The 57,340-nt window shown below is 68.5% G+C and carries 54 protein-coding genes and 12 pseudogenes (2 of these 66 cut by a window edge); 22 read left to right on the forward strand and 44 right to left on the reverse strand.

What is annotated here, in order from left to right; genetic code table 11:
• Positions 1-632, reverse strand: partial view of an SDR family NAD(P)-dependent oxidoreductase gene (locus GNX96_RS11890; protein ID WP_279580067.1) — the 5' portion only. It extends 127 nt beyond the left edge of the window; 632 of the gene's 759 nt are visible here — the first part of the coding sequence; the start codon lies at positions 630-632; the stop codon falls past the left edge of the window.
• A gap of 183 nt (positions 633-815) precedes the next feature.
• On the opposite strand from GNX96_RS11890, the gene GNX96_RS11895 reads away from it, so the two are divergent.
• Positions 816-1,346, forward strand: a complete 531-nt coding sequence (locus GNX96_RS11895; protein WP_279580109.1) for a TetR/AcrR family transcriptional regulator — start codon at positions 816-818, stop codon at positions 1,344-1,346.
• Between the two features lie 661 nt (positions 1,347-2,007).
• Here GNX96_RS11895 and GNX96_RS11900 read toward each other — a convergent pair.
• Positions 2,008-2,844, reverse strand: a complete 837-nt coding sequence (locus GNX96_RS11900) for a PSP1 domain-containing protein (protein WP_279580068.1) — start codon at positions 2,842-2,844, stop codon at positions 2,008-2,010.
• A gap of 137 nt (positions 2,845-2,981) precedes the next feature.
• The gene (locus GNX96_RS11905; protein WP_163568135.1) at positions 2,982-3,233 is read right to left on the reverse strand and encodes a hypothetical protein; all 252 of its coding nucleotides are present in this window, start codon (positions 3,231-3,233) and stop codon (positions 2,982-2,984) included.
• Positions 3,234-3,362: 129 nt separating this feature from the next.
• Here GNX96_RS11905 and GNX96_RS67140 point away from each other — a divergent pair, with 129 nt between their 5' ends.
• Positions 3,363-4,451, forward strand: a complete 1,089-nt coding sequence (locus tag GNX96_RS67140; RefSeq protein ID WP_279580069.1) for a hypothetical protein — start codon at positions 3,363-3,365, stop codon at positions 4,449-4,451.
• A gap of 13 nt (positions 4,452-4,464) precedes the next feature.
• Here the strand turns inward: GNX96_RS67140 and GNX96_RS11915 are convergent, their stop codons facing one another.
• Together GNX96_RS11915 and tmk are read right to left on the reverse strand one after the other, a co-directional pair.
• A complete protein-coding gene (locus tag GNX96_RS11915; protein WP_163568136.1) occupies positions 4,465-5,661 on the reverse strand; it encodes a DNA polymerase III subunit delta' in 1,197 nt (398 codons plus the stop codon).
• Positions 5,658-7,085: a dTMP kinase gene (gene tmk / locus GNX96_RS50970; RefSeq protein ID WP_279580070.1), complete on the reverse strand. Its 1,428-nt coding sequence runs from the start codon at positions 7,083-7,085 to the stop codon at positions 5,658-5,660. Before tmk ends, GNX96_RS11915 begins: the two co-directional genes overlap by 4 nt.
• Here tmk and GNX96_RS50975 point away from each other — a divergent pair.
• Positions 7,075-7,206 carry a hypothetical protein gene (locus GNX96_RS50975; RefSeq protein WP_279580071.1) on the forward strand — a complete coding sequence of 44 codons (132 nt, stop codon included), beginning with the start codon at positions 7,075-7,077 and terminating at the stop codon, positions 7,204-7,206. The two genes, tmk and GNX96_RS50975, sit on opposite strands and share 11 nt — an antisense overlap.
• Positions 7,207-7,240: 34 nt before the next feature.
• Here GNX96_RS50975 and GNX96_RS50980 read toward each other — a convergent pair whose 3' ends face one another.
• From GNX96_RS50980 to GNX96_RS11930, 3 genes and pseudogenes are all read right to left on the reverse strand, one after another.
• The gene (locus GNX96_RS50980; RefSeq protein ID WP_279580072.1) at positions 7,241-7,813 is read right to left on the reverse strand and encodes an MFS transporter; all 573 of its coding nucleotides are present in this window, start codon (positions 7,811-7,813) and stop codon (positions 7,241-7,243) included.
• Between the two features lie 1,002 nt (positions 7,814-8,815).
• Positions 8,816-11,544, reverse strand: a pseudogene (gene topA / locus GNX96_RS11925) (type I DNA topoisomerase); the annotation flags it as partial.
• 535 nt (positions 11,545-12,079) lie between these two features.
• Positions 12,080-12,916 (reverse strand): eCIS core domain-containing protein, encoded by an 837-nt coding sequence (locus GNX96_RS11930; RefSeq protein WP_279580073.1) that lies wholly within the window; start codon positions 12,914-12,916, stop codon positions 12,080-12,082.
• Positions 12,917-13,079: 163 nt separating this feature from the next.
• Here GNX96_RS11930 and GNX96_RS11935 point away from each other — a divergent pair.
• From GNX96_RS11935 to GNX96_RS50990, 4 genes and pseudogenes are all read left to right on the forward strand, one after another.
• Positions 13,080-13,724 (forward strand): annotated as a pseudogene (locus GNX96_RS11935) (hypothetical protein); the annotation flags it as partial.
• Between the two features lie 53 nt (positions 13,725-13,777).
• Positions 13,778-14,746 carry an alpha/beta fold hydrolase gene (locus tag GNX96_RS11940; RefSeq protein ID WP_163568175.1) on the forward strand — a complete coding sequence of 323 codons (969 nt, stop codon included), beginning with the start codon at positions 13,778-13,780 and terminating at the stop codon, positions 14,744-14,746.
• Between the two features lie 27 nt (positions 14,747-14,773).
• Positions 14,774-15,313: pseudogene (locus tag GNX96_RS63225) on the forward strand (acetylxylan esterase); the annotation flags it as partial.
• A complete protein-coding gene (locus GNX96_RS50990; RefSeq protein WP_279580076.1) occupies positions 15,279-15,764 on the forward strand; it encodes an acetylxylan esterase in 486 nt (161 codons plus the stop codon). The pseudogene GNX96_RS63225 and the gene GNX96_RS50990, both read left to right, overlap by 35 nt.
• A 216-nt stretch (positions 15,765-15,980) precedes the next feature.
• On the opposite strand, the gene GNX96_RS11950 is transcribed toward GNX96_RS50990, so the two are convergent.
• The 4 genes and pseudogenes from GNX96_RS11950 to GNX96_RS51005 all read right to left on the reverse strand — a co-directional run.
• Positions 15,981-16,535, reverse strand: coding sequence for a hypothetical protein (locus GNX96_RS11950; protein WP_163568139.1), 555 nt, complete (start codon positions 16,533-16,535; stop codon positions 15,981-15,983).
• 10 nt (positions 16,536-16,545) lie between these two features.
• Positions 16,546-17,280 (reverse strand): sodium/proton-translocating pyrophosphatase, encoded by a 735-nt coding sequence (locus GNX96_RS50995; RefSeq protein WP_279580077.1) that lies wholly within the window; start codon positions 17,278-17,280, stop codon positions 16,546-16,548.
• Complete coding sequence (locus GNX96_RS51000; RefSeq protein ID WP_279580078.1) at positions 17,259-18,527, reverse strand: sodium/proton-translocating pyrophosphatase; 1,269 nt, start codon at positions 18,525-18,527, stop codon at positions 17,259-17,261. Before GNX96_RS51000 ends, GNX96_RS50995 begins: the two co-directional genes overlap by 22 nt.
• 106 nt (positions 18,528-18,633) lie before the next feature.
• A pseudogene (locus GNX96_RS51005) lies at positions 18,634-18,972 on the reverse strand (sodium/proton-translocating pyrophosphatase); the annotation flags it as partial.
• 209 nt (positions 18,973-19,181) lie between these two features.
• Between GNX96_RS51005 and GNX96_RS51010 the strand changes: the two are divergent.
• Positions 19,182-22,536, forward strand: a pseudogene (locus GNX96_RS51010) (DEAD/DEAH box helicase).
• A 30-nt stretch (positions 22,537-22,566) separates the two neighbouring features.
• Here GNX96_RS51010 and GNX96_RS61030 read toward each other — a convergent pair.
• From GNX96_RS61030 to GNX96_RS63230, 7 genes and pseudogenes are all read right to left on the reverse strand, one after another.
• On the reverse strand, positions 22,567-23,085 hold the full coding sequence (locus tag GNX96_RS61030) for a (2Fe-2S)-binding protein (RefSeq protein ID WP_313885649.1): 519 nt from the start codon (positions 23,083-23,085) through the stop codon (positions 22,567-22,569).
• Positions 22,979-24,001: pseudogene (locus GNX96_RS11975) on the reverse strand (NAD(P)/FAD-dependent oxidoreductase); the annotation flags it as partial. The pseudogene GNX96_RS11975 and the gene GNX96_RS61030, both read right to left, overlap by 107 nt.
• Positions 23,998-24,189 (reverse strand): molybdopterin dinucleotide binding domain-containing protein, encoded by a 192-nt coding sequence (locus tag GNX96_RS51015; protein ID WP_279580080.1) that lies wholly within the window; start codon positions 24,187-24,189, stop codon positions 23,998-24,000. The gene GNX96_RS51015 and the pseudogene GNX96_RS11975, both read right to left, overlap by 4 nt.
• Positions 24,190-24,194: 5 nt before the next feature.
• The gene (locus GNX96_RS51020) at positions 24,195-25,553 is read right to left on the reverse strand and encodes a molybdopterin oxidoreductase family protein (protein ID WP_279580081.1); all 1,359 of its coding nucleotides are present in this window, start codon (positions 25,551-25,553) and stop codon (positions 24,195-24,197) included.
• Entirely contained in the window at positions 25,504-25,740 is a 237-nt protein-coding gene (locus tag GNX96_RS51025) for a hypothetical protein (protein ID WP_390623978.1), read from the reverse strand. Before GNX96_RS51025 ends, GNX96_RS51020 begins: the two co-directional genes overlap by 50 nt.
• Positions 25,741-25,760: 20 nt before the next feature.
• Entirely contained in the window at positions 25,761-25,937 is a 177-nt protein-coding gene (locus GNX96_RS51030; RefSeq protein WP_279580082.1) for a molybdopterin-dependent oxidoreductase, read from the reverse strand.
• Complete coding sequence (locus GNX96_RS63230) at positions 25,901-26,092, reverse strand: hypothetical protein (protein ID WP_390623979.1); 192 nt, start codon at positions 26,090-26,092, stop codon at positions 25,901-25,903. Before GNX96_RS63230 ends, GNX96_RS51030 begins: the two co-directional genes overlap by 37 nt.
• A gap of 213 nt (positions 26,093-26,305) precedes the next feature.
• Here GNX96_RS63230 and GNX96_RS11985 point away from each other — a divergent pair, with 213 nt between their 5' ends.
• On the forward strand, positions 26,306-26,689 hold the full coding sequence (locus GNX96_RS11985; RefSeq protein WP_163568142.1) for a group I truncated hemoglobin: 384 nt from the start codon (positions 26,306-26,308) through the stop codon (positions 26,687-26,689).
• 45 nt (positions 26,690-26,734) lie between these two features.
• On the opposite strand, the gene GNX96_RS51035 is transcribed toward GNX96_RS11985, so the two are convergent.
• The 3 genes and pseudogenes from GNX96_RS51035 to GNX96_RS11995 form a co-directional block, all read right to left on the reverse strand.
• Entirely contained in the window at positions 26,735-27,019 is a 285-nt protein-coding gene (locus GNX96_RS51035) for an ATP-binding protein (protein ID WP_279580083.1), read from the reverse strand.
• A gap of 73 nt (positions 27,020-27,092) precedes the next feature.
• Positions 27,093-27,212: pseudogene (locus GNX96_RS63235) on the reverse strand (hypothetical protein); the annotation flags it as partial.
• Positions 27,213-27,247: 35 nt separating this feature from the next.
• Positions 27,248-27,586 carry an anti-sigma factor antagonist gene (locus tag GNX96_RS11995; RefSeq protein WP_163568143.1) on the reverse strand — a complete coding sequence of 113 codons (339 nt, stop codon included), beginning with the start codon at positions 27,584-27,586 and terminating at the stop codon, positions 27,248-27,250.
• Positions 27,587-27,901: 315 nt separating this feature from the next.
• Here GNX96_RS11995 and GNX96_RS67145 point away from each other — a divergent pair.
• A pseudogene (locus GNX96_RS67145) lies at positions 27,902-30,219 on the forward strand (DEAD/DEAH box helicase).
• Between the two features lie 81 nt (positions 30,220-30,300).
• Here GNX96_RS67145 and GNX96_RS12005 read toward each other — a convergent pair.
• The 8 genes and pseudogenes from GNX96_RS12005 to ssd form a co-directional block, all read right to left on the reverse strand.
• Positions 30,301-30,903, reverse strand: a complete 603-nt coding sequence (locus GNX96_RS12005) for an Rv3654c family TadE-like protein (RefSeq protein WP_163568144.1) — start codon at positions 30,901-30,903, stop codon at positions 30,301-30,303.
• A 144-nt stretch (positions 30,904-31,047) separates the two neighbouring features.
• Complete coding sequence (locus GNX96_RS12010) at positions 31,048-31,494, reverse strand: TadE family type IV pilus minor pilin (RefSeq protein ID WP_279580085.1); 447 nt, start codon at positions 31,492-31,494, stop codon at positions 31,048-31,050.
• Between the two features lie 20 nt (positions 31,495-31,514).
• The gene (locus GNX96_RS12015; RefSeq protein ID WP_163568145.1) at positions 31,515-31,712 is read right to left on the reverse strand and encodes a DUF4244 domain-containing protein; all 198 of its coding nucleotides are present in this window, start codon (positions 31,710-31,712) and stop codon (positions 31,515-31,517) included.
• A 243-nt stretch (positions 31,713-31,955) separates the two neighbouring features.
• Positions 31,956-32,513 carry a type II secretion system F family protein gene (locus GNX96_RS61045; protein ID WP_313885645.1) on the reverse strand — a complete coding sequence of 186 codons (558 nt, stop codon included), beginning with the start codon at positions 32,511-32,513 and terminating at the stop codon, positions 31,956-31,958.
• Positions 32,514-32,612: 99 nt separating this feature from the next.
• Positions 32,613-33,419 (reverse strand): type II secretion system F family protein, encoded by an 807-nt coding sequence (locus tag GNX96_RS12025; RefSeq protein ID WP_163568146.1) that lies wholly within the window; start codon positions 33,417-33,419, stop codon positions 32,613-32,615.
• Positions 33,419-33,712 carry a hypothetical protein gene (locus GNX96_RS12030; protein ID WP_163568147.1) on the reverse strand — a complete coding sequence of 98 codons (294 nt, stop codon included), beginning with the start codon at positions 33,710-33,712 and terminating at the stop codon, positions 33,419-33,421. Before GNX96_RS12030 ends, GNX96_RS12025 begins: the two co-directional genes overlap by 1 nt.
• A pseudogene (locus GNX96_RS63250) lies at positions 33,709-34,907 on the reverse strand (TadA family conjugal transfer-associated ATPase). The gene GNX96_RS12030 and the pseudogene GNX96_RS63250 overlap by 4 nt, the downstream one beginning before the upstream one ends.
• A 411-nt stretch (positions 34,908-35,318) precedes the next feature.
• Positions 35,319-36,434, reverse strand: coding sequence for a septum site-determining protein Ssd (ssd, locus tag GNX96_RS12040; protein ID WP_279580086.1), 1,116 nt, complete (start codon positions 36,432-36,434; stop codon positions 35,319-35,321).
• A gap of 516 nt (positions 36,435-36,950) precedes the next feature.
• Between ssd and GNX96_RS12045 the strand changes: the two genes are divergently transcribed.
• On the forward strand, positions 36,951-37,727 hold the full coding sequence (locus GNX96_RS12045; protein ID WP_163568148.1) for an HAD family hydrolase: 777 nt from the start codon (positions 36,951-36,953) through the stop codon (positions 37,725-37,727).
• A gap of 288 nt (positions 37,728-38,015) precedes the next feature.
• Here GNX96_RS12045 and GNX96_RS51050 read toward each other — a convergent pair whose 3' ends face one another.
• Positions 38,016-38,345: a Fic family protein gene (locus tag GNX96_RS51050; RefSeq protein ID WP_279580087.1), complete on the reverse strand. Its 330-nt coding sequence runs from the start codon at positions 38,343-38,345 to the stop codon at positions 38,016-38,018.
• Positions 38,333-38,743: a hypothetical protein gene (locus GNX96_RS51055; RefSeq protein ID WP_279580088.1), complete on the reverse strand. Its 411-nt coding sequence runs from the start codon at positions 38,741-38,743 to the stop codon at positions 38,333-38,335. The genes GNX96_RS51050 and GNX96_RS51055 overlap by 13 nt, the downstream gene beginning before the upstream one ends.
• A 111-nt stretch (positions 38,744-38,854) precedes the next feature.
• On the opposite strand from GNX96_RS51055, the gene acs reads away from it, so the two are divergent.
• The 4 genes and pseudogenes from acs (at position 38,855) to GNX96_RS12070 (ending at position 43,742) form a co-directional block, all read left to right on the forward strand.
• Positions 38,855-40,825 (forward strand): acetate--CoA ligase, encoded by a 1,971-nt coding sequence (gene acs, locus GNX96_RS12055; protein WP_163568149.1) that lies wholly within the window; start codon positions 38,855-38,857, stop codon positions 40,823-40,825.
• A 169-nt stretch (positions 40,826-40,994) separates the two neighbouring features.
• Positions 40,995-42,213 (forward strand): annotated as a pseudogene (locus GNX96_RS63255) (IS701 family transposase); the annotation flags it as partial.
• Positions 42,214-42,586: 373 nt separating this feature from the next.
• Positions 42,587-43,027, forward strand: coding sequence for a hypothetical protein (locus tag GNX96_RS12065; RefSeq protein WP_163568150.1), 441 nt, complete (start codon positions 42,587-42,589; stop codon positions 43,025-43,027).
• Between the two features lie 283 nt (positions 43,028-43,310).
• A complete protein-coding gene (locus tag GNX96_RS12070) occupies positions 43,311-43,742 on the forward strand; it encodes a winged helix-turn-helix domain-containing protein (RefSeq protein ID WP_279580089.1) in 432 nt (143 codons plus the stop codon).
• 65 nt (positions 43,743-43,807) lie between these two features.
• On the opposite strand, the gene GNX96_RS12075 is transcribed toward GNX96_RS12070, so the two are convergent.
• The 11 genes from GNX96_RS12075 to GNX96_RS51100 all read right to left on the reverse strand — a co-directional run bounded on the left by GNX96_RS12075 (position 43,808) and on the right by GNX96_RS51100 (position 51,609).
• Positions 43,808-45,328 (reverse strand): class I adenylate-forming enzyme family protein, encoded by a 1,521-nt coding sequence (locus GNX96_RS12075; protein ID WP_279580090.1) that lies wholly within the window; start codon positions 45,326-45,328, stop codon positions 43,808-43,810.
• A gap of 4 nt (positions 45,329-45,332) precedes the next feature.
• Positions 45,333-45,890, reverse strand: coding sequence for a hypothetical protein (locus GNX96_RS12080; protein ID WP_279580091.1), 558 nt, complete (start codon positions 45,888-45,890; stop codon positions 45,333-45,335).
• A 168-nt stretch (positions 45,891-46,058) separates the two neighbouring features.
• Positions 46,059-46,697: an AIM24 family protein gene (locus GNX96_RS51070; RefSeq protein WP_279580092.1), complete on the reverse strand. Its 639-nt coding sequence runs from the start codon at positions 46,695-46,697 to the stop codon at positions 46,059-46,061.
• Positions 46,621-47,079, reverse strand: coding sequence for an AIM24 family protein (locus tag GNX96_RS51075; RefSeq protein WP_279580093.1), 459 nt, complete (start codon positions 47,077-47,079; stop codon positions 46,621-46,623). Before GNX96_RS51075 ends, GNX96_RS51070 begins: the two co-directional genes overlap by 77 nt.
• Before the next feature lie 10 nt (positions 47,080-47,089).
• Positions 47,090-47,767 carry an AIM24 family protein gene (locus tag GNX96_RS12090; protein ID WP_163568152.1) on the reverse strand — a complete coding sequence of 226 codons (678 nt, stop codon included), beginning with the start codon at positions 47,765-47,767 and terminating at the stop codon, positions 47,090-47,092.
• Positions 47,768-47,775: 8 nt separating this feature from the next.
• Positions 47,776-47,901, reverse strand: a complete 126-nt coding sequence (locus GNX96_RS51080; protein ID WP_279580094.1) for a hypothetical protein — start codon at positions 47,899-47,901, stop codon at positions 47,776-47,778.
• Between the two features lie 37 nt (positions 47,902-47,938).
• Positions 47,939-48,358, reverse strand: coding sequence for an AIM24 family protein (locus tag GNX96_RS51085; protein ID WP_279580095.1), 420 nt, complete (start codon positions 48,356-48,358; stop codon positions 47,939-47,941).
• Positions 48,346-48,747 carry a hypothetical protein gene (locus tag GNX96_RS51090; RefSeq protein ID WP_390623984.1) on the reverse strand — a complete coding sequence of 134 codons (402 nt, stop codon included), beginning with the start codon at positions 48,745-48,747 and terminating at the stop codon, positions 48,346-48,348. The genes GNX96_RS51085 and GNX96_RS51090 overlap by 13 nt, the downstream gene beginning before the upstream one ends.
• Positions 48,666-49,166: a TerD family protein gene (locus GNX96_RS51095; protein WP_279580097.1), complete on the reverse strand. Its 501-nt coding sequence runs from the start codon at positions 49,164-49,166 to the stop codon at positions 48,666-48,668. Before GNX96_RS51095 ends, GNX96_RS51090 begins: the two co-directional genes overlap by 82 nt.
• Positions 49,167-49,180: 14 nt before the next feature.
• The gene (locus tag GNX96_RS12100) at positions 49,181-50,449 is read right to left on the reverse strand and encodes an AAA family ATPase (protein ID WP_279580113.1); all 1,269 of its coding nucleotides are present in this window, start codon (positions 50,447-50,449) and stop codon (positions 49,181-49,183) included.
• 167 nt (positions 50,450-50,616) lie between these two features.
• Positions 50,617-51,609, reverse strand: a complete 993-nt coding sequence (locus GNX96_RS51100; protein WP_279580098.1) for a hypothetical protein — start codon at positions 51,607-51,609, stop codon at positions 50,617-50,619.
• A gap of 673 nt (positions 51,610-52,282) precedes the next feature.
• Between GNX96_RS51100 and GNX96_RS12105 the strand changes: the two are divergent.
• Positions 52,283-52,863 (forward strand): annotated as a pseudogene (locus GNX96_RS12105) (TerD family protein).
• A 234-nt stretch (positions 52,864-53,097) separates the two neighbouring features.
• Positions 53,098-54,240, forward strand: a complete 1,143-nt coding sequence (locus GNX96_RS12110; protein ID WP_163568154.1) for a DUF475 domain-containing protein — start codon at positions 53,098-53,100, stop codon at positions 54,238-54,240.
• Between the two features lie 47 nt (positions 54,241-54,287).
• Here GNX96_RS12110 and GNX96_RS12115 read toward each other — a convergent pair whose 3' ends face one another.
• Positions 54,288-54,662 (reverse strand): hypothetical protein, encoded by a 375-nt coding sequence (locus GNX96_RS12115; protein ID WP_163568057.1) that lies wholly within the window; start codon positions 54,660-54,662, stop codon positions 54,288-54,290.
• 159 nt (positions 54,663-54,821) lie between these two features.
• Between GNX96_RS12115 and GNX96_RS12120 the strand changes: the two genes are divergently transcribed.
• From GNX96_RS12120 to GNX96_RS51115, 5 genes and pseudogenes are all read left to right on the forward strand, one after another.
• A complete protein-coding gene (locus tag GNX96_RS12120; RefSeq protein WP_313885648.1) occupies positions 54,822-55,427 on the forward strand; it encodes a TerD family protein in 606 nt (201 codons plus the stop codon).
• Entirely contained in the window at positions 55,424-56,116 is a 693-nt protein-coding gene (gene grpE, locus GNX96_RS12125) for a nucleotide exchange factor GrpE (protein WP_163568155.1), read from the forward strand. The genes GNX96_RS12120 and grpE overlap by 4 nt, the downstream gene beginning before the upstream one ends.
• A gap of 39 nt (positions 56,117-56,155) precedes the next feature.
• Positions 56,156-56,377 (forward strand): hypothetical protein, encoded by a 222-nt coding sequence (locus GNX96_RS51105; protein ID WP_279580119.1) that lies wholly within the window; start codon positions 56,156-56,158, stop codon positions 56,375-56,377.
• A pseudogene (locus GNX96_RS51110) lies at positions 56,307-57,020 on the forward strand (Hsp70 family protein); the annotation flags it as partial. The gene GNX96_RS51105 and the pseudogene GNX96_RS51110, both read left to right, overlap by 71 nt.
• A gap of 110 nt (positions 57,021-57,130) precedes the next feature.
• Positions 57,131-57,340: the start of an Hsp70 family protein gene (locus GNX96_RS51115; RefSeq protein WP_279580115.1), read on the forward strand. The gene runs 456 nt beyond the window's last position; only the first 210 of its 666 coding nucleotides appear in the window; it begins with the start codon at positions 57,131-57,133; the stop codon falls past the right edge of the window.

Consider the following 57,340-nt stretch of genomic DNA (forward strand, 5'->3'; position numbering starts at 1 on the left):
TTCTCCACCGCATCGAAGATGGCTCGCGCGGCCGCTTCTGGGGAGATCTTGGGGATGTGGAGCTCCCGCGTCATATCCGTGTCGACCGGGCCGGCGAGTACGGCATGGAACCTGACGCCGTGCCCCGCGTGCGCAGCGCGAAGGGTTTTGGTCAGGGAGAACGCTGCCGCCTTCGAGGCCGAGTACGACGTCAACATCGGCAACGGGGCGAGCGCGGAGCAGGACAAGAGGTTGATAACGGCTCCACGCGAGCGGGTCAGCGCGGGCAGGAAGGCCTGGGTCATGGCATGGGAGCCGTAGACGTTCACAGCGAGGTGACGCTCAAGCACAGCGGGGTCAAGTGGGGCGTCAGGCAGCATGATGCCGGCGTTGTTGATCAGGACGTCGAGCGCCTCGACCTGGTTGGCTGCCGACTGGACCTGCGCAGGATCGGTGACGTCGAGAATCAGCGTTGTCACCCGCGGATCGGGCTGGTTCAAGGGCTGTCGAGTGCCCACGTAGACATGTTTGGCCTCTCGTGCGAGGGCTTCCTCGGCGAGCGCTTTGCCGATGCCGCGGTTTGCTCCGGTCACCAGCACGGTTTTGCCTTCGAGGGTCATGACCATCCGTTCGGTTTGTTTGTCAATTGACAAACAAACCTTCCCATGGCCATGGCCGCCGGGTCAAGCTAAAGTAGATCGACCGACAAACAACTATGGAGGCGCCTGGATGGCCACTCGCGGCCGGCCGCGTACGTTCGACCCCGACACCGCCCTGCGGCAGGCGCTCGACCTGTTCTGGAAACGGGGGGCTACGAAGGCACCTCGCTCAGCGACCTGGCCGAGGCGATGGGGATCGCCTCGGCCAGCATCTATGCCTGTTTCGGCAGCAAAGCGGACCTGTTCCGCCAGGTCATGGAGGTCTACGGCACAACGTACGGCGGGCCGCCCAGGCGCGCCCTGAATGAGCACCCAACCACCCGCGCCGCGATCCATGCCATGCTGCGCGCCACCGCGGATCAGGTCACCATCACAGACGCGCCGCACTACTGCATGCTGATCCTCGCCGCACCCACCGGAGCGGTGGAGAACCACGCCGTACGCGAGTCCCTGGCCGACATCCGGCGCTCGCAGTTCACCGAGATCAGGGACCGTTTCGTACGCGGTGTGGCGGCCGGCGACCTCGACATGTCGGATGCCGGGCTCGACGCCATCGCTCGTTACTACGCCACGGTGGTGCAAGGACTTTCCGTACAAGCCCGCGACGGTGCCGACCGCGCCGAACTGGAAGCCGTGATCACCTGCGCGATGGCTGGTTGGGATACCCTCCTGGACGCCCGCGCCCCACTACCAGGCCCGCAGCGGTAATGCCGATAATCAGGACGGCGAGCTGGTCCGGGCCGCCTGACACGACATCCGGCGGTGGTGGCGGTCTGTCGTCCGCTTTGGCGCCAAGGGTGTTGAGCAGTGTGACGAGATCCGCCGCCGTCCGCGCACGATTTGGCGGATGTCGACAGTTGGCGCGCTTCTCATCACGAACGGCAGCGTCATCGGTCACACCGCCGGACATCAGACGGGCGGCGGAGCCTTCCACGATCGCGGCCTCTATTTCGAGCTGACACGCGCGCTTTTACGCGCAGGCGCCCTAGTACTACAGGGCCCCGGGTAGCGCCGGCCACGATCAGGCGTTGCGCGGGATTTTGACGTCGTGACGCTAAAGCCCCTTGAACGTCGGTGGCCGGCGCCCGCCGGCCCTCAACGCAACCCCGCCCGCGCGGCGGCCGAAGGCCGCCCAGGTTCGTGGCGGTGGGACGCCCGATTTTTGGGCGGCCCCGGCGACGCGAACCGGATGCGCCGCCGCAGGCACTGCGGCCAGAAACACTGCGGCCAACAACACCGCGGCCAACAACTCACCCCCGCCCGCGCGGCGGCCGGAGGCCGCCCAGGTTCGCGGCGGTGGGGCGCCCGCCCTTTGGGCGCCCCGGCGACGCGAACCGGACGCGCCGCCGCAGGCACTGCGGCCAACAACTCAGCCGCCGACAGGGCCTTCGGCGGCCGGAGAAGTCTCGTACGCCTGACGGGACCCGCACACGCTCGCCAGTGGGCAAGCGCATCGCGACCCGTCGGCCTCCATCCGTACGACCACCGACTCGCGCGGCACGTCGTGGCCGACGACCCGGCCGCGACCCTGCTCGGTCTCGACCGTGTCACCCACCGCGGGTGCCTTGGACTTGAAGTTGGCGTAGAGCGGGTGCTCGTACTTCAGGCAGCACATCAGCCGGCCACACGCACCAGAGATCCGCATCGGGTTCAGCGGCAGGTCCTGGTCCTTGGCCATCCGGATGCTGACCGGCTCGAAGTCGACCAGAAACGTCGAACAGCACAGGTCGCGACCACATGAGCCGATGCCGCCCTGCAGTCGCGCCGAGTCGCGGGCGGACAGCTGACGCAGTTCGACCCGCGCTTTGAGAGTGGCGCCCAGGTCGCGTACGAGCGCGCGGAAGTCGACCCGGTGGGCGGCGGTGAAGTAAATGGTGGTCCGGTTGTCGTCCGGCGCGTGATCCACTCCGACCACCTTCATCGGCAGCTCGTGGTCGCGGATCAGCCGCTTCGCCGCGACCCGCGCCCGGGCTTTCACCCGCCGCTGGTCGTGGTCCCGTTGCAGGTCGTCCGGCGCGGCCACGCCGACGATCTCCGGGAAGCCGTCAGTGTCCTCGGTCACCCACTGCGGCGCCCAAACACACTGCGCGACCTCGTTCCCGTCGTCGGTGGGCACCAACACGTTGTCGCCCACCGCCGGCTGGAACTTGCCCGGCTGAAAGTAATACAACCGCCCATAGCGGTTGAAAGTCACGGCACAGATCATCCCCACTACTGAAGCGTAACCCCCGTCACTATGCTGACGTTTCGTCGTTGGGTAGATACGGATCAGAGTGGGTCCGCGTCTCGGCCCTGGGGGCCTGCAGCGCCGCAGGAGGCATAAGTGCTGGAAAGTCGTTCTCGTCAGAGGTTGGCAGCGCTGCTCACCGCCGCCACGGTCGGGCTGCTGTCCGTGCCGATGGCGGCCGCCGCGGCTACCCCCAACGGCCAGGAGCCGCTGCCCAGCGAGCTGTTCCGGTCCGACACCAGCGCGGCGATGGGGTCACTGTCCATCGCGGTGCCCGGGTCGCCGGCGCTGCCGGGGCTGCCGGCCACCTCGTTCGCCTTCGACCGGTCCGCGACCACGATCCGGTCCGACGCGGTCGCGAAAGCCAACGCGCAAGCCGCCTTCCTGGTCGGCGGGCCCAGCGACCAGATCCCCCGAAGAACAGCGTCAGCCAGCTCGCGCCGCCGGACAACGCGCAGCCAACGCTGTCCGACATCATCACCATCCCGGACAACCCCGTGCTCTCCGGCCAGGTCGGCAAGCTGGCCGCGCAGGCCCGCTGGGGCGGCTGCCCGAGTACGGCCGGCATCCTCGCCGCCTCGCAGACCAACCTGCTCGACGTGAAGGTGCTGTCGTTGACCGGCAGTGCGCTGCCGATCCCGGTCGGCAACCCGCTGAACGGCCTGCTTCCCAAGGGCGTGCTGCCGATCGGCGGCGGCGTGCCGCTGGTGTCCGGCACCACCGGGACCACCGGCAGTGGTGTGACGGCCGCCGACGCCCCGGCAGTGGCATACACGGACTCCCGCGGCGGCCTGGTGACCGTCAGCGGCCAGAAGGGCCTCGGCGTCACCTCGCAGGCCACTCTCGGGCTCGCCGACCTGCAGCTTTTCGCTGGTACGCCGGCGCAGACCACGTTGCGGCTCACGTCGCCGTCGCCGGCCAAGCTCACCGCCACCGCCGGCGGCGCCAACGGCAAGTCCAGCGTCTCGTACTCCGCGCCAGCCCTCACCGTGACCGGCCCGGACGGCAAGGCGCAGACCATTGCCACGCCCGGCAAGACGGTGGAGATCGGCCTCGCCGGCCTGGCCGGGCTGCCTGGCCTGCAGAATGTCGGCCTTCCCGGCCTGCTGCAGCCGCTGGGCAACCTCGGCGGCGTGGTGCCCGGCAGCACCAGCCCGCTGCCGGACATCAGCAAGGCCTATCTGGCCAAGATCACCATTGGTGACCTGTCCGACCAGCAGGACAGTCCGACGGTCGCCAGTGGCCGGCTCAGCATGCTCCGGCTCGACCTGCTGTCGCTGGACGGCGTCACGCCGCTGGTGTCCATCGCGCTCGGCGACCTGAGCGCCCACGCCGAGCCCCCCCCCGCGGCGGCGTTGTCTGCCAGCCGATCGCCGCCCCCACCACCGCGGCGCCGATCGCGAACCCCGGCACCGGCGGCACCCTCCCGGTCACCGGCACCCAGGTCACCGTCTTCCTGCTGGCCGCCGGCGCCCTGGTCCTGCTCGGCCGGTTCGCGATGGTCATCGCCGCCCGCCGGTCCTAGCCCATCGTTTCTCAGCAACAGCCCCCTACGCCGTCTTTCGCGTACGGGGGCTGTTGCTTGAGAAAAAAGCGCGGTCAGCCGCGCCAGAGGGAGATCATCATGTCCTCGACGGCGATCTTCGGCTTCACGTTCAGCTCGATCGCCTCGCGGCAGGCCAGTACGGCGTTGAGCCGCCGCAACACCGACTCCGGCGTCCAGGCGGCGGCAGCCCGGCCGGTTACCTCGGCGATGTCCGGATGGATGCGAGGCACCTCGGCGCCGACCCGGCTCACCAGGACATCGCGGTAGAAGGCCGCCAGATCGATCAGGGCGCGATCGAGGGTGTCTCGGCGCGACCGGGTGGCTCGGGACTTCTGCCGGCGCTCCAGGTCCTTCACGATGCCCGCGGTGCCCCGGGCTGCGCTCGCGGCGCCCTTGCCGGTGCCACCGGCGCCCAGGGCCTGCTTCAGTTCGGCGGTCTCCTTGTCCGCGACGCCGTCCAGTGACGCGTCCGCCTCAGCCTCGGAGGCGGCGATGAACTTCTCGGCCGCCGTGAAGCAGGCGCTCAGGTTGGTCAGCGACCTCGGCACCTCCAGGACCTCCTTGCGGCGGTCCCGAGCGTTGGAATCGCGGGCCAGCCAGCGGGCCCGACCGACGTGGCCCTGCGACGCGGCGGCGGCCCAGCGGGCGGTGTCGTCGTCGACTCCGCCTCGTACGAGCACCTCGGCCACAGCCTCAGCGGAAGGCGTACGCAACGGCACCAACCGACAGCGCGACCGGATCGTGACGGCCACGTCGTCCGGGTGCGACGAGGGCGCGCAGAGCAGGAAGACCGTACGATCCGGCGGCTCTTCGACCGCCTTCAGCAAAGCGTTGGACGCCGATTCGGTGAGCCGGTCGGCGGCGTCCGCGATCATCACCACGACCTGCCAGCGGCCGCCACCGGGTGCTCCGGCGGCTTGTACGACCAAAGCCCGCACCTCGGTCACGCCGATGCTCAGGCCCTCCGGCTCAACGGACCGGACGTCCGCGTGGGTGCCATGCAGGGTCGTACGGCATCCGTTGCACGCCCCGCACCCGTAGCCGTTCTCGCACTCCAGCGCCGCCGCGAAGGCCTTGGCGGCGACCGAGCGGCCCGATCCGGGCGGCCCGGTGAACAGCCAGGCGTGGGTCATCTCGCCCGGCGCCACCGGCTGGCCGGCGGTCAGTTGGGCGGCCGCGACGGTTGCTCGGCGCAGCACGGTGACCGCGTCCGGCTGGCCGACGAGTACGGAGAAGACGTCCTCGCTCATCGAGGCGCGGATCCGTCCAGCCACTGGGTGGCGTCGTCGGTGCGATCGCTCAGCGACCGCAGGTCCTGCGTCTCGGTCACCGCAAGCATCGAGTCAAGGTCCGGGTCCAGGGTGGTGGTCGTGTCCGCGTCCCAGGGCAGCGCGTTGATCGGGTCGGGCGCGCCGGGCATGATCCGGGCGATCCGCATCCGGACCTGGGTGGCGATGTCCTCCTCGCCGGAGTTGGCGTCGATCACCAGGTAGCGGTCCGGATCGGCGTCGGCGAGAGTGCGGAAACCGTCCCGTACCCGCTCGTGGAAGGTGACTTCCTCGTCTTCCAGCCGATCGGTCGCACCCCGCTGCCGTACGCGTGCGAGGCCCACCTGCGGGTCAATGTCGAGCAGCACGGTCAGGTCCGGACGCAGCTCGCCGGTGGCCCAGCCGGACAGCCAGCGGATCTCCTCCACCGGCAGTTCCCGGCCGGCACCCTGATAGGCCAGCGAGGAGTCCACATACCGGTCGGTGACGACGACCGCTCCTTCTTTGAGGGCCGGCCGGATCACCGTCGACACGTGCTCGGCCCGGTCGGCTGCGTACAACAGCGCCTCGGCCCGGCTGGACAACTTGTCGCCGCGCGGATCAAGCAAGATGCCACGCATCCGGGCCCCAGCCGGGGTGGCGCCGGGCTCGCGGGTGACCACACACTGCTGGCCGGCCATCCGCATCCACGCGGCCAGCTTGACCGCCTGGGTGGACTTGCCGGCGCCCTCGCCGCCCTCGAACGCGACGAAGAGGCCGGTCCGGATGGGAGCGTCCGGCACGCCCAGCGGACGGCCGCGCATCGAGCTGATCAGATCCGGAAGCAGGGGCACGCCCGGCCGGTCATCCATGTGCCGGAAGGCGACGACACCGGCGATCACCCCGAGGATGCCGGCGAGCAGCAGCAGGATCCGGGACGAGCTGATGGTCGGGTGCAGGATGCCGAGGTTGAGCACGTGTTCGCCGCCGCCGAGGCCGACCAGCAGCGAGCTGACCGCGATCGTCAGGAGCAGGACCACCCGTACCGCACCCTGCACGAACGCGAACACTCGGCCGCGCACCCAGTCACGTACTTCGGTGCCCAGCAGGGTCGTACCGGACAGGAAGGCCATCCCTGAGCCGAACCCGACCGCCACCACCAGCGGCAGCGCGATCGACAGGTGCGGCGCGAGGCCGAGCAGCGCCACCATCGCGGCCGCGAAGACGATGCTGAGGCCGAACCAGCGGCGCCGGGACAGCTTGCCCACCAGCCGCGGTCCCAGGCCCATGCCCAGCCCGAGGCCGATGAAAAGCGACGCGAAAAGCAGGCCGAACGCGGCCGGGCCGGCGCCGAGGCTGGTCGCATAGAACGACGACGTACCCACCACCACGCCACCAGCGGCGAAAGCGCCGCAGATGCCCAGCACGAGCCCGCGCAGTGCCGCGTTGTGGTGCAGGAACTGCCAACCGTCGATCAGCGACCCGACCCAGCCGGGCTTGCTGGCCGCCGGCGCGGCGCCCCGGCCGCTGATCTGCGGGATGAAGTAGACAACGGCCGCGGCGGCCAGGAACGTCAGCGCGTTCAGGTAAAGCGCGAAGTCGACCGGCTGGACAGCAGCAGCCGGGTGGTCTGCTCATTCGCGAGGCTGCGCAGGGCCGCGCGCTCGACGGCCGCTAGCACGAGGGCGGCCAGCACCGGCGCGATGCCGTACGTGGTGATCAGCGACAGCTGGTTGGCGGCCTCCAGCCGGCCGGGCACCAGGTTCGGCACCGCGGCTTCCTTGGCCGGGATCCAGATCATGCTGATCGCCTCGACCAGGAAGGTGGCGATCAGGGCCCAGGTGACCACCGCGGCCGGGCTCGCGAGCAGGCCGGCCAGCGGAATCGACAGGAACAGCACAAAGCGGGCCACATCGCAGACCACCATGGTGATCCGCCGGTCGAACTTGTCCGCCAGCAGGCCGGCGAGCGGCAGCAGCACCAGCGCCGGCAGCAGCTTCATGACCACCACGCCACCGAACGCGGCGCCCTGCGCGAAGGAACCGCTCACGTGGCCGGCCGCGAACAGGCTGGTGGCCAGCAGGCCCAGCCAGTCGCCGAAGCTGGACAGCCCGAGCGTCAGCCACAGCCGGCGGAACGGCCGAATCCGTAACACGCCCAGCAGGGAAGCCGCACTGTGGTTGCCCTGGGTCGTCTCGGGGCTGCTGATAGCGGCCTCCCTGATCGTCGGGGACCTGCTCGGGTGGTCACTGCGGCGGCACCCGAGCGGGCTTTGTCTCGCGGATACCCGGTTTCTGCGATTTGCCGTCCGAGCGTAGCGGCCACCGCCGACACCCCTGACGGCCACTCACCGATTATCGACGCCGACGTGACCACCGCGAGCACTATGCGTACACAGAATCGCCCAGCGTGACCACAACGCTCACCCTCCGAACCTGCGGCCGCCGAGATGCCGTGCACCACTCGCAGGGTGCGGCGCAAAACTGTCGTACCCACCCCCCAAAAATCACCCCCACCCAGTGACGGGTGGGGGGCGGGTTTGAGGACCGATGTTCAACTGAAAATTAAGGGTCTACCTCTCGACCCCCCCCCCCGCCCGTTCAAAGGGAGGGGGAAAGAAAAACAGACACCTACGACAATTTCGCGCCGCTACGGCTTGTCGCGGCTAAACCAGCCACACAGGTTTCCATCCCGACCCCGCCCGCGCGGTGGCCGGAGGCCGCCCAGGTTCGTGGCGGTGGGGTGCCCGCTCTTTGGGCGCCCCGGGGATGCGAACCGGACGCGCCGCGCAGGAACTGCGGCCAACAACTCAGCCGCCCAGGTTCGCGGCGGTGGGGTGCCCGCCTTTTGGGCACCCCGGCGACGCGAACAGTCACATCACCCAACCACCCGCGCGGCGGCCGAAGGCCGCCCAGGTTCGTGGCGGTGGGGTGCCCGCTCTTTGGGCGCCCCGGCGACGCGAACCGGATGCGCCGCCGCAGGAACTGCGGCCAACAACTCAGTCCGTCTGGGCGCGCCAGGCGGACGTGGGGGGGCGGGTCGGTTTTCTTCTTGGTGGGGGCGTCCTGGGGGCTGGCGTCGACTTGGCGGCGGTCTTCTTGGCCGGGGCCGTCGTCGTGGTTTTCTTGGCGGCCGTGGTCTTCTTCGCGGCAGCGGTCTTCTTCGCAGCCGTGGCCTTGGCCGCCGGAGCTTTCGCGGCCGTCTTCTTGGCAGCGGTTGCCTTGGCAGGGGCCTTCTTCGCGGCGGCCTTGCGAGTGGTCTTCTTTACCGGACCGCGGGCTCGCCGGTCGGCGAGCAGCTCGGAAGCGCGCTCGTCGGTGATGGTCGCGATCTCGTCGCCCTTGCGCAGGCTCGCGTTCGTCTCGCCGTCGGTGACGTACGGGCCGAAGCGGCCTTCCTTGATGACCATCGGCTGCTTGCTGGCGACGTCCTCGCCGAGCTCACGCAGCGGCGGCTTGGCAGCGGCACGGCCACGTGCCTTGGGCTGCGCGAGGACGGTCAGCGCCTCGGGCAACGTGATGCTGAACAGCTCGGCCTCGCTGCCGATCGAGCGAGACTCCTTGCCGGCCTTGATGTACGGGCCGTAGCGGCCGTTCTGCGCGGTGATCTCCTCGCCGCCCTCGGTGAAACCGAGCACCCGCGGCAACGACAGCAGCTTCAGGGCGTCCTCGAGCGTCACCGTGTCCGGCGCCATCGAGGCGAAGAGGCTGCCGGTACGCGGCTTGGACTCGTCGCCCTCAGGCAGCACCTCGGTCACGTACGGCCCGTAGCGGCCGGCCTTCACGACGACCTCGTGGCCGCTCTCCGGGTCGGTGCCCAGCGTTCGCCCGTCGGTGGGCGTGGACAGCAGTTCGGCGACTTTCTCCGGCGTCAGCTCGTCCGGCACGATGTCCTCGGGCAGTGACACCCGGTCGCCCTCGTCGCCGCCGGCCTGGATGTACGGGCCGTAGACCGACCGACCGGACGACGACGACGTCCCGGTCCTGCTCGTCCTTGAAGAGCGGGATGGAGTTGACCCCGCGGGCGTCGATCTCGCCGAGGTTCTCGGCGACCATCTTCTGCAGCCCGCCGGCCCGCGCCACGCCACCTTCGATACCGTCCGCGGCACCGAAGTAGAACCGGGTCAGCCAGTCCACTCGGCGCCGGTCGCCGGACGCGATCTTGTCCAGATCCTCCTCGACACTGGCCGTGAAGCCATAGTCGACGAGCCGCCCGAAATGCAGCTCGAGCAGCTGGTTCACCGCGAAGGCAATGAAGGACGGGATCAGCGCGGCGCCCTTTTTCCACACATAGCCGCGGTCCTGGATGGTCTGCATGATCGACGCGTACGTCGACGGCCGGCCGATGCCCAGCTCTTCCATCGCCTTCACCAGGCTGGCCTCGGTGTAGCGGGCCGGCGGCTGGGTGGTGTGCGAGCGGGCGTTCAGGTGGCTCGCGTCCAGCCGGTCGCCCTTGGTCAGCGTTGGCAGCCGCCGCTCGGCGTCGTCGGACTCGTCTCGTCGGTCGCGCCCTCGTCCCGAGACTCCACGTACGCACGGAGGAACCCGGGATCGGTGATGGTCTTGCCCGAGGCGGCGAAGTCGGCCACCTCACCGGAGGTCGACGTACCGGACATCCGTACGGTACGGACAGGCTGCGCCCCACCGCGTCGGTCATCTGGCTCGCGATGGTCCGCTTCCAGATCAGCTCGTACAGCTGGAACTCGTCCTTCTCCAGCCGGCTGGCCAACGCGCCAGGAGTCTGGAAGGCGTCGCCGGACGGCCGGATCGCCTCGTGTGCCTCCTGCGCGTTCTTGACCTTCTTCGCGTAGCGGCGCGGCTCGGCCGGCACATACCGGTCGCCGTAGAGCTCGCGGACCTGCGTACGCGCCGCGTTGATGGCCGTCTCGGACAGGTTCGTCGAGTCGGTACGCATATAGGTGATGTAGCCGTTTTCGTACAGCCGCTGGGCGATCCGCATCACCTGCGCGGCCGACCAGCGCAGCTTGCGACCGGCTTCCTGCTGCAGCGTGGAGGTCATGAAGGGGGCGTACGGGCGGCGCCTGTACGGCTTCTCCTCGACCCGGGTGACGGCGAACGGCACCCCGTCCAGGCGGGCCGCGAGGCCGGACGCGCCGGCCTCGTCCAGATGGATCACGCCGGAGGCGGCCTTGCCGGTGGCCGCGTCGAAGTCCTTGCCGGTGGCGATCCGGTCGCCGCCGAGCGCGATCAGGTTCGCGTTGAACGAGCGCGGGTCGTCCTGCGGGGCGCCGTCGGCCAGCTCGGTAACGGTGAACGTGCCCTCGATGTCCGCGTATGTGGCGGCGTGGAAGGCCATCCGGGCCTTTTCCCGCTGCACCACGATCCGGGTGGCCACCGACTGCACGCGGCCCGCCGACAGCTTCGGCATGACCTCTTTCCACAGCACCGGCGAGACCTCGTAGCCGTACAACCGGTCCAGGATCCGCCGGGTCTCCTGCGCGTCCACCAGATCGGTGTCCAGCTCGCGCGGGTTAGCCGCGGCGGCTTCGATGGCCGACCGGGTGATCTCGTGGAACACCATCCGGCGGACCGGCACGGTGGGCTTGAGGGTCTCGACCAGGTGCCAGGCGATCGCCTCGCCCTCACGGTCCTCATCTGTTGCGAGGTAGACCTCGCTGGCCGTCTTCAGCGCCTCTTTGAGCTTGGCGACCTGCTGCTTGCGGTCGGGACTGACCACGTACAGCGGCTCAAAGCCGTGGTCCACGTCGACGCCGAGGCGGGCCCAGGCCTCGCCCTTGTACTTGACTGGTACGTCGGCGGCGTTGCGCGGCAGGTCGCGGATGTGCCCGATGCTGGCCTCGACGATGTAGTCAGAGCCCAGGTAGCCGGCGATCGTCTTGGCCTTGGCCGGCGACTCGACGATCACCAGGCGGGGTCCGACGCCAGCGGCCCTCGCGCGTGCGTTCTTGCGCGGCGGGCTGGGCTTGTCGGCGGCTGGCACGGCTCTCCTTATTACTAGCGGTTCTAACGTCAGTGTGGTGGCTCAATGCTCTTACAGTGCGTAACACGACCGTTCGGCCGGGAGTGTGAACCTGTCCGCACCCAAAAAGCAAACGTAACCCGGCCGCCCAGTTGTTCGCAGCACAGGTGTCCAGCACCCACACGTCGACCGCCTACCAGGCCTCTGACCTGCGGTTATTTCCGTTTCGACGGCACTGGCGGGGCCTTGGGACAGCCGAAAAACTTCTGCTCAGCCGGGCTGGCAGAAAGGTGGCACCCGCAGCCCACTCACCCGTTCTGTGGGCAGCCTACCTGGCTGGCCGAGCGTACGAGCAACCGTGACCACTCAACGTAATCGTCCCCATCCTCTGCGTGCCGGCCGCAATGCCGCCAAAAGCAGAAACGTGCGCCTTGGCGGACGCACGTTTCTGTTTCGGAGACGCGATAGTGAGCGGGAGGATTTACTCCTCCGTCTCCTCTTCGCCCTCTTCGCGCTGGACGAAGGTCTGGGCGGTCGGGTCTTCCTCCTCCTCGCCCTCCTCACGCTGGACGAAGGTCTGCACCTCGGCCGAATGATCGTGGTCAGAGCCGTCGGCGCAGCGCTGCACGGCCGGCCCGGAGGCGCCGACATCGGCGGTCGGCGAGGGGCCGGACATCACTCTCGATCGGCGTTCGCGACCCGCGTCCCGCTCGAACCGGTCGCCCGGGTCGCTGACCTGGATACCGCCGCCCGCGTCGGTGCCGTCCACCGGACCGCTCCGCTGCTGGACGACGTGCGTCAGCTCATGCGCCAGCATGTGCTTGCCGGTGTCCGAGCCCGGGTCGTACTTGTCGCGCTGGAAAACGATGTTCGAGCCGACCGTGTACGCGTGCGCGTTCACCGCCTGCGCGGACTCGTGGGCGGCGCTGTCGCTGTGCACTCGTACGTCACTGAAGTCGGCGCCCAGCCGGCCTTCCATGTCCGTGCGAGTGTCGTCATCCAGCGCCGAACCACCGCCGGAGTTGACCACGTCATGCACCGGCGAACGCTCTTCCTCCATCAGCGCCCCGGTGGCGGCGTTGCCGGCCGCCCGCTGCAGTCCGAGCATGCCGGCGGGGCCAAGCACGTCCGTACGGCCGGCGGCCGCGGCCTTGCCGAGCATCCCCGGGTTCTCGGTCAGTTCCTCGCGTTCGACCCGATCGCCCTTGGGCCGGAAGCTCTGTTCGAAGTCGTTCTCCTGGCCATGCCCGCGCATTTGTCGCTCCTGCCGATAAAGAGTCGTCCAATTGATGGTGCCGCCGCCGTCAAGGCCGGACAAGGGCCGTGGCGTATCGATAAGGGCACCGCGCCTTGCCTTAACGGGCAATCGGTCCGATATCTGTAGAGTCCCAGCGTGGCCTTCAGTTTCGGTACGGTCCTGAGCATCGCCGCCGCGCTGCCGGCGACCGCGATCGGCCAGGTCCAGCAGGCGTGGAACTCCAGTGACCTGCCGGCCCGGATCGACCCGGCCGGGCTCGGCGACGGGCTGGCCGAGCTGGGTCGCGCGATCGGCCGGGAGCCCGCACTGTTGGCCCGGGTGGTCACCGAGGCGGCCGGCGACAGCGTCCGGCTCACCATCGTGGCCGCGCTGCGGGCGATCGGGATGGAGTTGGAAGAGGAAATCGAGTACGACCGCGACGAATCCGCGATTCGCCGACCCGGCCTGGCTGCACAATCCGTGGTATTTCCACTGGGCACAACAACATTCGGCCGGCGTACGACATTTGCGTCAACTCGTCGTCGAATCCGATCTGGACGGTGCCGGCCGCGCCAAGGCGACGCTCGCGGTCGAGCAAATCGCCAACGCGTTGGCGCCGTCGAACTTCCCGGCGAGCAACCCGACCGCGGCCAAGGAAGCCTTCGACACCGGCGGCGCGAGCATCCTGCGCGGCGGCCGCAACGTCGTACGAGACGCCATGTCCAACAGCGGCAGGCCGCTGCAGGTGGACCGTTCGGCCTACGCGCTTGGCCAGCATTTGGCCCTCACTCCGGGCCGGGTGGTGTTCCGGAACCGGTTGGCCGAAGTCATTCAGTACGAGCCGCGTACCGACAAGTCATATGCCACGCCAATGATTTTCGTGCCGCCGTGGATAAACAAATATTATCTCTTTGATTTGCATCCCGGACGCAGCCTGATCGACTGGGCTGTCCACTATGGACACACACGAGTTTCGCGATCAGCTATCGGAATCCGGACGAGTCGGTCGGCACGATCACGCTGGACGACTATCTCACCGAAGGCCCGGTCGCGGCGATGGCCGCGGTCGCCGACATCACCGGTTCAGCGGCGGTGAACCTCACCGGTTTCGGCCTCGGCGGCACGATGGCCGCCGTCGCGGCGGCCTGGCAGGCCGGCAGCGACGGGCCGCGGGTGGAGTCGCTGACGCTGCTCAACAGCCTGCTCGACTTCACCGACCCGGGCCCGCTCGGGCTGGCCGCCGACGCCGCCGCGCTGGCCCGGCTGGAACGGCTCGGACAGGCCGCCGGCGGCCGTGGCCTGGTGCCCGGCGGCACCGTCGCGGCCACCTTCGACGCGGTCCGGGCGCACCCGTTGATGTGGCGCTACCTGGTGAATGACTGGATGCTTGGCCGGGAACCGCCGGCCTCCCAGGTGATGAGCTGGAACGCCGACGTGACGCGGGTGCCCGCGCTGGCGCTGGCCAGCTTCGTACGCACCTTCTATCTGGACAACCGGTTCGCCACCGGCGGCCTCGCCCTCGGCGGCCGGTCGCTGTCCCTGTCGGCGGTCAAGGCCGGCGCGTACGTGGTGGCCGGCCGCACCGACCAGCTGACCCCGTGGCAGTCCGCGTACGCGAGCGCCCGCCACCTGTGCGGTCCCACTCGCTTCATCCTCGCCGACGGCGGCCACGTGGGCAGTGTGCTGGCCGCCCCGGGTCGCCCCACCAGCCACCTCGCCGGCGATGGTCCGCTGCCCGCATCGGCCGACGCCTGGCTGCCCGGCGCGCAGGAGGTGCCCGGCAGCTGGTGGTCGGACTGGATCACGTGGTTGTCCACTCGCTCCGGCAAACTTCGCCGCCCACCCAGCGTCGGCAACCACAACCACCGCATCCTCGCCGATGCCCCCGGCCGGTACGTCTGGCAACGCTGACCCCGTCGCGATGGCAGAGTGATCGACATGACCTCAGCGATCGACCGCCCGCTGGATGAGTTGCGCGGCTACCGACCCAAACTCGACGTTCCGAGTGACCTGGCCGAGTTCTGGAGCGGCACTCTCGCGCAGGCCCGCTCGTACGCCCTGGATGCCACCTTCACGCCGGTCGAGTCGGCGTTGCGGCTGGTCGACGTCTTCGACGTACGCTTCGCCGGCTACGCGGGGCAGCCGATCGCCGGCTGGCTGGTGCTGCCGCGGCAGCGCAGTGGACCGCTGCCGTGCATCGTCCAATACGTGGGTTATGGCGGCGGGCGTGGGCTGCCGCATCAGGCTTTGACGTGGGCGGCCTTCGGGTACGCGCATTTCGTGATGGACACCCGCGGCCAGGGCTCCCAATGGTCGACTGGAGTCACCCCGGATGTGCCGCCGGCGGGCGCCACTCCGCACGTGCCCGGATTCCTGACGCTCGGGCTGCCGGACCGGGACAACTACTACTACCGCCGGGTCTATACGGACGCCGTACGCGCGATTGAGGCGGCCGCCAGTCACCCGGCGGTGGACACCGACCGGATCGTGTCGTCGTGCGGCGGCAGTCAGGGCGGCGGCTTGGCGCTCGCGGCCGCGCGCGCTCGCCGACGGGGTCGCGGCAGTCCTCGCCGACGTACCGTTCCTCTGCCATTTTCGGCGGTCCGCCGAACTGGCCGTCGACGGCCCCTACCCGGAGCTCGTTCAGTGGTGCCACACCCACCGGCAGCTCGCCGACCGGGCTTTCGAGGCGCTGGCGTATTTCGACGGCGCGGTGCTCGCCCAGCAGGCCCGTCCACCGGCGCTCTTCTCGGTCGCGATGCGCGACCCGATCTGCCCGCCGTCCTCGGTTTTCGCGGCGTACAACCACTATGCCGGCGACGCCGACATCAGCGTCTGGGAGTGGAACGAACACGAAGGCGGCGGCGAGGACCAGATCCTCGACCAGATTCAGTGGCTCGCCACCCACCACCTCGCCGCGCCACAGTAGTAGCCGCCCGACACGCCGAAGCGGCGCAAAACTGTCGTACCTGTGCTGTTTTCTAGCCCCCTCCCTTTGAACGGGCGGGGGGTGGGTTTGAGGACCGACGTCCAACTAAAAATTCAGCCCTTGCCTCTCGACCCACCCCCCACCCGTCACTGGGGGGGGGTGATTTTTCGGCGTGGGTACGACAGTTTCGCGCCACACCCTATGTAGGGCTGCGAGTTACTTGCACTCCGTGACCGAGTCGAAAGCTTTCTGCAGCTGGTCGGAAGACACGTTGCTGAAGCCGGCGGAGTTCTGGCCGTTCTCCGTCGTCAACTGCTGTCCGACCGCCACCACGCCGGCATAGAACGCGTTCTTGTTCGAGGTGGACAGTGCGGCCGTACGGGTAGCGGCATGCGCGAAAGCGTTCCGGGCGGTGGTGAGCGCCGCGGTGAACTGCTGCGCGACCTGTGCGCCATTGTCGGCGTCCGGGATGCCGGCGGCCTGCACCTGCCCCAACGCCCGGTTCGACGCGTCGCGGGCACCGCCGTAGAGCGTCAGCAGGTCTGCCTTGGTCTGCGTCGGACTGGACCCGGAGGTGATCTTCTGCTGCGCCGCCGAAACCGCCGCGTTGATCGACGTGGACCACGGTTTGACCGCCACGCAGATCTTCGACGCCCACTCGTCCGGCGGCACCTTGTCGCTGGCGCAGGCAGCCAGTACGAGCACGCAGAAGACAGCGAGCGGGGCCAGCAGCCGGGTTGTCCCCGGCCGCTGGCCCCGCTCGTACGTCAACAGCAACTAACTAGGCGGCTTTGCCCGCGGGCGCCTGCTCGGCGGCCGCGGCTTCGTCGCCACCGACCGAGATCCCCCGACGCTTGCTGATCACGACCGCGACCACGATGATCAGCGCGGCCACGATGGCGATCGTGTAGCGGACCGCCGGGTTGGCGCTGGTGCCCAACGAGAAGCTGACGATGGCCGGCGCGATCAACAGCGAGACCAGGTTCATCACCTTGATCAGCGGGTTGATCGACGGGCCGGCGGTGTCCTTGAACGGGTCACCGACGGTGTCGCCGATGATGGTCGCCTCGTGCGCCGGCGAACCCTTGCCGCCCCACGCACCGTCCTCGACCATCTTCTTCGCGTTGTCCCACGCCCCACCGGAGTTGGCCAGCAGGATCGCCATCAGCACACCGGTGGCGATGGCACCGGCCAGGTACGCGCCGAGCGCACCCACACCGAGGCCGAAGCCGACCGCGATCGGCGCCAGCACCGCGAGCAGACCCGGCGTCGCGAGCTCACGCAGCGAGTCCTTGGTGCAGATGTCGACGACCTTGCCGTACTCCGGCTTGGTCGTACCCTCCATGATCCCGGGGATGTCCCGGAACTGCCGCCGCACCTCGAAGACGATGGCGCCGGCCGCCCGGGTCACCGCGTTGATCGCGAGACCGGAGAACAGGAACACCACCGCGGCACCGAGGATCAGGCCGACCAGGTTTTCCGGGTTCGCGACGTTCAGGATGCCCTGATACGCCACGTCCGCGCGGCCTGAACACCGGCCGGCACAGCGGCCTTGACCGCGTCGCTGAAGGCACCGAACAGGGCCGTCGCGGCCAGTACGGCGGTCGCGATCGCGATGCCCTTGGTGATCGCCTTGGTGGTGTTGCCGACCGCGTCCAGATCGGTCAGCACCCGGGCGCCGGCCTCGTCGATGTCACCGGACATCTCGGCGATGCCCTGCGCGTTGTCCGAGATCGGGCCGAAGGTGTCCATCGCGACGATGACGCCGACGGTGGTCAGCAGACCCGTACCAGCCAGCGAGATGGCGAACAGGCCGAGCACGATCGAGCCGCCACCGAGCAGGTACGCGCCGAAGACGGCGGCACCGATGACAACGGCCGTGTAAACCGCGGACTCCAGGCCGAGCGTGAAGCCGGAGAGCACGACGGTCGCGGGACCGGTCAGCGCGGTCTTGCCCACGTCCTGCACCGGCTTGCCACCAACCTCGGTGAAGTAGCCGGTGAGCTGCTGGATCACGACCGCGAGCACGATGCCGATGATGACGGCGACCAGCGCGATGATGCGCGGGTCACGGTCGCCGGCGGCCTGCAGCACCTCGGCCGAGACGCCCTGCAGCGCGGAAATCTTGTTCGGGATGTACGCGAACACCGCGATGGCGCAGAGCAACGCGGAGATCCCCGCGGAGATGAAGAACGCGCGGTTGATCGCGGTCATGCCGCTCTTGTCGCTCGGCCGCAGCCGGGTGAGGAAGACGCCGATGATCGCGGTGATCACGCCGATGCCCGGCACGATCAGCGGGAAGACCAGGCCCTGCGCACCGAAGGCGGCGCCACCCAGGATCAGCGCGGCGACCAGGGTCACCGCGTACGACTCGAAGAGGTCCGCGGCCATACCGGCGCAGTCACCCACGTTGTCACCGACGTTGTCGGCGATGGTGGCGGCGTTACGCGGGTCGTCCTCCGGGATGCCCTTCTCAACCTTGCCGACCAGGTCGGCGCCGACGTCAGCGGCCTTGGTGAAGATGCCGCCGCCGACTCGGATGATGAACATCGCGAGCAGCGCGGCGCCGAAACCGAAGCCTTCCAGCACCTTGGGGGCGTCACCCTGGTAGATGAACACCACCAGCGCGGCACCGAACAGTCCCAGACCCACGGTCATGAAGCCGACGACGCCACCGGTCTTGAAGGCGATGCCCATGGCGGTCGCCGAGCCGTTGGCCTTGCGGGCCGCGGCCGCAACGCGCACGTTCGCGCGGGTGGCCATGCCCATGCCGGCGTACGCGATGACACCGGAGAAGACGGCGCCAACCACGAAGAAACACCGAGCGGCCGATCCGGATCCCGATGGTGTCGGCCGGCAGCAGCGACAGCAGGATCAGCGCGAGCACCCCGAAGATGCTCAGCGTCTTGAACTGCCGGTTGAGGAACGCTGCCGCGCCCTCCTGAACACCGGCTGCGATCTCCTGCATCTTGGTGGTGCCGGTGTCGTTCTTGAGCACGACCCGAACCAAACCGGCAGAAGAAGCTAGTGCGATGAGTGCGATGACGGCCACGATGACCACGTAGGTCAGGTTGCCGCCGGTGAGGTCCACCTTCGCCCCCTCGGCGAGGTAGGTCCCATTCCCGGGCATGCGTCCTCCTGTACGAAACATTCTCGGACGCGCCGCCCGGCCGCCGCCGGGGCAGGCGCGAGAAAGCGCCACCCTCATCGTTGAGGGCACGCAGACTCGCGGAGTCTAGGCGAAACGTCCCACTGCCAGGCACCTGGGGTCAGCGTCCAGGGGTGTTCGTCACTCCGTAGAACTACGCCCGCCACCTGCGAGGTTGCCGCCTCGGCCGGGTCGTCGGCGAAAGAATCGATTCAGCACGCTCGTGTCGGTCCGATGGACTGACGACGCCGGCGGTTACCGTCAGCCCCATGCAGCTGGTCTCCTTGCCGGGCGTTGACATTGCCGACCTTGAGGCGGAAATTGGCAGCGCCTCGTTCGACAGAGGCCTGCGGTACGCACGGAACAACAGGGTCGTGGCCATGCAATGGGACGACACCCAGAACGTCCTCTTTGGCCAGGTGATCGGAAGTGGCCAGAACCTATACCAGACAACGGCGTCCTTCATACCGGCCGCCGGGAAACCGGAGCTGGTCCTGGGCGGCAGCAGCTGCAGCTGTCCGATCGGGATGGACTGCAAGCACGTCGCCGCCCTGGTGTTGCGGGCCGCGGCCGACGAGTTCACCGGTCACCACCCACCTCGGCCGCGTCCAGCCAGCCGAACCCGGCCAGCAAAATCCGCTGCGTGGGAGAAATCCCTGACATCCCTGCTCGAACCTGGAACGCGCTCCACCGACGGCGACCCGACGACAAGTCCACTGGCCATCGAGCTGCACCTGCCCGCACCTGCCCCCCCCCACCCGGTCGGCGCGGTTCCCGGCCGACGAGCCCGCATCCAGAGTGCTGGCCCGACTGGTCAAACCAGGCCGGAACGGCTGGGTCGTCGGCAACCTAACTTGGGCGACGCTGAGTACCCGGTACTACTACCGAGAGCACCCCGCTGACCAAATGCGGGTGCTGCAGGAGATCTACTCCCTGTCCAGGTCGCGGGACGCCTCGGGCTATTACTCGTACGGCAACGAGACCAGCATTGACCTCTCCAAGTTCGACAGCCGCCAGTTGTGGCCGTTGCTGGACGAGGCCGCGGCGCTGGGCGTCCGGCTCGTGCATCGCAAGAAGCAACTCGGCGATATCGATCCGTACGGTTCCGCCGACCTTTGCCTGGATGTCACCCGTGAGGGCGACCTCGGATCATTCACGGTGGCGCCAGTCCTACGGATCGAGAATTCCACCGTCGACGTGCTTCCGGTGGCGTTTGTCGGCGCCGACGGCCACGGCCTCGTGTACGTCGACAGCACCGAACCTTCGCGTACCGACCAGCGACAGGACTGGCAGCTCGGGTTGGCCAGACTTGTCCAGGAAGTGCCGCCGCAACTACAGCGAATGGCCCTGTCCGCCGAGCACTTGCGCAGAGTCCGCTGACCTCTCGCGATTTGACACCGAATACTTCCCGCGGCTGCGACACGTGGCGGCGGTGATCTCGTCCGACGCGTCGTACACACCACCGGCGATCCCCGAGCCGAAGCTGGTCATGCGCGCGTCCTATCGCACCGGCAATGACCTGGAGGTCGACTGGGAATGGACGTACGAGGTCGGCGACTCGCAGCTGCGTACGCCTTTGCGCCCCACTCTGGAGGCAGGCTACCGGGATCTCGATCAAGAGCGAGCAGTGCTCGCCGACCTTCCGTTCGACCTGCTCGGACCGGTTGGCTCGGATCAGGTCCGAACCGAGGCTGGGCGGCCGCTGGCGCCCGGAGGACGGCTCGCCGGTCTGGACACCATGCGGTTCACCACCGAAGTGTTGCCGCTGCTGGCTGACCACCCCACAGTCGCGGTGGAGATCAGCGGAGAGCCGCTGGACTACCGCGAGGCTGGTGACTCGCTGTCCATCGGGGTATCGACCAACTCGATCGCCGGCGACCAGGACTGGTTCGGCCTCGGCGTTAATGTGACCGTCGCCGGACAGCGAGTCCCCTTCGTGACGTTGTTCACGGCATTGGCCGCTGGTGAATCCCATCTGGTGCTACCTGACGGTGTCTATTTCTCTCTGGAAAAACCCGCGCTCCAGGCATTGCGCAGGCTGATCGAGGAAGCTCGGGCCCTCCAAGACTCAGCCGGCGGCCCCCTCAGGATCAGTCGCTTCCAGGTCGGGTTGTGGGACGAGCTGGCAGCGCTCGGCGTGGTCGACCGGCAGGCCAGAGCCTGGAAAAAGCAGCTCGAGGCGCTCCGCTCGGTGGGCACGGTCGACTTGACCGAACCCCCGTCGACGCTCCAGGCCACCCTTCGCCCGTACCAGCTGGAAGGGTTTCGCTGGCTGGCGTTCCTCTGGAAGTTCAAGCTGGGCGGCATCCTCGCCGACGACATGGGTCTTGGTAAGACACTGCAAGCGCTGGCGTTGATCTGCCACGCGAAGCAGGTCGATTCCAAGATGCCACCATTTCTGATCGTCGCGCCGACCAGCGTCGTATCGAACTGGGTGAGCGAGTCGGCACGCTTTGCTCCCGGTCTGAACGTGGTGGCTGTCACGGACACCATGAAACGTCGCGGCCAGACCTTGAACGAGGTCGTCGGCAACGCCGACGTAGTGGTCACCACATACACCCTGTTTCGGCTCGACAACGACGCGTACTCCGAGCAGGCATGGTCGGGGCTGCTGCTCGACGAGGCGCAGTTCACCAAAAACCACCATTCCAAAATCCACCAATGCGCACGGCGGCTTCCTGCGGCGTTCAAACTCTGCATTACCGGTACGCCGATGGAAAACAACCTGATGGAGCTGTGGTCGCTGCTGTCGATCTCGGCTCCTGGGCTGTTCCCGAATCCGACTCGATTTGAGTATTACTACGCGCGCCCGATCGAAAAACAAACCGACACCGGGTTGCTTGAGCAACTCCGTCAGCGCATCAAGCCGCTGGTCAAGCGCCGTACCAAGGAACAGGTCGCCGCCGATCTTCCGGCGAAACAGGAGCAGGTTCTGGAGGTTGACCTGCATCCACGCCATCGGAAGGTCTATCAGACTCACCTGCAACGGGAACGCCAAAAAATCCTCGGCCTGGTGGACGACCTGAACCGAAACAGGTTCACCATCTTCCGATCATTGACGCTGCTACGGCAGCTCAGCCTGCACGGCGCGTTGGTCGACGACAAACATCACAGCCTTCCGTGCGCGAAAATCGACGCCTTGCTTGAGCAGCTCCAGGACGTGATTGACGGCGGTCATCGAGCGCTTGTCTTCAGTCAGTTCACCGGTTTTCTCGACATCGTGCGGCAGCGCTTGGATGCTGAAGGCATTGACTACTGTTATCTCGACGGAAAAACCAGAAATCGTCCCACCGTCCTCAAGCAGTTCAAGGACGGATCCGTTCCGGTCTTTCTGATCAGTCTCAAGGCCGGCGGCTTCGGCCTGAACTGACCGAGGCGGACTACTGTTTCCTGCTCGACCCCTGGTGGAATCCGGCAACCGAAGCGCAGGCCGTGGACCGTACCCATCGCATTGGGCAGACCCGGAACGTCATGGTGTATCGCCTGATAGCCAAGGACACCATCGAGGAGAAAGTGATGGCGCTGAAAGCAAAAAAGGCGAAGCTGTTCGCCAGCGTGATGGATGACGGCAACATGTTCGGCACCGGCTTGGATGCGGACGACATCCGCGAACTCTTCAGCTGACTGGCTTTCCTGTCGGTGCGTACGCCTCAATCAGCCGGCCAGCTCAGCGTCGGCAGACGAGTCAGGTGAGGTGTCGGCCGCGGCGAGCCACGAGCAGATGCCGTCGACCGCGTCGACACAGCTGCCGCAACCAGTGGTCGCGCGAGTGGCCGTGGCCAGTCTCTCGACGGTACGAGCACCGGACTGCCAGGCATGGACGAGCTGCCGCTTGGTGACCCGGTTGCAGCGACAGATCTCGGCGGCCCGGCAGCAGCCGGGAAGGCCCGCCCGCGGCGACGCCCTCCGGCGGCAACGCACGGCCGAGCAGGAACCCCATCCGGTCGGACGGCGCTGGCGTACCCCGCACAAAATGCTGCGTGATCGCCGCCCCGGCATCGGGCAGCCCGAGAATCGCCGCGCCGACCACCTTGTCGCCATCGAGCGACAGCCGGGCGTACCGGCCCCGCCGCGCATCGCAGAAGGAAAGCTCCTCGCCGCCGGTGAACGACCCGAGCGACACCAGGTCGATCCCGTGCGCCTTGAGTCGGGTGACACTCGGCGTACCGACATAGCGCGCGCCAGGATCCGCCCCGGTCAGCAGGTCCGCGAGCACCTCCGCCTGATCCCAGCCGGGCTGTACGAGACCGGGGACCGCGCCCTGAAACTCGGCGCAGTCGCCGATCGCGAAGATGCCCGGCCGGCTGGTGGCAAGCCGGTCGTCGACCACCACACCAACATTCACCTCGACGCTGGCTGCCCGAGCGAGCGCGGTCTCAGGGACCACCCCGGCCGTGACCACCAAAGCGTCCGCCGGCAACAGCTCGCCGTCGTCCAGGAGAAGCCCGTCGCCGGGTCGCCACCCAGTGGCCCGCCGTCCGAAGCAGAGGCCGACCCCCAACCGGCTGAGCATCGACGCGACCACCGAACCGCCGGCGGCGTCGAGCTGCCGGTCCATCGGTACGGCCGCTGGATGGACGACCGTCACTCGTACGCCCCGCTCCGCGAGCGCGCAGGCGACCTCGACGCCCAGTACGCCGCCGCCAAGTACCGCGACCGACACATCGGCCAGCGACCGGATGCGCCGGCAGTCGTCCAGATCGCGAAAAGCTGACACACCTTCACCGTCCAGCCCCTGGACGCTCGGCAGCCGCGGCACACTGCCGGTCGCGAGCACCAGATCGTCGTACGGCAACACAGATCCGTCGCTGAGTTCGATCTTGCGCGCATCCGCATCAATGCCTTCCACGCGTACGCCGAGCCGGAGATCCACCCGATGGCGGAAAGCCCAGCCAGCGTCGTGGGTGAGCACTCGGCTCTCCTCAAATCCGCCACTGAGCAGCGAGGACAGCAGGATTCGGTTGTACGCGGGATACGGCTCCGCACCGATGACGGTGAGCCGGACACGCCGGCCGTCCCGGCGCCGGATCTCCTCCGCCAACCGCGCGCCGACCATGCCGTAACCGGCGATCACCACATGCCGAGTCATCGGATCGGCTCCAGCCGGACCGCGCACACCTTGAACTCCGGCATCCGGCTGACCGGGTCGAGCGCCGGGTTGGTCACCAGGTTGGCCGACTGCCGGCCCGGAAAATGGAACGGCAGAAAGACCGTGTCCAGCCGCATCGACGGCACGCACCGAACCCGGGCGAGCGTTCGGCCGCGCCGGGACACCACGTCGGTCAGCGCTCCGTCGGCCAGCCCGGACCGTTCGGCGGTGTCGGGGGGTGAACGTCGACGAACTGCTCTCCGGTGGTGTCCATAAGTTCGGCGACCCGGCGAGTCTGCGCACCGGACTGGTAGTGCTCCAGCAGCCGCCCGGTGGTGGCGTAGAGCGGGAAGGTCCGGTCCACCGGCTCGGCCGGTCCAACGGCCTCGACCGGCACGAACCGGGCCAGCCCGTCGGGATGCGCGAAGCGGTCCAGGAACAGCCGGGGCGTGCCTGGATGGTCAACGGTCGGGCAGGGCCAGTGCAGTCCGCCGGTCCGCTCAGCCGCGTCCAGCCGCTCGTACGTGATGCCCGCGTAGTCAGCGGGTCCGCCGGCCGACGCCGCCCGCAGCTCTTCGAAGACCTCCCGCGGATCGGCCGGGAAGCGATCGGCCGGCTGCCCGAGGTGCCGCGCCAGCCCAGACAGCACCTCCAGATCCGTACGCACGCCATCAGGCGGCGGGAGCGCACGTCGGCGGCGCAGCACGCGACCTTCCAGGTTCGTCAGCGTGCCTTCTTCTTCGGCGAACTGGGCGACCGGGAACACCACGTCCGCCATCGCGGCCGTCTCGGACAGCACCACATCGGCCACCACCAGCAGCCGCAAGGCCGCCAGCCGCTCCCGGATATGGCCGACATTTGGCGCGCTGACCGCGATGTTCGACCCAAATACCAGCAGACTCTGCGGTCCTTCGGGCGTACCCAGGGCGTCCAGCAGCTCGTACGCCGACCGGCCCGGCCCGGGCAAACTGTCCGGGTCCACACCCCACACGCCTGCCACGTGAGCGCGCGCGGCCGGATCGGTGAGCTTTCGGTAGCCGGGCAGCTGATCGGCCTTCTGCCCGTGCTCGCGGCCGCCCTGGCCGTTGCCCTGCCCGGTCAGCGTGCCAAAACCGGACCCGGCCCGGCCGGGCAGCCCGAGCGCGAGCGCCAGGTTGATAAACGCCTGGACGGTGTCCGTCCCGCTCGCGTGCTGCTCAATTCCACGCGCTGTCAGCAGGTACGCGCGGTCAGCGCAGGCGAGCAGCGAGACGACCGTACGGATGTCCGCGGCGGCTACCCCGGTGACCCGCTCGGCCCGCTCCGGCCACCAACTGGCGGCCAGCCGCCACATGTCGTCGAAACCGCTCGTACGAGTGTCCACATAGGATTTTTCCAGCCAGCCGTCGGTCACCGCCGCATGCACCATTCCCAGCGCCAGCGCCAAATCCGTACCCGGCGCGGGCTGCAAATGCCATCCGCCGGCCGCCACCGCCTGCCCGGCGGTCGCGGATCGGCGCGGATCAATGACAATCTGGACGGCACCCCGCAAATGCCCGACAAACGGCGGCATTGTCTCGGCCACATTTCGCGCCGGCCAGCAGCACCACTTCGGCATTGTCCAGGTCCGTCACCGGAAAGGGCAGGCCGCGGTCGAGCCCGAAGGCGCGGGTACCGGCCGCCGCTGCCGACGACATGCAAAACCGGCCGTTGTAGTCGATTTGCGAGGTTCCCAACGCCACTCGCGCGAACTTTCCCAACGCGTAAGCCTTTTCGTTCGTCAGGCCGCCACCGCCGAAAAAAACGACCCGACCGCGTCCGGACCGAAAACCCGCCGCAACCTGATCAGTTCACTGGCTACCCGATGCAGCGCCGCTTCCCAAGTCACTGGTCGCAACGGACAGCCCTTGCGTTCTCGCATCAACGGCGTCCGCAGCCGGTCGGCCGTACCGGACAACAATTCCGCCGACGTCCACCCTTTCTTGCACAGTCCGCCGCGATTGGTCGGAAAAACTCCCGCGGCTCTACGGCCGGGTCCACGCCGCCGGTGCGTACGGTCAAACCGCACTGCAGGGCGCAGTACGGGCAGTGGGTGGCCGTGCTTGCTGGCATCGACTCTCCCTCCGCCGGCTCGGGGTTCCGATTCCAGCAGCGGTTTCTTGCGGTTGTGTAACGCCCCGTTTCGGGCCGGAGAAATCCACCTCACGCCGACCGTGTCACAGCGCGAAACCGGCAATGTTTCCGCTGCGTAATCACCTGTCTACGAGCCGGAAAACGGTCGCTGCTGTGCTCGGCTGACTGTCCCCCGAGAGCGGAGGCCCGGCCATGAGCGCACCGGAAACCAGCATCTACCAGGCGATCGGCGGCGATCCGGCGCTGGTCGCGGTCGTCGACGACTTCTACGCCCGAGTGATGGCCGACCCGAAGCTGGCCGGCTTTTTCGCCGGCATCAACTTGAAGCGGCTGAAGGGCATGCAGGTGGAGTTCTTCGCCGCCGCCCTCGGCGGCCCACTCCCGTACGCCGGCCGCTCGATGAGCGACGCCCACACCGGCCGCGGGATCAGCATGGAGCATTTCAATATGGTGGCCGGCCACCTCGGCGACTCACTGGCCGCCGCCGGCGTCCCGGACCACATCAACGGCCAGATCATCGGAGCCATCGCACCGCTGGCCGACGACATCGTGGCCAAGCACGTCATCGTTTTCTGACGTCGTATCGCAGGAGCGGCCACATCCGCTGAAAGACAAAAAGGCTTAAAGCGGCCAAGTCATCTTGACGCTGGTGCCGCGGCCGCCAAACCCGGTGCCGACTTCGAGGTCGTCGACGAGGCCGGCGATCAGGGCCAGCCCGACGCCGGCCACGATCACCTCCTCGGACAGGTCCGCGCCGTTGACAGCGGTTTCCTGCTGCTGCGCGATCTCCACTGGGTCCGGCGCCTGCGCGTCGCCGGTCAGACCCAGGTCGCCTGGCTGCAGCCCGGTGTCGGCGGTGTCGGTGACGACCACGGTGAACTGCGGAGCGTCCTGCAGATCCAGCACGACCGGATCGGTGTGTGTTGTGGTGCTGCTGGTGCAGCCCAACGGCGCGAGAGCAGGCTTCGCCGACGGCGAGCCGGATCTCGTCCAGCACCGGTTCCTCCAAGCCGCTGCGCCGCGCCACGGCCACGGCGACGAGGCGCGCGGTGCGTACGTGCGCAGCGGTCGGAGAGATCTCCAGCCGTACCGTTGCCATCAGAGCTTTTCCACCGTCAGTCGACCTGGGCGCGCCTAGTCGGCGGCCACTGCTTCGGTCACCGACGCGTAGATGGGGAACAGGTTCTCCAAGCCGGTGATCCGGAAAATCTTCAGGATCCGGTCCTGGGTGCACACCAACCGCAGCGAACCGCCCTGCGCGTTGACACGCGTACGCGCGCCGACCAGCACGCCGAGGCCAGTGGAGTCCAGAAACTCCACCCGCTCCATGTCCACCACGATCTGGGTGCGTCCAGCGCCGACCAGCTCGATCAGCTTCTCCCGCAACCGCGGCGCGGTGTACACGTCGATTTCGCCGCCGACCTCGACGATGGTGCGCGCACCCTCCACTCGGGTGGCTAGCTTCAACTCCACCTCGCTACCTCCCCGCCAGGCGCCATGTCCGGTAATGGATTCTGCCTTACCGGCTCTGCCGCTTCGCCGACGCGTACCCATCGAACGGCAGAATCCAACCATGGCGGGGCCCTGTCGGGCGATGCGTATCCCGTAATCACTTGCCAACGAAATTTCGCGTCACCCGGATCCGACACAGTTGATCATGCCTGATTCGTCGCGCGATCGCACTGGTAAACCGCATGATTGGTGGATTTTCCCCGGACTGGCAGGCAATCGGCGCCTCTTCCGCCCAGTGGCCGCGGACTCAGAACGTCGGTGCCGCGTGGCAGTCTCATTCGGGTGACCGCCATCGGATCCCGCTCACCGGCCGAGCTGCTGGCCGGCCTGCGTGGCCGCCGGCATGCCACCGATCCGGTCACCCACGTCGAACACCTCGCGGCCCGGCAAGGGACCTACGTGGACTGGCCGGCATGGGCGCCGGCCGAAGTCGTGGACGCTTTCGTACGGGCCGGCGTGCGGCGGCCTTGGGCGCACCAGATCGCCGCCGCGCAAAGCGCCTGGGACGGCGACTCGGTGATCATCGCGACCGGGACGGCGTCCGGGAAGTCGCTGGCCTATCAGCTGCCCGTCCTGACCAAGCTGCTCGCCGACCCGCGGGCGACCGCGCTCTACCTGACGCCGACCAAGGCACTCGCGGCCGACCAGCTGCGGGCCATCACCGGTCTGGAGCTCCCGGGCGTACGAGCCGCGGGTTATGACGGCGACACGCCGACCGACGAGCGCGACTGGGTGCGGGCGCATTCGCGTTTCGTCTTCAGCAACCCGGACATGATCCACCGGAGCCTGCTGCCGGGGCACACCCGATGGCAGTCGTTCCTGCGCCGGTTGACCTTCGTGGTGGTCGACGAATGCCATTCGTATCGCGGAGTTTTCGGCTCTCACGTGGCCGCTGTGCTGCGCCGGTTGCGCCGGGTCTGCGCCCGCTATGGCAGCGAACCGGTCTTCATCTGCGCCTCGGCCACCGTTTCCGAGCCGGCGGTGTCCGCTCAGCGGCTGACCGGGCTGCCGGCGGTCGCGGTCACCGACGACGCCTCGCCGCGCGGGGCCACCACCTTCGTGCTCTGGGAGCCGCCGCTGGGCGCGGCCGACGGCGAGAACGGCGCGCCGGTCCGGCGGGCCGCGGTCGCGGAGGTCTCCGACCTGCTCACCGATCTGGTGCTGGCCGGGTCGCGGACGCTCGCGTTCGTACGGTCCCGCCGATCTGCCGAGATGGTCGCGATGTCCACCCAGCGCTCGCTGTCCGAGGTGGCGCCGGAGTTGGCCGGCAAGGTCGCGGCGTACCGAGCGGGCTACCTGTCCGACGAGCGGCGGGCCATCGAGCGCGCCTTGCGGTCGGGTGAGCTGCTCGGAGTGGCCGCGACCAATGCGCTGGAGTTGGGCGTGGACGTGACCGGGCTAGACGCCGTGCTGCTGGCCGGCTATCCGGGCCGGTTGGCCTCGCTGTGGCAGCAGGCCGGCCGAGCCGGGCGAGCCGGCCGGGACGCGCTCGCGGTGCTGGTCGCCCGCGACGACCCGCTGGACACCTACCTGGTCCATCACCCCGAGGCGATCTTCGGCCGGCCGGTCGAGGCGACGGTGCTGGACCCCACCAATCCGTACGTTTGGGGCCCCACAGCTGTGTTGCGCGGCCGCCGAACTGCCGCTGACCAAGGCCGACGTGGAGCTTTTCGGCGGCGACCCGGCCGAGCACGTGCTGGCCGCCCTGGTGGAGGCCGGGCTGCTGCGGACCCGGCCCACCGGGTGGTATTGGACCTCACGGCAGCGTCCCGACGCCGACATCCGGGGCACCGGCGGCGAGCCGGTGGTGGTCGTCGAGGCCGGCACCGGCCGGCTGCTGGGCACGGTCGACGCGGGAGCCTCGCACAGCACTGTGCACCAGGGCGCGGTCTACATCCACCGGGGCGAGGTCTACCTGGTCGACGAGTTCGACCTGGAGGAGTCCACCGCGCTCGTACACGCCGAGGACCCGGACTGGACCACCCACGCCCGTGACATCACCGACGTGGCGATGGTCGAAAAGCTGGTGGAAAGCGAATACGGCCCGGTCACCCTCGGCCTTGCCATCGTCGACGTGACCAGCCAAGTCGTCTCGTACCTTCGGCGCCGGCTGCCGGGCGGTGAGGTGCTGGACGAGACGCCACTGGACCTGCCCGAGCGCCAGCTGCGGACCGTCGCGGTCTACTACACGGTCGACCCCCGGCGGCGATGACCGCCGCTGGCCTGGTCGAGCGGCACTTCCCCCCGGCGCGCTGCATGCTGCCGAGCACGCCGCGATCGGGCTGCTGCCGCTGGTCGCCAGCTGCGACCGGTGGGACATCGGCGGACTGTCCACCGCCGCCCACCCGGACACCGGCCTGCCCACCGTCTTCGTCTACGACGGGCATCAGGGCGGTGCCGGTTTCGCCGAGCGTGGCTACACCGCCGCCGAGCACTGGCTGCGCGCGACCCGCGAGGCGATCCTGTCCTGCGGCTGCGATGTCGGCTGCCCGTCCTGCGTCCAGTCGCCCAAATGCGGCAACGGCAACGAACCACTGGACAAGGCCGGCGCTGTCGCCCTGCTGACCCTCATCCTCGACGCACTCCCCGGCTAGCCGCGCGGGTGACGTTTCCGGGGCGAAATGCGGCTATTTGTCACCTCACAACATCACCCTCGCGAAGGTCTTCGTCTCGCGTCACGAGGGGCCCGCGCGGGAGGCGGCGGTCGCGGTGCCGAGGTAGGTGAACGGCACGGGCATCGGGACCGTCACGGTCACGATGGCGTCGAAGTCGTCCAACCGGCACGCGGTCACGTGTGCGGAGTTGGCGGTGGCCACGAGTTGTGCTCGCCGACAGGCCGTGGCCGGGCCGGCGGGAACCTGGTCAGCGGCCGCGAGAGCAGCGAGATCGGCCGCTGCTTCGGCGCGATGTCTCGTGACGCTGGCGGCACCCGCGGTGGCCAGGCCCGCGCCGAGCAACACGATCGCGAGACCAATCGCCAGCAGCCAGATCGAGGCACTGCCGTCGTCCGACCGCACCCAGCGCGCCAGGCCCGCGGCCCCGCCCAACCGTCCAGCCGCGAGGTGGTGGTGAGGGAGCACCCCACCGCGGCTGGACGGTTGGTGGCGGCGCGCCACACGGGGACGCACCGCCCGCTCCAGCCGCCCGGCCCCGAGGTTGCTGACGAGCGGAAGCTCGTCATCGCGGGCTGGGCGGCTGGGGACGATGCGCTCCACGACAGCGCACCGCCGGACCCGACCACCTGCCAGCGAGGTTGCCAGCGCGACGGGGTGCGCCATCGCCGGCAGGTGGTCGGTGGCGGCGCGTTATGCCAAGACGCGCCGCCAGTCTGGAAAATCCGGTGATCACAGACCTGTCCCGAACTGCCGGACAGCGGTCATATCCACCACTGACCCCGGCGTCAGTGCCGGTGACGAACCCCGTCATGGCGTCCCCGTCCCCGGCTCCCGGGCGGCCACCGCGGTGCCGTCCACCATCGGTCCGGGCAGCAGCCGTCCCAGCGAGCGGGCCCGTACGGTCACCTCGACCCTTACGAGGTCGCCGGACGAACTCAGCCGGACCGTCGCGCCGGCCGGCGCCACCCGGCGGGCGAAGGCGGCCGGATCACGCTCGCCTCTCGCGGCCGCCCGGGCGCCCTCCCGGGCGGCGTCGACGCACCGCAGCTGGGTGGACACCGCGGAGACCGCGGTCAGCGCGGCGGCCAGCAGGATCACCAGCACGGGGAGGCCGGCCGCCAGCTCCGCGGTGACCGAGCCGGCCTCGGAGCTGGTATGACGACACCGCGACAGCCACTTTGTTGGCCACCCCGCCAGCCACCAACTCGGCCGTCCTGTCAGCCGCTTCGCCGGCCAGGTCAGTCGCTTCGTCAACGACAACGACAACCAGGTGGTCAGCCGTGCAACGCCTTGCCGATGATGGCTTGCAGGGCGGACTGAACGCCCGGACTGGTCACCACCTTCAGCAGGATGCCGGCGAACGCCACCGCCGCGATCGTGCCGACCGCGTATTCCGCCGTGGACATGCCGTCGTCGGCCCGCAGCCTGCCGGCCATCGACCGAAGCCGGCGGCCAAAGCTCAGCTTTCGCATCCAGAATCTCCTTTGCTTCAGCGGCCGGGACGCTCCCGACCGTCACAGATTCAGGAGCCCCGCACTTCAGGGGCCCCGCACTTGGCGGCCACGCACTCAGGGCCCACGTGCTCGGCGGACACACACTGAGGAAGGCGGTGCCGGCCGGTCACCGGAGCACTCCCGCCAGCACCGAACCGACCACCGGCACCACTCCCAGCAGCACGAACGCCGGCAGGAAGCAAAGGCCCAGCGGCAGCACGATCAGGACTCCGGACGACGACGCGCGGCCGCCTCGGCGGCCGCATCGGCCTCGCCGCGGAGGCGGTCGGCGACCGACGCCGCGGTGTCCGCCAGCGCGGCTCCGCTTTCGGCGGACCGGATGCCCGCTCGGGCCAGGGCGGCCGCGTTGGGCAGGTCGTGCAGCGGTTGCCAGGCCTCCTCTGGAGGGGCGCCCATCGCGAGCGCCGCGCCGACGGCGCCCAACCGGTCACCCAGGGGGCCGCCAACGGCCTCCGCGACCACCTTCAGGGCCCTGTCCGTGGTGGCGCCAGCCCGGAGAGCGGCGGCGAGCAGATCGGCCACCAGCGGCAGCCAGGCGTCCGCCTGGCCCGGTCGGCTCGTACGGCGGCGGGCTCCAACTTCGCGACTCCGCGATGGATCGCATAGGCCACCGCGCCACCGAGCAAGATCCCCCACCACTGGCCGACCAACGCCCAACTGGCCACTCCGGCCAGCGCGCGCGGCCGCGGTCGCCGGCCACCACCTCCGCCGGTTCGCCACGGCGGCCGGCGCCGGATTCACCCTGACCGGCGCGACCACCGCGGCGAGCCGGGGCGGCCGCTAGTGAGCGATGGGCCATGGGCTTTCCGGCCAGTACGAGCAAGCCGGCGACCACCAGGGCCGCTGCCGCGACGAAGTTCATGACATCCGCCCGGTGGCTTCGATGATGCGGCGGCTCCACCTCAGGCCGGCGTACTGCAGCAGCACGGCGGCCACGCAGCAGCCGGCACCCACCGGCGTGTGCAGGAGCACGTCCAGCGGGTCCGCGGACAGGCCGTAGCCCATCGCGACCCCGACCGCCGGCAACAGGGCGAGCAACCGGGAGGTGGTGGCCGCTCCGGCTGCCTCAGCGGCCGTACGGGCCCGGCGGCGGCGGGTCGCGCCCAAGTCGGTCTCCAGCCGATCCAGGACAGTCGCGAGGGCCGCGCCGGTGGACTCGGCGACCTGCCACGCGGCGGCGAGCCTGGCCGCCGGTTCGTCACCGGACGACCGCGCGGCGGTTCGAAGGGCAGCCGGGGAGGCGGCGATCGCCGGGTTCAGAAGCCCGGCTTGGACGACCGCCTCGGACGGGCTCGATCCCGCTCGGAGGTCGGCGGCGAGGCCAGCCAACGCGGATTCCAGCCTGTTCCGCTCGGCTTCGGTCGCCCGGCGGATCGTCCGGTCCAGGCCGGCCTTGGCCGCCAGCGCGGCATAGACACCACCGCACAGGGCCGCCACCGGCCCTTGCCAGAGCAGCGCGATCATCGCACCGAGAGCGGCCATCACCAGGGTCGTCCGCCTTGGCGCGTCGACCCATCGGGCCGAGATCGCCGGCAGCGACAACCTCGGTCCCGCGAACGGTCGAGCACGCCCGGAGACAAACTCCAGCCGGCGGGCCGCCGAGCGGTTCGGCCACATCAGCACCAAGGCCGCCGCCAGCAGCGCGGCGACGCAGATGGCGGTCATCACCACACCCCCGAACCACAACAGGCGTGATGCTCCCCGCAGAAGGCCGACATGAGACGGACCTCCGGCCCCTGGCCGAGCCAGCGGCAGCGCCGAAGTTTTCCGGCGGCTGAGCTGCCGGACCACACCACCATGGGCAGATCGGCGACAGTTGGCCGGCCGACCAGCGGGCAGCGGCCGGACGCCACCCGAGCCAGGCCCAGCGGCGTACGCGGCGATGACAGTCGGCAAAGGCACCGAGCGGCCAACGCCTCACCAGCGGCCCTCCTGGCCACTACCGGACGGACGTTCATGGCCGCACCACCGGACACGCGTCGGGGCCGAGACGGTCGGCGAGCAGGTGCCGAAGCAGCGACCAGCCGGCGGCCGGACCTGAGTCATGGCGCCACGCCGGGATCACCTCGGCGCGACCGGTGGCCGAGTTCTGCTCCAGCACGCACACCGCGTCGACCACTCGCAGTCCACCACGGCGGACCAGGTGGACCAGGCATCGCACCGCCGGGAGCAACTGGGCATGCATCGCATCGCGGCCGAGGCCGCCGAGGGCGGCCAGCGCCTCCAGCCGGGCCGGCGCATCGTGGGCGGCGTTGGCGTGCAGCGTGCCGGCGCCGCCGTCGTGGCCGGTGTTGAGCGCGGTCAGCAAGTCGACGACCTCCGGGCCGCGGCATTCGCCGACCACGATGCGGTCCGGGCGCATCCGCAGCGCCTGCCGGACCAGGTCCCGCAGGGTGATCTCGCCGACCCCTTCGGCGTTCGGCGGGCGGCCCTGCAAGGAGACCACGTGCGGATGCACCGGGCGCAGCTCAGCGGCGTCTTCGACCACCAGGATCCGCTCGGCGGCGGCGACCTCGCCGAGCAAACGAATTGAGCAGGGTGGTTTGCCTGCCTGAGCCGGTGCCGCCGGTGATCAGGAAGGCGAGTCGCGCTCGTACGACAGCGCGCAGCAGGCCGACCGACACCTCGGTCAGCGCGCCGCGCTCGCGCAGGTCTTCCAGGGTGAACGCGGTCGGTCGGAAGGTCCGCAGGGACAGGCAGACTCCCTGACCGGAGATCGGCGGCAGCACCGCGTGCAGTCGGGTGCCATCAGGCAGGCGACCGTCGACGCACGGGTTCGCGTCGTCCAGCCGGCGCCCGCAACTGGAAGCCAGCCGCTGCGCGAACCGCCGCAACCCGTCCTCACTGGCGAGGTCGTCGCCGCCGATGCCTTCGGCCAGCACCAGGCCCTGACCGCGGTCGACCCACACCTGCGCGGCACCGTTGACCAGCACGTCGGTGACTTCCGGGTCGGCCAGCAGATCCTGCAGCGGACCCGCGCCGGCGATGTGTGAGCGGAGCCGGCCGGCCAGTTCCAGGACCCCACGGTCGGTGAGCGCCACGCCCTCCTCCCGCCCGCACCGCAGCGGCCACGTTGCCGGCGCTCGGATCGCGCCGGTCCGCCACCAACCGGCGGCGCACCCGGCCCACCAGCGTCGGCCCCACTTCGGCCATCGACTCGCGTCGTCCCCACACCGCCGCCAGCTCGGCGACCCGCCCGGGAACGGCGGCAAGCGGACCAGTGGCAGCAGACCAGGGCCGGTCGGCTGCCGACACCACCGCTGGCCGCGGCACCGCGGCCAGCGGCTCTGAGCCCGAACGCGGCACCGCCTCCGCCCGCGGCCCGCCCAGAGCCGATCCCAGCTCAGGACGCACGACAGCAACCGGCCGGACACCCCGCGGCACGTCACCGAGCGGCTGCACGGATGCCAGCATCGGGGCAGCACGGGCAGCGGCCGCCGGGGCCGGCGGACGGACGGCGGCGGACGGCGCGGACTGGCCGGTGGGCACGGCGGTCAGGTGCGGGCCATGGAACCGGGCGGAGGGAGGCGAGCAGCCGAGCCGAAACCGGATCCAGCGGCGCGGTCATGCCGCCACCTCCATCGGGAGCATGTCCAGCGTCGACAGGAGGGAGCGGCAGACCTCGGCGAGTGGACCGGCACCGCGGCCGGCTGGCGGCTCGCCGCGTTCCAGCGCGGCGGCCAGGCCCGGCTCGGGACGCAACACGCCAGCCAGTGGAAGTCCGAGTGCCCGGCCAAGATCGCGCGAGCGCAGGCCGGCCGGCGCGGGGCCGCGGACCACCACCCGAAGGTCGGAACAGTGCGGCTGGACGACTTTCGCCATCCGGGCGGCGGCGGCCGCGCAGCCACGCACCTCGGCCGGCACCACCAGCAACACTGTGTCGCTGGCCTGCACCGCGGCCGTGGTCGCCTCGTCTGGCCGCCGCGGCAGGTCGACCACCACCAGGTCCCGGCCACGGCGGCCGGCCTCCAGGACGGCTCGTACGGCGGCGGGGTCGACCTCCAGCACATCGCTGCGGTCCCACGAGAGCACACAGAGCTCGCCGACCCGCGGCAGCGCCTTGAGCAGGCTGGGTGCGTTGAGCCGCCCGCCGGGTGGCTGGCCGGTCAGGTCCGGCCAGCGCAGACCCGCGGTTTCCTCACCGCCCAGCGCCAGGTCGATGCCGCCGCCAAGCGGGTCCGCGTCGACCAGCAGCGGCCGCAGCCCGGCTCGGAGGGCGGTGACGGCGAGACCAGCGGCCAGCACTGTCGCGCCGGCGCCACCGCGGCCACCGACCACCGAGACCACCCGGCCGTCCGCGGAGGGGCCGGCGGAAATGGCCGCCATCCGGTCCACCAGCCAGCTCTGCGAGGCCGGCAGCGGCATCACGTGGTCGGCGCCAAGCCGAGCGGCTGCGTCCCAGGCGCGGCTGTCGTCCGTACGATCGGTGACCACCACGACCTGTTCGCGGCGCGGGAACCTGGCCTCCGCACACAGTTCGGCTGCGGTGGCGTCCAACACCACCAGCGGCGCCGACTTCCAGTGCGGCAGCGCGGCGGGCGCATCCCGCACGACATCGGTCTCGGTGCACGCGGCCGCGGCCAGCCGGAGCATGTCGTCGAGCAGCGCGGAGCTCTCGAAAACCAGCAGCGGGCGGTGGGTCAGCTCGGTCAGCCAGGGATCGGCGGTTCGGCGAGGCACGGCACTCTCCAGCACAGACGGGGTCGGGTGGCACTGCGCCCAGCCTCGCCGGATCCGCACCCATCGAACGTCGCCCGACCCGAATCTGTGGACGACCAACCCGACTGGGGATAACCCCTCCCCAGCCAAAATCTGTGCTACGACCCCCGTCACTCACCGTGCCCGCCCCCTTGACCGCATCGACGCGATGCGCGCGCCAAACGCGCGCATCGCGTCGATGCGGTCAAGAAAAGGGGGTAGGGAAGTGACAGAGAGTGGGGAGAAAGGCGACGACCCCCGCCGGGGGGTGACGGGGGTCGTCTGGGGGTCCGACTCCGGGGGGGGCCGAGCCGGACCCACTCGGCGATTGCTGGGGGAAGCATCGCCGAGGGATCAACGGGGCCAGGGCTGGCTAATGCCAGACCAATGCCCCAGCGCGGATACTAATACCGCATCACGGTCTGTGGTGGCATAAAACCGAACTGTGTCCTGGTGGCTGAAGTAACAACACTGGACCCCGACGTTTACGATCTTCGCATGGGGCGCACCGCCGCGTTCTTCGATCTCGACAAGACGGTGATCGCGAAGTCGAGCGTGCTGGCCTTTGGCCGCGCGTTCTACAAGGGTGGCCTGATCACCCGCCGGATGGTCGCCCAAGGCGCGTTTGCCCAGTTCCGGTACGTGTTGCGAGGGACCACCAGCAACCAGATGGAAGAGGTCAAGAACCGGCTCGCGGCGCTTTGCGAGGGTTGGTCGGTCGACCAGGTGAGCGCCATCATTGCCGGATCGTTACAGGATCGCATCGCTCCAATCGTGTACGCGGAAGCCGCCGCACTCATCGAGGAGCACCGGGCCGCCGGGCGGGACGTGGTGATCGTCTCTTCGGCGGGGGCCGAGGTGGTCCGGCCCATTGCCGCCATGCTAGGAGTCGAGCACGTGGTGGCCACCGAGCTGGCGATCGCGGACGGCCGCTACACCGGCGAAGTGCTCACCTATCCGGCCGGCGAGGGCAAGGTCGAGGCGATGGTACGGATCGCCGAAGCTGCCGGCTATCGCCTCGAGGACTGCTACGCGTACAGCGACTCGATCACCGACGTACCGATGCTGGCGGCGGTCGGCCATCCGACCGCGGTCAACCCGGACAAGGAGTTGCGCGCGGTGGCCGCCCACCGCGGCTGGCCGGTACGGGATTTTCGGAAGCCCAAAAAGAGCGGTCCGACCAGCCGACAAATCGCCCTCGGCAGCGCCGCGGTGGCGGTCGGCGTGCTGCTCGGCTGGCTCTGGTTCGGCCGCCACGACGACCCCGACAACTGAATCGGTTTGGAAAGATAACCCGCTGGTAGGGGTTCCGTAGCACACCGTAGAAGGCGTACAAAAACACCACGGACTTCTTGAGCGAGCGGGCTGGTTCCCCTCCTTGCAAGGGCTCCGGGCACGAACACCGGGCACCCACGCGCGACCGGCCGCGAAACGGCTACTTGGTGGCGGGACTTTCTAGCCCCGCTATCGAAAAGAAGGTGCACGCCTGATAACTCGATTGTTCGTGCGCGGCGGCGCCCCAGACGGGGCGCCGTCTTTATGTCCGCACCAACTCGCACAGCACTAGACCAGGTCACAGATAGCGCGGCCCTCAGCGGCCCCGGCGGCGATGGCCGCGCAACAGTGCCGAAGCCACGCTCGTACGCCATCGGCCGTCCCGGTCGCGTAGGTCGCGGCCGCCCCTCGATACTCGGGCTCACGGGCGAAATGCCCGGCATCGGGTACGGACACCGCCTTCGGATCCAGCCCGCGCTGCACGAGTACGAGCCGGCCAGCGGCCCTCGCGACCAGCCCGTTCGGCCCTGGGAACGGCTTCATGGCCAGCAACTCGCCTTGGACGACCGCGGACACAATCACCGCCGGCACCTCGGTCGGCCCAGTCAGCAGGTCCATAAGAGCATCCAGCCTGGCCGGTTCTTCGAAATCCGGACGACCAAGCCGGGACTCCTCGACGGTGTCCCGAGCGGCCAGCAGGTGCAGGCGGGCGAGCACCTGGCGAGGCGCCACCGCCCACGTATCCACCAGGGACCCCCCAGCGCCCCGCTGACCCGCAATGCGCCCTGGACGACCGTGTTCGTGACGGCCCCCGCCCGGACGGCCTCCAGGTCGTACGCGGCACCCTCCAGCGCCGCCGACGCGTGCGCCCCACGAAGGGCGGCCTCGGCGCTGACCGGTGCGGAGTTGCGCCGCAACCGGTTGTGCGCCAGCAGCCGGTCGATCTCCTCGCGCGCCTGCTCGGCCGCCTCGGCCACTCCGGTCAGGTCCATAAGTGGCATCAGCACATCGGTCACGACCGGTGAGTCTGCCACTTATGGACCGAGCCACCTGGCCTGATGGCGTCAGACCAGCCAGGTGACTAGGTTTTTGGAGAGAAACCCGCATGCGAACGCCGGAGGAGATACATGAGTTCGCCCGAAAATCCAGCCCTCTCGAACCTGCTGCACGAAACGCGACGGTTTGAGCCGCCGGCCGCTCTGGCCGCCGGCGCCAACGTCAAGGCGGAGGCGTACGAGCAGGCCAGCGCGGATCGGCTGGCGTTCTGGGAGGAGCAGGCGCGCCGCCTGGAGTGGGGCCAGGAGTGGGATCAGACGCTGGAGTGGAACCCGCCCTTCGCGAAGTGGTTCGTCGGCGGCAAGCTGAACGTCTCGGTGAACTGCCTGGACCGGCACGTGGCGGCCGGCCGCGGCGACAAGATCGCGCTGCTCTGGGAAGGCGAGCCCGGCGACACCCGCGAGATCACGTACGCGGAGCTGCTCAAAGAGGTCAGCAAGACCGCCAACGCGCTGACCGAGCTGGGTGTGCACGGTGACCGGGTGATGATCTACCTGCCGATGATCCCGGAGGCGGTGATCGCCTTCCTGGCCTGCGCTCGGATCGGTGCCCCGCATTCGGTGGTTTTCGGCGGTTTCTCCGCGGACAGCCTGCGTAACCGGATCAACGACGCCGCCGCCAAGGTGGTCATCACCGCCGACGGTGGCTATCGGCGCGGCAAGCCCAGCGGCCTCAAGGCCAACGTCGACGAGGCCATCACCGACACCAGCATCGAGACCGTCCTGGTGGTCAGGCGTACGAACCAGGAAGTCGACTGGACCGAAGGCCGCGACCACTGGTGGCACGACGTTGTCGACCACCAGCCGGAAACGCACCAGCCGGAGATGTTCGACGCCGAGCACCCGCTTTTCATTCTCTACACCTCTGGTACGACCGCGAAGCCCAAGGGAATCCTGCACACGTCCGGCGGTTACCTGACCCAGGCGTCGTACACGCACCACGCGGTTTTCGACCACAAACCGGAAACAGACATTTACTGGTGTGCGGCCGACGTCGGCTGGGTGACCGGGCACAGTTACATCGTCTACGGCCCACTTTCCAACGGGGCCACCGAAGTTATTTACGAAGGCACCCCGGACACCCCGCATCAGGGCCGGTTCTGGGAGATCATCCAGAAGTACGGCGTGACCATTCTCTACACCGCGCCGACCACGATTCGTACGTTTATGAAGTGGGGCCAGGACATCCCGGCCAAGTACGACCTGTCCACGTTGCGGGTGCTCGGAAGTGTCGGCGAGCCGATCAACCCGGAGGCCTGGATCTGGTATCGGGACAACGTCGGACACGGCAACGCGCCGATCGTGGACACCTGGTGGCAGACCGAAACCGGCGCGATCATGATCAGTCCGCTGCCCGGCGTGACCTCGACGAAACCGGGTTCGGCGCAGCGCGCGCTGCCGGGCATTTCCGCGGATGTCGTTGACGACACCGGAAAACCAGTGGGCAACGGCGGCGGTGGCTATCTCGTACTAACCGAGCCGTGGCCGCCGGCCATGCTCCGGACGATCTGGGGCGACGACGAGCGGTTCAAGGACACGTACTGGTCCCGTTTCCACGACCAGGGCTACTACTTCGCCGGCGATGGCGCGAAAAAGGACGAGGACGGCGACCTCTGGCTGCTCGGCCGAGTCGATGACGTGATGAACATTTCCGGCCACCGGATCTCCACCACCGAGGTGGAGTCGGCGCTGGTCTCGCACCCGAAGGTGGCCGAGGCAGCGGTGGTCGGCGCGACCGACCCGACCACCGGGCAGGCGATCGTGGCTTTCGTGATCCTGCGTGGAAATGCCGGCGAGGGCAGCGACGAACTGGTCGCGGAGCTGCGAAATCACGTGGCCAAGGAAATCGGTCCGATCGCGAAACCGCGGCAGATTCTGGTCGTACCAGAACTGCCCAAGACCCGCTCTGGCAAGATCATGCGCCGGCTTCTGCGCGATGTCGCGGAAAACCGGCAGATGGGCGATGTCACCACGCTCGCCGACCCGACCGTGATGAACCTCATTCGCGACGGCGTCGACACCGGCGCCGGCAAGGAGGACTGACCCGCCGCCAGCGGGGCACCTCATTCGTCAGTGAGGTGCCCCGCTGGCATTCAGGCCCGGGCCAGTGTCTCCGGCCGCGTCCCGAGCGGCGAGATCCTAGTAGTACTTTGTTAGGTTGTTTCGGCGTGTCGAGTCGGAGTTTTTGTTGTTATTCGGGACAATGTGTGGCATGAACCTGAAGCGCGGGATTCGTCAGGATCTTGAGCGGTACGTGCTGGATGTTTTTGGCGCGTTGCCGCGTTCGGATCAGCGGGTGAAAGCGGGCGCGTATCTGCGTGGCGTGTTGACCGATGGTCGGCGTAAGTCGATGTGGCCGATGGCGGAGCGGGTCGGCGTGGACTACCAGCAGATTCAGCAGTTCGTGTCGTCCTCGACCTGGCCGGTGGAGCCGGTTCGCGCGCGAATCGCGCGGCTCGCCCAGGAGTTGTCGTCGACCCGGTGGCGTGGGTCGTGGACGACACCGGGTTTCCTAAGGACGGCAAGCATTCCCCGTGTGTGGCGCGGCAGTACAGCGGCAGCCTGGGCAAGGTCGGGAACTGCCAGGTCGCGCCCAGCCTTCACCTGGCCACCGACGTGGCGTCGGTACCCGTGAACTGGCGCTTGTTCGTGCCTGAGCGCTGGGGGACGACTCACTCGCCGACGACGGTGATGCCGAGACGGTCGCGGCGCGACGAGCCGCGGCGAAAATCCCGGCAACCGAACGACACCGGGAAAAATGGCGGATGGCACTGGAAATGATCGACGAAACAACGAAATGGGGCCTGCGCCCCGGCGTGATATGCGCGGACCCCGGCTACGGTGACTGCGGCGATTTTCGCACGGCACTGACCGACCGTGGATTGTCTTATGTCGTCGGCGTCAAAGGTGACACCGGCGCGCACGCCGTGGACACCGAACCCGATATGCCGCCCTATTCCGGGTCCGGTCGCCCGCCGACAGCCCGCTACCGCACCAAACCCCTCAGCCTCAAGCAACACGCGATACGTGCCTCAACCCAGGCCGCGCAGACGATCACCTGGCGCAAAGGCACCATCGGTCCACTTCGTTCCCGGTACGTCATCATCCAAGTCCGACCCGCCAACCGCCACATCCCCCGTCAATCGGACGGCACACTACCGATCACCTGGATGATCGCCGAATGGCCCCCAAAAGAAGAAGAACCCACAAAATACTGGCTATCCAACCTCCACCCCAGCACCCGACCGAAAACCCTCGTGCAACTCGCAAAAATCCGCTGGCGCATCGAACACGACTACAGAGAACTCAAAACCGGACTCGGCCTCGACCACTTCGAAGGACGATCCTGGCTCGGCTGGCACCACCACGTCACCCTCACCAGCGCGGCACACCTGTTCATCACCAAAACCAGGCTCACCAACCCAAAAGCACCAGCGCCGCCCCACCCCAACCCTTTACCAAATAATACGAGAAATCCAGCACATCCTCGCCACCTGGGCCGGCGCATGCCATACCTGCCACCAAATTCTACGAACCTAACAAAGTACTACTAGTGTCCTGCGTCTGAGGTTCGTTGCTTTATTCGGTGGTCCAGACGGTGATCTGAGCGCGCCGGAGGATCGTCCTCACACTGGTGCGTATGTGGGCGATTCTCCGGTGCTCTCAGTCGCCGTCTGGGCGCCGGAGAAAGTAGCGAACTTCGGGCGCAGGACACTAGCCAAACGGGCGATACCGAACGCCGGCGGAATCCGCTGCAATTACCGGGGTTTGGGCCCGTCGGGTCTCCTTTTAGCGGGGAGTGTCATGAGTCAGCCTGGGTACGACATGCAGAAGCCGAACACGCCGCCGGTCCCGCCGGCGCCGCCGCAGCAGGGGTTCGCCCCGCCGCAGGGTTATGGGGCCCCGCAGGGCCCGCCGCAGGGCTATGCAGCGCCGCCCGCGCAGGCGTACCCGCAGCCCGGCCAGCCGTATCAGCCGCCCGCCCCGGGATATCCGCAGCCCGGCCAAATGCCCTTCGGCGGCCCTTCGCCATACCAGCCGGCTCGGCGGCCCGGCAACCGCAGTGGCCTGATCCAGATCGGCATCGGCGTCGCGCTCATCGTGGCTGGCATCGTGATCTCGATCGTGACGTTCGCCATTGCCGACGCCAGCGGCGGCGGCACCTATTTCGTGGCTTATGGCCTGCCCGTTTTCGGGGTCATCTCGATCATTCGGGGCATCATCACGCTGATCCGCGGCCGCTGACGAGCGACCCCGCTCATTGACAGGCCAGGCCTGCCTTGGTCTGATTGACCCGTGATTCGCCCTGTCCTCACCCGGCGCCGGCACGTGGACTTCGTCCGTGTCGGCGCTCAGGCGTGTGTGGGATCGGTTCTTTCCTAACCGTTTCCCGCAAACTCCCCTTTGAGGACCTCATGCCACACCCCTCGCTGCTGGCCGCCGACCCGTACGTCGTGTCCACCGACCGGCTGCTGCCGGCGGTCATCCGACTCGGCGACCGTCGCGGCCCCGCCAACTGACCCTGATCGTGCACATCAACGGCGACCCGGCGCAGGCTCCGGAGCTCGCGGCGAACGTCGTCGACGCTCTCCGGGCCGCCGTCGATCCGCCCGCCACGGTCGTCGACTTCCCCGCGCCCGCCGTCGTACCAACGGGGCCTGACCTGCGGATATCCGTCGGCGCGCGGCAGGTGGTCTATCGGCGGCGGACGATCGCCTTCACCCGGCTGGAGTTTGACCTGCTGCTGTTCCTGTGCGAGCGGCCGCACCGCGTGCACCGCCGCTCCAGCCTGCTCGCGCAGGTGTGGAAGTTCCCGGACAACATGCCTTCCGAGCGTACGATCGACATCCACGTCCGGCGGATCCGCAAGAAACTCGGCACCGAGTTCGACCTGATCTCCACCGTCCGGGGCATCGGCTACCGCCTCGACCCTTCGGACCTCGTCGCCCTCACCCCCTGACGACCTTCGCAAGGGTGACGTTGTTGCGGCTTTTGCCGCCCCACAACGTCACCCTCGCGATGGTCCTAGAGATGTCGGATGGCGGACAACAGGCGGGTTTTGTCGGGCTTGCCGGTGGGACCGAGGGGCACATGGGCGACCAGAGTGAGGGTGGCCGGCACCGCGGCCTCGCCGAGCTCCCTGGCGACCAACGCCCGCAGAGCGTCGAGGTCCGGCTCGCGATCGCCGGCCGCGACCAGGAACCCATGGGCGGCCTCGCCGGTGTTCTCGTCCGGGGCGCCAATCACGTACGCCTGATCCACGTCCGGATCTGACGCCAGCACCTTCTCGATCGGGCCGGCGTAATGGATGATCGCGTTCACGATGATGACATCGCGGGAACGTCCGGTCAGATAAAGGAAACCTCGCGCGTCCTGATGCCCGAGATCGCGCGTACGCACCCAGCCGTCGACCAGCACCGCCTCGGTTTCGGCCAGATCACACCAATAGCCAGCGAGCGCGTACGGTGCTCGGACGTAGATCTCGCCCACCGTCCCGGTCGGCACAACTTTTCCTTCGTCGTCACGAATTTCCAGATCGATCTCGGCGCACGGCCGACCAACCGAGCCGATCGTCTCCGGCCAGCGCGCCACATCGCCAGCGAACAGCCAGGTGAGCACCCCGATCTCGGTCTGCCCGTACGCCTGCCGCAGCGCCGGCCCGAACCGCTGGAAACCCTCCGCCAGCCGGTGCGCGGACAGCGGCGAGCCGGCCACCTTCACCGACCGCAGGGTGGAGATGTCGACCCGCTGGTGCGCCAGCACATCCAGCACTTTGTGCAACCGCGGCACCGTCAACAAGCACGCGGTGGCCCGCAGTTTCTCAATCACCCAAGGAAAGTTGGGGATGCCTTCGGGAATCACCGCGGTGCCGCCGGAGAACAGACAGAGCGCCAGGTGCTCCATCATGACTCCGCTGGTGAGCGAGCCGAAGAGCAGGAATCGCTGGTAATCGGTGGAAATCTGACGGGTCAGCGGGGTCCAGTTGGCCGGCTGCCAGGACCAGTGCTGGGTCATTGCCGCGTACGTGAACACGACACCCTTGGGGTCACCGGTGCTGCCGCTGGTGAAGAGCACCTGCGCGACATCTTCCGGCCGCCCGGTGGCCACCGGTTTTTCGTACCCGGACAACAGGTCCGGGCCGATGCGGACAACCTTCACCGAACGGGCCGCAGCGCGAAGCTGGGGAGTCGCCGAGTCGTCGTCGACCACCAGGATGTCAATGTCCTGGCCGAGAATGTGCCGCTGGTGGGCGGGCGTGAGACCGGCTCGTACGCCCACCAGCCGGCAGCCCAGCACGTTGGCGGCCATCGACACCGCGAAACCCTCCGGGGTCACCCCGGTCGCCACCGCGATCCCGGACCCGGGTTTCGCGCCGGCCGCTCGCAGTCCGGCGGCGAATCGCCCGATCAGCTCGAGCGTCTGCGCTCGGGTGACCTTTCTCGCACCCACCTCGAAGGCCGGACTTTCCGGCTGCTGCTCGAAAGCATCGAGCAGCGCCTGCGGAAAGACATTGTCCATCGGGTCGTGCACTCCCTCTCCAGTCACGCTCTCATGCCACGCTTCGCACCAGCCCGTGCAACCACTGGGGCCAGCGCGCGCTCGTATACACCCTTTCCGGGACCAGAAAACGCAGGTCCCGGACCCGCCTGATCTCGTCGTCCAGCACCGGCAGGATGACGAACTCCACCTCGAAGGGCGCGGCCGGGTGGCCGATCTCGCGCTCCACCGAGGCGACCACTTCCAGGTTCGTCTCGGACGGACGCAGCTCCGCGATGCCGTGGCGCTTGCGACGACGGTGCCACCGGTGCGCCTCCTCCCAGCGAGCCCGAGTGATCGCGGCGAGCGCCGGTGATCCAGCGAGGCCGGCAAAATCCGGCGGCCCGTACGACTCCAGCGGAGCACTGTCCGCGGCTCCGGCCACCGCATGCCACCAGGTGTGCCAGCCCTCGACCAACGTCGACCGGTGTGGACGGATGCGGCCGGCAGCAAGTCGAAGTCCAGCGGGCCGGGCACGATGCCGCCAGGTGGCACGTTGATCCGCTCCGCGGCCCGGATCCACAGTGGCAGCAGGAGGGACTCGTTCCACTCGTCGATGGCGATCCGCCACGACCGGCTTCCCCCCAGCTGCATGGACTTGACACCTCCGCTATTCGGACGTGTCAACAGTAGTCCGGATATCGTGGCTGGAAGATCCGGTACGGCCACCTTTGGCCGGACCGAAAACGACACCGGGCCCTCCTTGAGGACAACCCGGTGCCGAGAGAATTTCTAGGGACTAAAGACCCTTATCGGCCGCCCAACAAGCCGCCAAGGCCGCCCAGCAGGCCGCCCGGACCCTGGCCGCCGCCAAATCCGCCGCCGGCACTGCCCTGGCCGCCGAAGAAGTTGCTGGCCGGGCCGCCCGGGGTCTGGCCCGCACCGAGGCCGAACCGCTCGCCCAGGCCGCCGGCCGCCAGCGCGTTGTGTACGGCGGGAGCAGCTCGCAGGGCTGCACCACCACGTACCCCTCGCCGGCGAACTGCATCTGCCACGACTCACCGGTGTTGCCCCGCGGCTTCCACACCGAGGATGTGGTGACCGCCGCCTGCATCGAGACCTGCAGGCTGGAGGACCAGCCGATCACCGCGTCCGCGTCGGCGAAGTAGTAGTTCTGCGAAGTCACCTTCATCACCAGCGGCGCACCCGTGGTGGTGACCGCGACCTGGCCGGTGCCCGTCATCTCGATGTTGAAGCCGCCGGCGCCGGCGATCTGCGGGCCGCCGGTGTCGATTCGTACGATGTCCCAGTCCAGCTCCGGGGCGAACGCGAGGACGTTTTTGCCGTCCACCGTGAAACCATCACCGGTCAGGTTGAGGATGTGCACGTCCTGGGCCTGGTTCGCGAGGTAAACCGTGCCAGAACCATGGCATTTCATCAGGCCGAGCGTTTCTCCGGACAACAGCCCGGAAAAGTAGTGGCCCCAGGTGGGAGTGGTTGCCGTCGAAGCTGATGCCGCCCTGGTACGCCACCATGCCGCCGGCCCGGGAATAGCACTCGGTCATCCCGGACTGCTGGCCGAGCGTCACCTTCAGCATTTTCCCGTTCTGCAGAACGAAAGCGTCGGTTGACGGGTTCGGCTGGTTGCCCAGCAGGGTGTTCGAACCCTGGCCGCCGAATCCGAGCGGCCCAGGCATTCCACCACCCATCGGCGGCATGCCTGGCATTCCCGGCATCGGCGCGCCCGGCATCGGCATCGGAGGCGGCGGCAGGCCCGGCATGCCACCCTGCGGCGGATATCCCTGCGGTGGATACGTCATCTCTTCCCCCTCAGCCTCGGAGTGAGAACGCCGGCCGGGCGTCCTCACTCGGTTGTACGACCACGAATCCAGCGCCCGAGAAGCCCAGCTGGAATGCCTCGCCGGAGCCGCGCCCGATCAGGCTGCCCAGCTTCATGGTGCGTTTGGGCACCACCTGGAGGCCATCGGTGTAAGCGACCAACGCGTCGGTGTCGACCAGCGTCTGCGCCTCCCGGGTGTCCAGCATCGCCGGCGGGCCCTTGCTGGTCAGCGCCACCCAGCCGGTGCCGCGGATCACCACGTTGAACATTCCCATGCCGGACAACATGCTGACGCCCTTGACCCGTTCGATGCCCCACTGCAGGCTCATGTCGAAGGCGAGAATGTTCTTGCCGTTGACCGAAATTCCCTCGCCGGCCAGCTGCACGATAATGACTTCCTTGCCGTAGTCGGCAAGATAGAGCAGCCCCTGACCGGTGGCGATCATCAGCGGGACGCCCTCACCGGTGGCCCACGACTTCAGCCACTGGCCCATTTGCGGCGGGTTCGGGTTGAAGTCCATCAGGCCTTCGTACGCGATCATCGATCCGGTACGACAGAACACATCCTGGCCCGGTTGCAGGACCACCTTGGCGATTTTCGAACCGTGGTTCGACATCCGATCGTAGATCGGGGTCGTACCGTAGTTCTGTAGCAGGCTTCCTTCCACGGCTCCCCCTAGACCTCGAACGGCTGCACGACGATGAAATGTCCTTGCATGCCCATGAACTGCAGGGCCGCGGCCTCGCCGGACACCCCGGCGTAGATATTGCGCTGAATGCGTACCTGGCTGGAAACACTCACCCGCATCCCGGCCGTCCACGCGACAACCGCGTTGACGTCAGCGAAAGTCGGGCCGGCGACCCGGCAGCGTGACCGGCGTACCGTGCGTCATCACCACGATGGTGCCCTGGCCGCTGACCAGTAAGTGGAACATCACCCCACCGGGAATGCCAGCCGACTCGATCCGCTGGATCTCGGTTTTCAGCGTGGTGTCAAAGGCCAGCACGTTGTTCGCGTTGATACACAACGACTGCCCGTTGAGCTCGACGATGTGCAGGTCGGTGGCGTCCTCGGCGAGGAACACCTCGCCCTGCCCCTTGCAGGTCATCAGCTGCAGCTTCTGGCCGGTCATCTTGGCCTCGAAGAACTGCTGCCGCATGCCGCCGGAGCCCTTGTAGTCGAACTCCACGTTTCCCTGGTACGCGACCATCGAACCGCGTTTGGCGTACGCGTCGGCGCCGAGCGTCACCTTGACCATTTTGGAGCTCTGCTTGGTCCACCGGCCGGTGGTCGCCTGCTCTTTGTACTTGACCAGGCTGACCATCGCGCCGGGGGGGTTGGCTGGGAGTTGATCGGCAGGTCCGGCACCGAACCGCTCGGCAGGTCGGCGATCGCACCGGCCGCCGGTTGACCGCCGCCCAGCTGTACGGCCGCGGCCTGCTGAGGTGCGCCCGGTTGGCCTGGTGGCGGGGCAAAACCCGGCGCGGCGGCCGGTTGTCCCGGCGGTGCCGCGAAACCCGGGGTCGGTGCTGGCTCCTCGTCGGCCACCTCGCCGCCGAAAGACTTCAGCAGCTCAGCCAAACCGCCGGCAAAGCCCTGCCCAACCGCGGCAACCCGCCAGACACCCTTGCGGTAGACATCGGCGATCTCACACGCGCGCGCTCGGCAGTGAAATCCTTGCCACTGAAGGCGTACCGCATGACCTCGGTGCCCCCAGCCACCAGCCGCAGATAGCCGCGAGCGATCTGCGAAGCGCTGCCGGCACCGTCAAGGGCGGCGCAGAAGGAAAGTTTCTCGATCTTGTCCGGCACCTGGTTCAGCGTGATCCGGAAGGAATCCGTGTCGCCGGACTGCGGGCCCAGTTTCTGGATGGACCCCTCCGGCGACTTCGGCTGGTTGAAGAAGACAAAATAGCTGTCGTCCGACAGCTGCCCGTCTTTGTCCAAGCCGAAACAAGAAATATCCCAACTGCCCGATCCCTCAAGGACAATGCCCACGTAGAGATCGGTGCCGTCGGTGAGCGCGGACAGCTGGCTCTTCTGCCCCCGTACGAACTCGGTAACCACCTATTTCCCCCTCATCAAGAGGACCATTCCTGCGGCGTCGGCACGTCGTCGGGCGTGATCACCCGAGCCAGCGCGCTCTGCTGGTCGTCGGTCAACTTCTCTCCGAGCAGCTCGGCGACCTCCAGCTCGCCGACCAGCCGGCGGGCCTGCCGTACCAGAACGTCCTCGTACACAGTGCGGGCCGTACGCGCACTGGCCCAGCCGTCGCGGCCAGCGATCTGGCCGAACAAGGTGGCCAGCGCCTCGGTCGTACCATCGGCCAGCTCGAGCCCGGCCTCAGCGGCGAAAAGCTCGGCCACCTTGGTCGCTTCGGCCGCCGACATGTCGGAAAACGTGAGTGTTTTGGTGAAACGCGACCGCAAACCCGGGTTGGAGTCCAGGAATTCGGCCATCGGCGCCGGATATCCGGCCGCCACCACGACCAGGTCGTCGCGGTGCCGCTCCATCGCCACGATCAGCTCGGCGACCGCCTCCGGACCGAAGTCGCGACCGTCCCCTGTGGACAGTGCGTACGCCTCATCGACGAACAACAGCACTCCGCCGAGCGCGGCCTCGACCGCGGCCCGGGTGCGCTGTGCGGTGTGCCCGACGTAGCCGGCCACCAGGTCGCGACGGGTGACCGTGTGGACATGTCCCCTGGACAGCACCCCAAGCGCGGCGAAGATCTGGCCGAGCAGTTCGGCGACCGTGGTTTTCCCGGTGCCGGGATTGCCGACCAGAATCAGGTGGTGGCCGCGGCCGGGCGCGGAGCCGCCGGCGGACTGCCGCATGCGGGTCACCCGGGCAAGGTCCACCAGGTCGCGGAGCGCGCGTTTCACGTCGTTGAGCCCAACCAGGCTGTCAAGCCGTCCCAGCGCATCGGTCAGAGCCGTGTCCGATCCGGGTGTCCTGGCCTTTGCGGCCACCGCGACTGGCAGGTCCTCGACCGTGAGCAGGCTGAGTTTGCGCAGGTCAGTGAGCGTACCCTCGGCCAGCCGGTGGGCCTGGCGCTCGACCGTCGCCTCGTACAACCGCTTCACCGTCCGCGCGCCGCCCTCGCGGAGCTCGGCTGGACCGGACTTCAGGTGTTGACGGAGACGCTCGGTGACTCCCTCGTCGACCTTGTACTCGCCGGTCGAGACGAGCCGCTCGAAGAGCGTCACTTGTTCGTCGACTGTCAGCGACGGCAGCCGTACGGTCGTGGCCAGCCGGGTGCGCAGTGCTGGGAAGGCCTCCAGCAAACGCTCGCCACCGCCGGGCTTACCCGCCAGGATCAGCACGGTGTCCTCGGCCTGGGAGTCCATCAGGCGGGCGAGCGTGTCGATCACCGGGTCCAACGCCTCGTGCGCGATGTCCGGTGCGGCGAGTGAGTCGATGTCCTCGATGAGCAGGGTGCCGCCGCGGGCCGCCTCGAAGGCCGAGGTGATGCTTTGGACAGCCTGGCCGCCGGAGAAAATGTAGTCCGGGTCGATCACCGCGAGCTGGCCCTGCGGCAGGAGTCCGAGCGCGCCGTACAGGTCCGCGAGGATGCCCGCGCCACTGGACGTACCGGTGCCGGACGGGCCCAGAAGCACGGTGTGCCGAGCCGCGCGAGAGGCGCGCATGCCGGCTCCTTGCGGCGACTCTCCACCCGTGCGACCGCGGTCAGCCGGCGCACCTCTTCCTTCAGCGGCTCGGCGCCCACCATCGCGGCCAACCGGCCCTGGATCTCCTCCAGCCGCGCATCGGCCGGCGCCCGGGACGGCTCACGTACGCGGCCCGGCAGCGGTGTGGTGTCGACGGAGACTGTCGGCTGCTGGTCCCGCGGCACTCCGCAGGCGTCGGCGAGCAGGTTGGCGAGGTCGGCGGCGGCCCGGTCGGGCACCGGCCCGGCCACCACGATGACTTTCTGGCCAGGCAGGTCGATGGCCAGCCGGCGTACCTGCGACACCACCTCGCGGGCCGTTGCCTCGGCGCCGGAGTCGTCCTTCGTACGAGTGAAGGTCGAGGTCCCGGGCTGGTCCGAGCGGCTGGTGCGGTGCCAGGCGGGCAGCACCGTACGCACCTCGTCCTTGCGGACGGTCGGCACATTCACCGTGAAGGTGACCTGCCGGGCCACCCGGGGTCCAGGCTGGTACGAGTGCAGGCGGACCGAATACTCGACGCCGGACTCACCGGGCGCGACCCCGTCCCAGCGCAGCGCGACCGCGGACTCGGGCCACGTGGTGCGTACCGAGGTGAGGGTGCGCTCCAGCCAACTCCACCCCGGCAACGCGGTAGCCGCCGCGACCTCCCGCATCCCGGTGCCCGGATCCCGGTCGGACACGTCGACCCACCGGGTAGCGCTCTCGCTGATGACTTCCTCCGCTCGGGTGGGCTGGTGGCTCTCGGCAGCCGTGTGGCTCTCGGTGGCCGTGGGCTCTAGGCAGCAGTGTGCCAGGGCTGCGCAGCCAGGCCACACCGAAGCATCCATCCGTTCGGCCACGATGCCCCTCCGGGCAGCCTGTACGGACCTAGACCACTGCGGCTCTCGTCACCGCGACCCGCGCGCCCACTCGAATGTCGCGATATGGCGAAGTTTTGCCCGGTTTGTGAACCGTACTGTGACATTCGCAAACGAACCCTCACCCAACCCCGCACCCCACCCGTCGACCCCGTTCTTCCTTGAGGCTCCACCCGAAGGGCACCCCACCCACCCGCTGCACAATCGGAATCCGATTGCGCAGCTCTACACAGGGTGCGGCGCGAAACTGTCGTACCCCTCCGGCAGATTTGCCCCCACCCAGTGAACGGGTGGGGGGCGGGTTCGAGGACCAACGTTCAACTAAAAATTAAGGACTACCTCTCAACCCACCCCCCGCCCGTTCAAAGGGAGGGGGAAAGAAAAACAGACACCTACGACAATTTCGCGCCGCACCCCCCTATCGTCATACGTGACGAAAGTGACACAAGCGACGCCCGAGGCCCGAGAGGTGCCAAAACCGCCACCACCAGCGCCGAACCCAGCCTTAGAAGCAGCTGAGAGGACACTTCCAGCTGCGAGGAGTTGGGAACCATGGATACAGTCGTGCACGTTCTCAAGCATGTCCGGCGCAAGACGGCCGTCCGATCCCTGAACGGCACCGGTCGCAGCCGCCATTCATATCGGGAGGAATCCAGTGGGAGTAAGTCTCTCCAAGGGTGGCAACGTTTCGCTGACCAAGGAGGCCGGCGGCACCCTGACGGCGGTCACCGTGGGGCTCGGATGGGATGCCCGTACGACCACCGGCGCCGACTTCGACCTCGACGCCAGCGCACTGCTGCTGAACACCGGCGGCAAGGTGTGCCCACCGACCAGCACTTCGTGTTCTTCAACAACCTGACCTCGCCGGACGGTTCCGTCCAGCACACCGGTGACAACCTCACCGGTGAGGGCGAGGGCGATGACGAGTCGATCAAGGTGGGCGTCGCCACGGTGCCGGCCGACATCGACAAGATCGTGTTCACCGTGTCGATCTATGACGCCGAGCAGCGCACCCAGTCGTTCGGCCAGGTCCGCAACGCGTACATCCGGGTGGTCAACGACGCCAACGGCCAGGAGCTGGCACGTTACGACCTCACCGAGGACGCGTCGACCGAGACCGCGATGAACTTCGGCGAGCTCTACCGCAACGGCGCCGAGTGGAAGTTCCGCGCGGTCGGCCAGGGATATGCCTCCGGCCTCGCTGGCATCGCCCGCGACTTCGGCGTGAACGTCTAACCAACGCTTTCGTCGTACGAGCCCGGTCGCACGCAGGTACGCGGCCGGGCTCGACTCGTTCCAGGCAACGGCTTTGGCCTGCTGGAACACTCGTTCCGGCGGGCCCAGCGGGCTGACCGGCCGGGCTGGCCGCAGCCCGATAGGCTGGCCGGACCATTGACCGGCGGGACAAGGCGAAACCTTGGTCAACTCTTGACCCGCACCGGTCGCGCTGGCATCAACTAGGGGGACCCGTTGATCCTCAAGACATTCCGATGGGCTTTCGTGCTGACCGCTGTCGGCCTGGTCGGTGGCTTCTTACTCGGCTTCCGTGAGGGCGGCACGCTCAGCATTGCCTTCCAGTCACTGCTGCTGGTGGCGATCCTGTCGATCCTGGAGATCTCGCTCTCCTTCGACAACGCCGTCGTCAACGCGACGATCCTGGAACGGATGAGCCCGTTCTGGCAGAAGATGTTCCTGACCGTCGGCATCCTGATCGCGGTCTTCGGCATGCGGCTGATCTTCCCGTTGATCATCGTGTCGATCACCGCGCCGCTGAACCCGGTCGAGGTCATCCAGCTGGCCCTGCAGGGCGGCACTGGACCGGGCAGCTACGCCCAGCACCTGCATGAGGCGCACCCGGCGATCGCGGCCTTTGGCGGCATGTTCCTGTTCATGATCTTCCTGGCCTTCGTGCTGGAGGACAACGAGATCAGCTGGCTCACCTGGCTGGAGCGGCCGCTCGCGAAGATCGGCAAGCTGGACCAGCTCAACGTGGTCATCGCGCTGATCGTGCTGCTGATCGCGGCCGAGACGCTGACCGGTACGCAAGCACACAACAACCCGACCGTCGTGCTGATCGCAGGTTCGCTGGGCATCGTCTCGTACTTGCTGGTCAACGGCCTCGGGGAGCTGTTCGAAACCTCCGCGGACGAGGCACACGAGGAAGCGGAAGGCGCGGCTGCCAAGAGTGGGCCGTCCGGCACCGTCAAGGCTGTCGGCAAAGCGGCTTTCTTCCTGTTCCTCTACCTGGAAGTCCTGGACGCGTCGTTCTCGTTCGACGGCGTGATCGGCGCCTTCGCCATCACCTCGGACATCTTCATCATCGCCATCGGCCTCGGCGTCGGCGCGATGTACATCCGGTCCCTGACCGTCTACCTGGTCCGCAAGGGCACCCTGAACGAGTACGTTTTCCTGGAGCACGGCGCGATGTGGGCGATCGGCGCGCTGTCGATCATCCTGATGGTCACCATCAGGTTCGAGGTGCCGGAGGTCGTCACCGGCCTGATCGGCGTCGCGTTCATCGCCGCCGCGTTCATCTCGTCGCTGGTACGCAACCGCCGTGAGGCGGCCGTCGAAGGCGCCGGCTCCGGTGAGCAGGAGACTGTGAAGGTCTGAGAGCCGGTCACCTCGTACGACTCTCACGACTGCCTGAGGAGGAATGCTCAGTAATGCCCATTGACTACAACCGACCACCCAAACGTCCGCAGGGCGGTCAGCCGCCGCCGCGCCGCCGCCAGCGACCCCGCCACCCGCGGCCGCACCACCACCGCAGGCGCCACCTCCGCAGGCCCCACCACCACAGGCCCCGCCGCCGCAGGCTCCACCACCCCAGGCGCCGCCGGCCGCTCCTCCCACGGCCCCGCCGGTGGGCGGCCAGCCGTCGTACCCACCACCATCCCCGCCGCCGGCATATCCACCGCCGACCCCGCCGGGATATCCACCGCAGGGCGGCTATCCGCCGCAACCGCCGCCGGCGTACCCACCCCAGCCCCCACCGGGCCAGCAATACCCACCGCCGCCGCCGCCGGCGTACCCACCGCAGCCGCCGCAGGGCCAGCAGTATCCGCCGCAGCAGCCCCGCAAGGGCAGCAGTATCCGCCGGCTGGCCAGCAGCAGTACCCGCCGCAAGGCGCGCCACAAAAAACCAGCCGCCGGCCGCGCAGCCGCAGGCCCAACCGGGCGTGAACCTGTCCAAGGTGACTCTGACCAAGCAGGCGCCGGCGGTCTCGCTGACCAAGCAGGGCAGCAGCGGCGGGATGATCCGGGTCAACCTGAACTGGGCACAACGCCAGGGCGGTGGCTTCTTCAAGCGGCTGTCCGGTGGCGGTGACATCGACCTCGACCTCGGTTGCATGTTCGAGTTCACCGACGGCGACAAGGGGGGGGTGGTGCAGGCCCTGGGCAACGCGTTCGAGGCCATCCCGCTGTCCGGCGGGGCGCCGCTGATCCGGCTCGACGGCGATGACCGCTCCGGCAGCAGCCAGGGCGGCGAGAACATGTTCATCGACCTGTCCCGGGCCAACCTGATCCGGCGGATCCTGATCTTCGCCTACATCTACGAAGGCACCCCGAACTGGGCGGCCGCCAACGGCGTCGCGACGATCTTCCCGCAGAGCGGGCCGCAGATCGAGGTACGGCTGGACGAGCACGACCCACGCGCGCCGATGTGCGCGATCGCGTTGCTCACCAACCAGAACGGCGAGATCGTGATCAACCGCGAAGTGCGGTACGTGCGCGGGGCCCAGCGGATCCTGGATCAGACGTACGGCTGGGGCCTGAACTGGACTCCGGGTCGCAAATGACCGAGGACGACGAATTCTCCGAACCGACGGAACCGGCTGACGCGGACGCGCCAGCCGACCCCGCGGTCGAGCCTGAAGAGGCGGCCGCGCAGCCTGTCGGGGCCGATGAGGTACGGGCCGCGGTCGACGATCTGAAGACGGATCTGAAGACCGAGATGGTGATGCTCGGGACCGACCTGACAGCGCTGCGCAACGAGGTCACCGGGCTGCCCGACGCCCTGGAGGAGCTGCGCCGGCTGCGGACCCGGGACGCCGACCTGCTCGACAAGCTGCACTCGGAGAACACCAAACTGCGCGAGGGCGAGCTGGCCAAGGCGCTCGCGCCGCTGCTGGCCGGGCTGCTCCGGCTGCACGACCAGATGCTGCAGCTGGCCGGGGACGACAAGACCAGCGACGCTGCCCTTCTGCGCACACAACTGCTGCAGATCCTGGACACCTCGGCGGGGGTTCGTTCGTACCAGCCGCAGCCCGGTGAGCCGTTTGACTCCGTGAGACAGCTGGGAGTCGGCCGGGTCAGGACCGCGGACAAGGCGGCCGACGGCACTGTCGTACGCACCGTCCGGCTCGGTTTCGGCCGGGACGACGGCAGCACCGTGCGGGTCGCCGAGGTCGAGGTCGCGCTCTACGATCCCGCCGCCGCGACCAGCGTCACGGCGGACCCGGGAACCGAGTGGGCCGACAATTCGTAACAGCGGTTAGCACCGTTTCCGTCTGATGGAGGCACCACCGTGACCACCCCTGGCACCGGCCCCGCGGCTAACAAGGTGTACGGCATCGACCTGGGTACGACGTACTCCTGCATCGCCCAGGTCGACGAGTACGGCCGGCCGGCGGTCATCCCCGAACGCCGACAGTCAGCCGGCGACGCCCTCGGTGGTGATGTTCGACTCGCCGACCGACATCGTGGTCGGCATCCAGGCGAAGCGGAACGCGCGGGTACGCCCCGATGACGTCGTCAGCCTGGTCAAGCGGCATATGGGAGACGACGACTGGCGGGTACGCGTGCACGGCCAGGACTACTCGGCGCCGGCCATCTCGTCGCTGATCCTGCGCGCGCTGACCACTGACGCCGAGCGCGCCACCGGCCAGACGGTCACCGATGTGGTGATCACCGTACCGGCGTATTTCGGCGACGCGGAGCGAAAATCCACCAAGCTGGCCGGCGAGCTGGCCGGTCTGAACGTGGTCGACATCATCAACGAGCCGACCGCGGCGGCATTCGCGTACGGCTTCGCGCAGACCGGTGACATCGCCGAGGAGACCGTGCTGGTCTACGACCTCGGCGGCGGCACCTTCGACGTGACGGTTATCAAGCTCGCGACGAAGAAGATCCAGGTGGTCGCCACCGACGGCGACCACGAGCTGGGTGGCGCCGACTGGGATGACCAGCTCACCACGTACCTGTCGGCCCAGTTCGTCGCGGAGCAGCCGGAGGCCGGCGACCCGCTGGACGACAGTTACGGCGCGCAGGACCTGCTGACGATGGCCGAGGAGACCAAGCAGTCGCTGACCGGCCGCGAGCAGGTCGACGCCTTCGTCATCCACAACGGCGGCCGCGCGTCGATCACGGTGACCCGGCAGGCGTACGAGGAACTGACCTCCAGCCTGCTGGAACGGACTTTGGAGCTGACCCGGCGGGTGCTGGCCACCGCGGCCGAGCGCGGGGCGCGCCGACGATCGACAAGGTGCTGCTGGTCGGTGGCATGTCCAAGTCACCGGCGGTGGCACGGCGCCTGCAGGAGGAGTTCGGCTTCAACCCGCAGCTCGCCGACCCGGACCTCGCGGTCGCCAAGGGCGCCGCGATCTACGGTCAGAAGAAGGAGCTGGAGGCGTACGTGGAGTCGGCCACCGGCGTCGACAAGGACGTTGCCGTACGCGACGCGGCCGCCAAATACGGCCTGTCCGCGACGGCC

This window comes from Fodinicola feengrottensis (assembly GCF_010993775.1).
Taxonomy (GTDB): domain Bacteria; phylum Actinomycetota; class Actinomycetes; order Mycobacteriales; family HKI-0501; genus Fodinicola; species Fodinicola feengrottensis.

Bases quoted from the DNA above. Each gene is read 5' to 3' on its own strand.
- GNX96_RS12045 (WP_163568148.1), top strand. From the start codon at position 36,951: ATGGGGCGCACCGCCGCGTTCTTCGATCTCGACAAGACGGTGATCGCG.
- GNX96_RS51070 (WP_279580092.1), bottom strand. From the start codon at position 46,697: ATGAAATGCCATGGTTCTGGCACGGTTTACCTCGCGAACCAGGCCCAG.
- GNX96_RS12065 (WP_163568150.1), top strand. From the start codon at position 42,587: ATGAGTCAGCCTGGGTACGACATGCAGAAGCCGAACACGCCGCCGGTC.
- GNX96_RS61030 (WP_313885649.1), bottom strand. From the start codon at position 23,085: ATGTCGGTACGCCGAGTGTCACCCGACTCAAGGCGCACGGGATCGACC.
- GNX96_RS51075 (WP_279580093.1), bottom strand. From the start codon at position 47,079: ATGACGTATCCACCGCAGGGATATCCGCCGCAGGGTGGCATGCCGGGC.
- GNX96_RS12015 (WP_163568145.1), bottom strand. From the start codon at position 31,712: ATGCGAAAGCTGAGCTTTGGCCGCCGGCTTCGGTCGATGGCCGGCAGG.
- GNX96_RS12030 (WP_163568147.1), bottom strand. From the start codon at position 33,712: ATGAACGTCCGTCCGGTAGTGGCCAGGAGGGCCGCTGGTGAGGCGTTG.
- GNX96_RS51020 (WP_279580081.1), bottom strand. From the start codon at position 25,553: ATGCCGCCGTTTGTCGGGCATTTGCGGGGTGCCGTCCAGATTGTCATT.
- GNX96_RS11915 (WP_163568136.1), bottom strand. From the start codon at position 5,661: ATGAGCGAGGACGTCTTCTCCGTACTCGTCGGCCAGCCGGACGCGGTC.
- GNX96_RS12005 (WP_163568144.1), bottom strand. From the start codon at position 30,903: ATGGCGCACCCCGTCGCGCTGGCAACCTCGCTGGCAGGTGGTCGGGTC.
- GNX96_RS12100 (WP_279580113.1), bottom strand. From the start codon at position 50,449: ATGGACTCCCAGGCCGAGGACACCGTGCTGATCCTGGCGGGTAAGCCC.
- acs (WP_163568149.1), top strand. From the start codon at position 38,855: ATGAGTTCGCCCGAAAATCCAGCCCTCTCGAACCTGCTGCACGAAACG.
- GNX96_RS51085 (WP_279580095.1), bottom strand. From the start codon at position 48,358: ATGGTCAAGGTGACGCTCGGCGCCGACGCGTACGCCAAACGCGGTTCG.
- GNX96_RS11985 (WP_163568142.1), top strand. From the start codon at position 26,306: ATGAGCGCACCGGAAACCAGCATCTACCAGGCGATCGGCGGCGATCCG.
- GNX96_RS51050 (WP_279580087.1), bottom strand. From the start codon at position 38,345: ATGGACCTGCTGACTGGGCCGACCGAGGTGCCGGCGGTGATTGTGTCC.
- grpE (WP_163568155.1), top strand. From the start codon at position 55,424: ATGACCGAGGACGACGAATTCTCCGAACCGACGGAACCGGCTGACGCG.
- GNX96_RS11900 (WP_279580068.1), bottom strand. From the start codon at position 2,844: ATGATCTGTGCCGTGACTTTCAACCGCTATGGGCGGTTGTATTACTTT.
- GNX96_RS63230 (WP_390623979.1), bottom strand. From the start codon at position 26,092: ATGCCAGCAAGCACGGCCACCCACTGCCCGTACTGCGCCCTGCAGTGC.
- GNX96_RS50975 (WP_279580071.1), top strand. From the start codon at position 7,075: ATGCCCAGCACGAGCCCGCGCAGTGCCGCGTTGTGGTGCAGGAACTGC.
- GNX96_RS12025 (WP_163568146.1), bottom strand. From the start codon at position 33,419: ATGACCGCCATCTGCGTCGCCGCGCTGCTGGCGGCGGCCTTGGTGCTG.
- GNX96_RS51000 (WP_279580078.1), bottom strand. From the start codon at position 18,527: ATGGCCACCCGCGCGAACGTGCGCGTTGCGGCCGCGGCCCGCAAGGCC.